Origin of the sequence: Tolumonas osonensis (assembly GCF_014202415.1) — a bacterium.
Taxonomy (GTDB): Bacteria; Pseudomonadota; Gammaproteobacteria; order Enterobacterales; family Aeromonadaceae; genus Tolumonas; species Tolumonas osonensis.
On record NZ_JACHGR010000001.1, the window covers coordinates 1 to 57,671 of the forward strand.

Sequence of the window (57,671 nt, forward strand, 5' to 3'; positions counted from 1 at the left end):
TTCATTGATTAAATTTTTTCAATCTAATCACGCTACGCAAGTGCCCACACAGATTGCTTGATATGTTGTTAAAGAGCGGACCACTGGGGTCAGGGAGGCGCATTCTACGCTTTCCCGCTGCGTTGTCAAGCGTTGTTCGTCACAACCTTCACAACCTGAATCTTTACTGACGTAACTCGCTGATTCCTCAGTTCGTTGCGGCGTCTGCCGTGTCAGTGAGGGCGCATTATAGGGAGCAAAGTTTTTTAGGCAAGCGCTTTTTTGCTATTTTTGTTGCTTCCGCGATCGTTCGGTTAATTAGCGAGCAAAATGGCATTTATCGGCTGTTTTTCGCTCCACAATTAAGCCATTGCTATTGCCAGAGCGTATCAGTAGGCTTGCTGCATTCAATTTATATGTTTATTCATTATGGACAAAAGTCGTCAACAGATACTGACTAAGTGGTTGCGTCAGCATCGTTCTCTTGCCAAACCATGGTCTTCGTTATGTGTTGTAGCGGGAGCTTTATCAACTTTACTGTTGATCGCTCAGGCTTGGCTGCTCGCCACAATATTGCACGGGCTCATTATTGCTCAAGACGCCCGGGATATTTATGTCTGGCATTTTGCCGGATTAATCTTCGTTGCTTTATTAAGAGCACTATTGAATTGGGCCAAGGAGCAGTTTGCTTTTATCGGCGCAACCAAAATCCGTATGCACTTCCGACAACAAGTAATGAAACAACTCCAAGCGCGGGGACCACTTTATATTCAGCAAAAAACCATCGGGAGCTGGAGCAGTTTATTAATCGAACAAATTGAGCACCTGCATGATTTTTACGCACGTTTTCTGCCTCAATCGATGTTATCCGGCATTCAGCCATTTCTTATTCTTTTGTTCGTTTTTCCGGTCAACTGGGCTTGTGGCCTGATTTTACTAGTAACAGCGCCATTAATTCCTGCATTTATGATTCTGACCGGTATGGGTGCTGCCGATGCTAACCGGCGTAACTTTCAGGCGTTGTCACGTTTGTCAGCGCATTTTCTGGATCGGTTACAGGGGTTGATAACTCTGCGTCTGTTTTACCGGACAGAAGCTGAGGGCGAAAAAATAGTCCAGGCATCAGAGGATTTTCGCAGCCGGACTATGGAAGTGCTGCGTATGGCATTTCTGAGTTCGGCAGTTCTGGAGTTTTTCGCTTCGGTATCTATAGCGCTGGTTGCTGTCTATTTCGGTTTTTCATATCTGGATCACCTTAACTTTGGTGATTACGGACAGTTAACGCTGTTCAGCGGTCTGTTTGTTCTGCTGTTAGCGCCTGACTTTTATTTGCCGCTCCGGGAGTTGGGCGCTCATTATCACGCCAAAGCACAGGCCATTGGCGCAGCTGATTCATTACAGGTATTTCTGGATACTAAGGTGATAACAGTTAGCAGCGGCACACAACTTTTGGCTACTCCGACAGATATTACTATTGAAGCCGATAATTGTTGTGTACTTGCACATGATGGGAACGTATTGGTTGGTCCCCTCTCCTTTGCTATTAAATCTAAGCAATTTGTTGCGATTGTCGGTAAGACCGGTTCAGGGAAAAGCTCACTGATTAATGTACTGCTTGGTTTTTCTCCTTATTCCGGCAGCCTGAAAATTAATGGACATGAGTTATCATCCCTGGATTTGAACAATTACCGGCAATATGTTGGCTGGTTAGCTCAAAACCCGCGCCTGTTGCCAGGCAGCTTGCGGACTAATTTATTATTGGGTAACCATGATGCCAGTGAAGAGTTACTGGTTAGCGCTATAGAACAAGCCGGGGCCTCAGACATCATTCAGGAAAAAGGCTGGGATTACACTATTTCTGAACAAAGTGCTGGTCTGTCGGTCGGCCAGGCCCAACGCCTGGCACTCGCAAGAACCCTGCTGAAACCCTGTCATCTGCTTTTACTGGATGAACCTACTGCCAGCCTGGATCGCATTAATGAAGAAAAAATTCTGCAGACCTTAACACCATTATGGCGTTCACGGACCACATTACTGGTGACCCATCGCGTCAATCAGTTGCAGCAAGCAGACCATATTCTTTTGTTACAACACGGTCAGCTGATTGCTGAGGGTAGCTATACCGAACTGCATAGCACTAATGAGACTTTCCGGGCATTACTGGCGCGGCCAGATATGACTGTTTCTGAAGTCACGGAGAATGAATATGCGTGAGTTGCGCCCTTATCTGAAATTATTCCGGCAACATTCAGGCATGTTATCACTGGGTTTGCTGTTAACACTGTGTACATTGCTGGCCGGTCTTGGCTTGTTATCATTGTCTGGCTGGTTTTTAGCGGCCAGTGCCGTCGCCGGCCTCAGTGCTCTTGCCAGAGACAATTTCAACTATATGACACCAGCAGGTGCTGTCCGTTTCTTTTCGATTATCCGGACAGCCAGTCGCTGGGGTGATCGGGTTATTAGCCATGATGCCACGTTCCGGGTACTGACTTCATTGCGGATCCAGTTCTGGAAGAAAATTGCTCCTCTTTCACTGCACCAGCTACATGCATGGCGACAAGGTGAATTGCTGAATCGGATGGTGGCCGATATTGATGCGCTGGATAATCTTTATTTACGTCTGATAACACCGGTGCTGGCCGCGATTTTGATTATTGCTAGTTTATTTTGTGTGACATTACTCTTTGATGTGCAGTTGGCAATGTTACTGGGCGGAACATTGTTACTGCTTGCAGTGACAGTACCATTTCTATTTTACCGATTGGGGAAACATCCCGGACAGGCTCTTATTATAAGTCAAAGCCATCTGCGAGAGGCTTGCACCACTTATCTAGGGAGTCAGGCCGATTTGCTGCTGTTTTCGGCAGAAGAACGTTACCGGCAATTTATTGAACGGGAAGAGGAAAATTTGTTTAAGGCGCAACGTCGCATGACTACCATTAACGGGTTCGCCAGTGCATTGATGCTCCTTCTGCTCAGCTTATTAGTTTGCGGTATGTTATGGCTTGCCGCATCAGGTGTTGGTACTCAGAGCAAACCAGATCCCCTGACCGCATTAATAGTATTTTTTGCTTTAGCCTCTTTCGAAGCATTACAACCGTTAGCGGGAGCATTTCAATATTTATCCTCCACGCTTACAGCTGCCAGGCGTCTGAATCAGATTATGGATGCATCCCCTGCCACCCTGTTTGGCAAACACGATCTGCCGGCCAGTAAAGGGCAACTTGATATCCGGAATCTGACATTCACATATCCAAACCAATCGGTCCCAGTTCTTGATAATTTGTCTCTGCAACTTCGGGCAGGGGAAAAGATAGCGATTCTTGGCCCGACGGGCTGTGGTAAATCCACGTTTCTGAATTTACTCACCCGTGAATGGTGTACGGCACAAGGGGAGATCAGTCTGGATACATATCCGCTTGCGGATTTCAGTGAAGCCGCACTGAGAGCATCCATGTCGGTAGTGAGTCAGCGAGTCCATATTTTCAGTGCCACGCTGGCAGACAATCTTCGACTGGCCAAACCATCTGCGACGGACGATGAGTTGCAAACTGTCTTATCTAAAGTCGAACTGGGCAATTTATTGGCAGGTAGCAATCTCAAGGAAAGCTTACAGCTATGGCTTGGAGATGGTGGCCGGGCATTATCCGGCGGCGAACAACGACGTCTGTCATTGGCCAGGGCCCTGCTGCACAATGCTCCCTTATTATTGCTGGATGAGGTGACGGAAGGATTAGATCCGGCTACAGAGCAAAGGATCATGCAATTGATTCTGGCGCACAGTCAGGACAAGTCGGTTTTGATGATCACTCACCGTTTGAGCGGATTATCCAGTATGGATCGGATCGCTTTACTGGAAAACGGACAGTTCCGGGTCTCAGGTACTCATCGCGAATTGTTACAAAACGACGTTTATTATCAGAGTTTATTTTCCCATCTGCAGGATGAATAACAGTCTGATGATTAATAACGGATAATTATCGAATCTCACGGTCAGCCTCTCTATAATGCTGTTTCTTCTTAAAATAAGAGGCTGACTTGATGAAAACGCTGCCGTTTGCTGCCCTGATACTGACTATGCTGAATGGATGTAGCATGTTTCAGGTAAATACCAATCTCGATAAAGAAAACTTCACCGAATACTTCAAACCAAGTTCAGTAACCGTCATGGACAAAAGCCAGGTTCTGGATGCTGATGGTACACCTGTCGGTACCGTAGAGGGTGAATCTTGTCAGAGCGATGACACACAACCTGTCCCGAATATTACTGCCGCGCAAACTGATGCTCGTCGCAAGGCGGCAGATATGGGCGGTAATGCCGTTGTGTTCAGCAAATGCGTGCCTGTTCCCCCATCCGCCGAATGCATCGCCAGCCTTGTTTGTTATGGTCAGGCCTATAAAGTGAAAGACAGCGAATAAATTATGCCGGATACCGTGGAAATTCCATCTGTCACATTGTCACCGATCGGTGTGATCCATTCACCCTATCAGGAAAAATTTGCTGTACCGCGACAGCCGGGACTGGTGACTGCAATTAATGCACAGCTGGAGTTGTTACCACCGTATAACGATCCACACTGCGTACGTGGATTGGAGGAGTTCAGTCATTTGTGGGTGATGTTCCTGTTTCATCAGAATGGAACTGATGAATGGCATCCGACAGTGCGACCTCCACGATTAGGTGGCAACCAGCGGGTTGGGGTCTTTGCATCACGCAGTCCTTTTCGTCCCAATCCGGTAGGCTTATCGGTGGTGGAACTGAAAGGAATCCATCATCAGGGAAACCGGGTATGGCTGGAGCTGGGCGGCGTCGATCTGGTCAACGGCACACCGGTTGTTGACATAAAACCGTACGTGCCTTTCGTCGACAGTGTACCGCATGCCCGTGGAGGTTTTGCGCCTAAAGCGCCAGTAACCATGCCGGTCACTTTTACTGCTGAAATGGAGCTGCGTTGCCAGCAGATCGCCATTGTCCATCCGGGGTTCCGTGATTTTTTACAGCAGGTGATTGCGCAGGATCCCCGTCCAGCCTACCGCAAACAGGATGATGATCATAAAATATACGGTGTTCGCCTGCTGTCATTTAATGTTAACTGGCGGGTAGAGAATGGGATCGCCATCATCTGTGCAATAACTGATATTGAATAAGGAAATGAAAACATGATGCATGCAACATGGTATCTCAGCTTTGTGCTGTCAGTGTTGCTGTTTTTATCCTCTGGCTGTGATGCCGGGCATGAACCGCCACCCGCAGAAAAACCAAGTACGCAGGAGACAATCCTGAAAGATCAGCTGAAGCCGCTGGATGATGCAAAGAGGGTTGAGCAGACATTACAGCAGGCCGCAGATAAACAAGCTGAAGATATCCAGCAACAGACTAAATAACAGAAATGGAGCCATCATGGCTCCATTTTTATCCGCTATAACCCGGCAAACTCCGGAATATGAGGCATGCCCCGGGACTCCAGAAAATCCAGCAATACGCGAGGGCTACGGTTCAGTACCCTGTCCGCAGGAAAATCGACGTCATCCAGAATAGCCTGACTCATCTCCAGATCACCCAGGCTGAATGCAATATGCGAATCAGAGCCCAGACTCACCCAGCCGCCCGCATCGCGGACTGCTTTGGCAATCGCGGTACAGTTCACATCGCTGCCTACCCGTGAATGCAGGAAAGAAGAATTATTAATTTCCAGTGCGACATTATATTTTGCTGCGGCTTCAGCTACCGCATGGATATCAATCGGGAATTTCGGATTTCCCGGATGTGTGATCACATGCACCAGGCCTTTCTTCATTGCATTGATCATGGCCCGGGTGTTGGTATCCCGATCTTTGGGAGCAAAAACCTGTTCATGAAAGCCGGCCAGAATGATATCCAGCTCATTCAGCATACGATCGTTACAATCGATTTCACCGAATTCATCTTTGATGTTGGCTTCGATACCACGCAGGATACCGACGCCATCAACCATACGAGGAATCACCCGTGAATTGATGAAATGCCAGGCATGCGGTGCATCGGCCATATCAGGACCATGATCGGTGGTGGCAAACAGGACAATGCCTTTGCGCTTGGCTTCGGCAATATAATCGTGAATGGTGCTGTAGGCGTGAGTGCTGGCCAGAGTATGAGTGTGGGTATCGACCTGATAGCGCATGGAATAACAACTCCCCTTCTGTCATTACTGTCAGCATATCATAAAAAGTCACTTTTCCGGCTTCTGACGGCGCTTTTCTCTGCTTTGTTAATTTTTCCTTGGGGGGTAATCTTCCGGCCTGTTAGAATTTTGCCCCAAATTCAGAACATAACCGGCAATGATGCCGGCCTAATGCTTAATAAACGAAGGATTCAGCATGCGTACCAGCCAATATCTGCTTTCCACGCTTAAAGAAACACCGAATGATGCAGAAGTGATCAGCCATCAGCTTATGCTGCGTGCCGGGATGATCCGCAAACTGGCCTCAGGTCTGTATACCTGGTTGCCGACCGGTTTGCGTGTATTGCACAAAGTTGAAGCCATCGTCCGTGAAGAAATGAATAAGGCAGGTGCCATCGAGGTTTCCATGCCTGTCGTGCAACCTGCAGAGCTGTGGCAGGAATCAGGTCGCTGGGAACAATATGGTCCGGAGCTGTGCCGTCTGACCGACCGTCACAACCGTCCATTCGTGTTAGGCCCAACTCACGAGGAAGTCGTCACCGCGCTGGTTCGCTATGAAGTAAACAGTTACAAGCAACTGCCACTGAATCTGTATCAGATCCAGACCAAATTCCGTGACGAAGTCCGTCCGCGTTTCGGTGTTATGCGTGGTCGTGAGTTCACCATGAAAGATGCATACTCTTTCCATATGAACAAAGAAAGCCTGGTAGAAACCTACGGCAAAATGCATCAGGCCTACTGCAATATTTTCTCCCGTATGGGGCTGGATTTCCGTCCTGTACTGGCCGACACCGGCTCTATCGGTGGTACTGGTTCTCATGAATTCCACGTACTGGCTAACAGCGGTGAAGATCTGATTGCCTTCTCTACCGAGTCTGACTACGCCGCTAACGTTGAAATGGCAGAAGCGCTGGCACCGGCTGGTGAACGTCCGGCTCCTGCCGAAGCAGCAACCAAAATCGCCACACCTAATGCACATACTATCGCTGAAGTATCTGCTTATCTGAAAGTGGCTGAACAGCAGACAATTAAGACTCTGCTGGTCAAGGGTGAAGAATATGAACAAGGTAACGCGGGCGTCATCGCACTGGTATTGCGTGGCGACCATGAGCTGAACGAAATCAAGGCAGAGAAAATTGCCGGTGTTGCTGCACCACTGACGTTTGCAAGTGATGAAGAGATCCGTGCCGTTGCCGGTTGTGATGCTGGTTCTATTGGTCCACAAAATCTGCAATGTCGCGTCATCGTTGATCGTAGTGCCGCTCACCTGGCCGACTTTGTCTGCGGTGCCAACGAAAATGACTTCCACATGACCGGTATGAACTGGGATCGTGACATTCAGAACTATGAAGTGGCAGATATCCGTAACGTAGTGGAAGGCGATCCAAGCCCATGTGGTAAAGGTACACTGCTGCTGAAACGTGGTATCGAAGTAGGTCATATCTTCCAGCTCGGAACCAAATACTCCGAAGCGATGAACGCGACTGTACTGAATGAAGCCGGCAAGGCCACCATCATGGAAATGGGTTGCTACGGTATCGGTGTAACTCGTGTGGTCGCTGCTGCGATTGAACAGAACTTTGATGATCGCGGTATCATCTGGACAGACGCTATTGCACCATTCCAGGTTGTGATCATTCCGATGAACATGCATAAATCAGAACGTGTACAGGAACTGGCTGAACGTTTCTACAACGAACTGCAGGCTGCCGGTGTTGAAGTTCTGCTGGATGATCGCAAAGAGCGTCCGGGCGTGATGTTTGCCGATATGGAACTGATTGGTATTCCTCACTCTATCGTGATTGGCGACCGTAGCATTGATAACGGTGTGGTGGAATACAAATACCGTCGCAGTGGTGATAAAACTGAAGTTGCTATTGATGAGATCATTGCGAAAATCAAAGCACAACTGAGCAAATAATCATCGCTCTGACAAACCGGCCTCTCAGGCCGGTTTTTTTATGTCAGCTATTTGGCTGCCAATCAATCCGGAGACCACTCCTGTCTTCCGGACAACAATATTCCTGACAAATAAACACGCCAACTGCTGCGGCAACCTTATCCTGATAACAAATCACCGGTACTGTACTGCGTAGCCAGGGAGCGACACCATATTCCTGCCAGAGTTTCTTTAATTCCCGCGAATGCTGTCGTCCGGCAGGATGTGCCTTCAAAGAACCCGGCAGATTAAACGCCACTGAAATCTGCTCCCCTTCTGCCGGCATCCGCAACTGTGCGCCAGCAGAGTGATCAGAACGCAGGGTCAGGATCCCATCAGGTAAAACCAGTGGGGTATCAAGCAATAGTGGATATACCGATGGTGTTATCTGAGATTGGCGGATCGCAGTATTCACCTGATACAACCGGTGTTGATATCGCCGGACAATGCCTTTCTGCCAGACCAGTTCCGGTGCCGCATCCTCTCTGGCCAAGGCGACTTCCGGCCATATTTTTTGCAGTTGAATCTGAGACGGCACAGTTCCGGTCTGCTGCCGTAACCAGAAGCGTAACAGCTGATGACGCCGGGGCGATGATAATCCTTCCAGCAGGTTGATCCGTAAACTTCCATCCGGATGCCGGCTTGCCATCAGATCCTGCTGCGCGATTTCATCCAACAAGGTTTCCTGTTCTGCACATAAGCCTGCGGTGCGACTGGCGGTGGCGGTAATTTCAGGCCAGCGTTGCCGCAATAACGGGATCACCTTCTGGCGCAGAAAGTTACGGTCAAAACGTTCATCCTGATTGCTGTCATCCTCAATCCAGCTTAACTGCTGGCTGATGGCCCAATCCGACAATTGCTGCCGGTTGAAGGAAAGCAAAGGTCGCATCAAATGTCCGGCAGAAAAGGTGATTTTTTCCGGCATGGCAGACAATCCGCGAGGGCCTGAACCGCGCTTCAGCGCCAGCAGCAACGTTTCCAGCTGATCATCCTGGTGATGGGCGGTCAGCAGAATGCCATCTTTCGGCAGCGCTCGCCGGAAAACATCATAGCGGGCCTGGCGAGCCAGATCTTCCAGACTTTGGCGGGGCTTTTTTTCAATCTCGACGCGTTCAGCCATAAATGGGACCGCCAGGCTGTCACACACCTGAGCACAATGTGTCAGCCATTGGTCTGCCCGGGGATTTAAGCCATGATGAACATGCACTGCCTGCAGGGAAAAACCATCCCGCCAACGGATATAGCGGGCCAAGAGTTCAAGCAACACACGGGAGTCCAGACCACCGCTGAATCCCACCAGCAACGGTCCGGGATGTATTAATTGATCTAGAATGGAGAATACTTTTTGGTCTAAATCATGATGGCTCATGATTGATCTATCTCAGGCAAGAGCTGAATATTCGCATAGTATCAGATAAGACGAAAAAAGCCCCGTCAGGGGCTTTTTGCTGAGCGTCTGAATTATTTGGTATCCAGCGATTCGAAGCTTTTCACCAGATCGTCGATCGCTTTCATCTGGCGCAGGAATGGCTCAAGTTTATCCAACGGTAATGCACTCGGACCGTCGCAACGCGCATGTTCCGGATCCGGATGCGACTCGATGAACAAACCAGCCAGACCGACTGCCATACCGGCACGCGCCAGTTCAGTCACCTGTTCACGACGGCCACCGGATGCGGCACCCAGCGGATCACGGCACTGCAGCGAATGGGTGACATCGAAAATTACCGGCGCACCCTGGCTGGCATTTTTCATGACACCGAAGCCCAGCATATCCACAACCAGATTGTCGTAACCAAAATTCACGCCGCGTTCGCACAGAATAATGCGTTCGTTGCCACATTCCGCGAATTTCTCAACAATGTTTTTTACCTGCCCCGGACTCAGGAATTGTGGTTTTTTCACGTTGATCACGTTGCCGGTTTTCGCCAGCGCTTCCACCAGATCAGTCTGACGCGCCAGGAATGCCGGTAATTGCAATACATCCACGACTTCGCCAATCGGTTTGGCTTGCCATGTTTCATGTACGTCAGTAATCAGACTGACACCGAAGGTCTTTTTCAACTCTTCAAAAATACGCAGACCTTCTTCCATGCCCGGACCACGGTAAGAGTGAACAGAAGAACGGTTGGCTTTATCCCAACTGGCTTTGAATACCAGCGGAATACCCAGCTTTTCAGTTACGGTGACATAGGTTTCACAGATCGACATCGCCAGATCACGTGATTCCAGTACATTCATACCACCAAACAGCACAAATGGCTGATCGTTGGCAACATTGATTCCGTTAAACTGAACGACTTTCTGTTTCATTCATCACTCCATCAGTGCAAAATTATTGCTTCATGATCCAGCATGGCCAGCTGGGCTTTCAGCACAGCAGCGACCGGATCTTGCGGGCATTGTTCAATAAAATAGGAATAATCGGGAGCGGCAAGCTGCGGGCATTCCAACTGCTCATACACCAGCCCACGATCACGGACTTCATACGGATCATCCGGATTCATCACCAGTAACACTTCGCTGGCCCGTAACGCTTCCGGTAAACAACCACTTTGTAACATACAACCTTTCGTGACGCTTAACAGGCGTGACAGGATCTGACGCTGATCAGCCTCTTTGATGTATTTACTGTCCATCCGTGTTAAATCGCCGAGATTCGCCCGCAGCATCAGAGACAACCGGGCGTGATCCCACCCTTCACCGGTAAACGGGTCAATAAATACCGGTTTGCTTTCCGGAAACAACAACAGGAAATGACCCGGGAAACAGACGCCCCGAACCGGCAGCTCAACAGAATGCGCCAGATGCATTAACACGATACCCAGTGTGATCGGCAGACCGGAGCGCTGCGTCAGTACCTGCTCCAGCAGGCAATTCTCCGGAGCATAGTAGTGCTGCCAATCCCCGGAAAATTTCAGTTCATGATAAAACGCATGTAACAACTGCTCCCGACGGCCGCTGTCATCACTCGCCGTAATATGAGAACGCAGCTCAAGGCGCAAATCCCGCAACAGTTGCAAACCATCCATCAGAACAGGTCGATCCTGCACATCTTCCGAGACCATCAGCGCCAGCATGGCGATATCCAGTCCTTCAAAATCAGTATCGTGCGTCATGTTCATTTACATACTATCCTGCAACATCACCGGGCCACTGACCACCGGAAACACGATCCTGACCACCTAAATCCTGCTTTGTTGTCACAGCATGAAAACCGCGTGCCACCAACAGGCTCCGCACCGCTTCAGCCTGCTGCCAGCCATGTTCCAGCAATAACCAGCCGCCGGTAGCAAGATACGTTGGTGCCTGTTCAATGATTTGCCGGATATCAGCCAGTCCATCGTCATCGGCCACCAGGGCGGTATGCGGTTCAAAACGCACATCACCCTGAGACAAATGCGGATCCGTCGCATCAATATAAGGAGGATTCGATACGATCAGCTGGAAGCCACGCTCATTCAATGCGGAAAACCAGTTGCTCGCCAGAAAATTGACAGAAAAACCCAGACGCGCAGCATTACGACGGGCCAGATCCAGCGCAGCCGGTTCCCGCTCCAGTGCCCACACACTCAAAGCCGGCATTTCAGATTTTAATGCCAGTGCGATGGCACCGGTGCCGGTTCCCAGATCCAGCGCTTTTTGCCCCTGCCCTTTGTCAGATAACAGCGTCAGCGACCATTCCACCAGCGCTTCTGTATCAGGACGGGGGATCAGTGTGGCCGGAGAGACCTGCAGTGGCAAAGACCAGAACTCGCGGACGCCGAGAATATACGCCACCGGTTCACCCTGTTCGCGGCGTACCGCCAGTTGCTCAACCTGTTCAACCTGTTCCGGCGTCAGTTCCTGTTCCGGCCAGGTACGCAGATAGGTGCGGGTGCAACTCAATACCGCGCATAACAGACAGTCCGCATCCAGTGCGGCACTGTCACTCTCGCTAAAACGCTGAATCAGCTGCTGGCGCAGCGAAGCAATTTGCATTAGTGGCTCTCTGTTAATTACTGTCTGACAAGGCGGCCAGCTGATCGGCCTGGTATTCCTGCAGCAGCGGTTTCAGCAGGCTGTCCAGATCGCCTTCCATCACTTCTGACAGGCGATATAGCGTCAGGTTGATGCGGTGATCACTGACACGCCCCTGCGGATAGTTATACGTGCGGATACGATCTGAACGATCACCGGTACTCAGAATACTGCGACGGGTAGAATCGGCCTCTGCACGACGTTTGTCTTCTTCCTGCTGCGCCAGACGTGCTGCCAGTACCGACATCGCCCGGGCACGGTTTTTATGCTGGGAACGTTCGTCCTGACACTCGACCACAGTCCCGGTAGGAATGTGGGTAATACGGATCGCGGAATCGGTTTTGTTGATGTGCTGACCACCGGCACCGGAAGCACGGAAGGTATCGATACGCAGATCAGCCGGGTTGATTTCCGGGATCTCTTTTTCCGGGATCTCCGGCAATACCATCACGGTACAGGCAGAGGTATGCACGCGGCCCTGTGATTCGGTTTCCGGAACACGCTGTACGCGATGACCACCGGATTCAAATTTCATCACACCGTACACACTGTCGCCTTCCATGCGCACGATAATTTCCTTGTAGCCGCCATGTTCACCATCACTGGTGCTCATGATTTCCATGCGCCAGCCGCGACGTTCGGAATATTTGGAATACATCCGGAACAGATCCCCGGCAAAAATCGCCGCTTCATCACCACCGGCACCGGCACGGATTTCCAGGAAGCAGTTGCTGTCATCTTTCGGATCTTTCGGCAGCAGCAATACCTGCAGTTCAGCTTCGACCTGTTCAATCAGCTGCTTTGCATCCGCCAGTTCTTCCTGTGCCATGGCTTTCATTTCGGCATCGTCACCGGCCAGCATCTCTTCAATCGCCTGCAGATCCGCTTCTGCCTGCTGATAACGGCGGAAACCGGCAACGACCTCACCCAGCTGAGCATACTCTTTGGTCAGACTGCGGAATCTGTCCTGATCGGTGACAACATCCGGCTCACCCAGTAACGCCTGAACTTCTTCATAGCGTTCCATCAGTCCTTCCAGCTTTCTGATCACTGTTTCTTTCATAGCATTCCTGTTTATATTTGTTTTCTAATCAGTGCGATACGCCTGATATTTAATTCTTTTCGTCAAGCCGTAATGCCTGACTCAGTAATAGCAGCGCGGTTTTATCGTCTGATTCACCCGCCTGGCGCAGCGCTTCGGTCGGCGTATGGATCAGTTTATTGGTCAGACGTTCGCTGAGTTCGGTCAGCACCGCAGCAGCATCTTCACCCTGCTCAATTTTACGCAAGGCCAGAGCCAGTTGTTCCTGGCGAATGGTATCCGCCTGCTGACGATAAACACGCACCTGCGTTTGCGACGACAAACTGCGGAACCAGTTCATGAACTGTTCCCGCTCATCCTGCACGATCTGCTCGGCCTGCCGGGCTGCCTGTTCACGGTGGCGCTGGTTTTCTGCCACGATCGTTTGCAGATCATCTACCGTATAGAGATACGCGTCGGACAGCTCCCCGACTTCTTCTTCAATATCGCGCGGCACCGCAATATCGATCAGCAGCATCGGCTTATTGCGGCGCTGTTTCAGCGCCCGCTCGACCATGCCTTTACCCAGGATCGGCAGCGGACTGGCGGTGGAACTGATCACCAGATCAACATCCGGTAATACCTGCGGAATTTCATTTAACGTGATCACATCCGCCTGCCAGGCACCGGCGATCGCCTGCGCCCGGAGCAGAGTACGGTTGGCCACGGTCATTTGTGCCACCGACTGACCATGCAAATGCTGGCCGACCAGTTCAATGGTTTCACCGGCACCGATCAGCAGCACATTGACCTGTGAGAGATCGCCGAAAATCTGCCGGGCCAGTGTCACGGCCACATAGGCAACCGAAACCCCGTAAGCACCGATTTCCGTCTCGGTCCGAACCCGTTTGGCCACACTGAACGTTCGCTGAAACAGACGATTCAGTAATCCCTTTACAGAGCCCTGCTTACTGGCCGTGTCCAACGCCTGTTTGACCTGCCCCAGGATTTGCGGCTCACCCAGGACCAGTGAATCCAGACCAGCGGCAACCCGCATCAGATGACGAACCGCTTCGCCATCCTGTAACTGATAAAGGGCCGGCTGCAATTCATCCTCGGTCAGATGCTGGAAGCGCGATAGCCATAGCGCCACCGCTTCACTCGCGCCACTATCAACGGCGCAGTAAAGTTCAGTGCGGTTACAGGTGGAAAGAATCACCCCTTCCTTGACGCCGGGAACCGATGTTAACGCCGCCAGTGCATCGTCGATACGTTCCGGCCCGAAGGCTACCCGTTCCCGCAATGACAATGACGCCGTCTTATGGTTTACCCCCAGCACAAACAGATGATGCATCAGGCTGTGGACTCGTCAGCAAATTTAAGATGCTCATTCTACGAAAAAGCGGAGATCTTTGAAAGCAAAGCGCCTGCGCCCATACCCAAAGTAATTAGTGTTGCAGCAAGGCGACAAATGAGCGAATCCCCATGAGCATAGATATGCTATGTGATTGGGGGGAGTGAACGTTGTCAACGACGCTGCAACTTCAAGTATGAAGGGTATATACTGTCGCACCGTCAAAGGAGGCTTCGTGAAACAATTACACCACCTGGCAATGGTTTTTTGCCTGCTGATACTTACCGCCTGCAGCTCCCGTATGCAGCAGCCGGATAATACGAATTGGCGTCAGCAGCAAGAAAGACTGACATCTGTCACGCACTGGACCATATCCGGCAAACTCGCCATTATCACCCCGGAGAAGAAGGGTTCAGTACGTATCCGCTGGCAACAGGATGGCGATGACTATCATCTGAACCTGACCAGCCTGATTGGCACCCGGGTCATGGAAATGCACAAGACGGGTGATCAGATACTGATTATCAATGATAAAGGTCAGGAATACCGCGGAACGGATGCCGAATACCTGGTATACCGTCTGACAGGCTGGCAGATGCCGGTATATAAATTACCTATCTGGATCAAAGGATTACCTGGCGATACGGACTATGAAATCAATCCGACTGGCCTGGTCACCCGGATCAAAACCGCAACCTGGCAGATGCAGTATCAGACCTATCAGCAGGTTGATGGCTGGATGCTGCCGGAGAACATCACATTCAAAGGCCAGCAAACCGAATTACGTCTGGTCATCAATGAGTGGGAACTCACGAAATAATGTCTACACCTGAAAGCATAAACTGGCCGGCTCCCGCCAAACTGAATCTGTTTTTGCATATCAATGGCCGTCGCGACGACGGCTATCATGAACTGCAAACCTTATTTATCTTCCTCGATCATTGTGACTGGCTGCGTTTTCACATCAACAACAGCAATCAGATCGATATTCGCCCAGACCTGGCAGATGTCCCGTTGGAACAAAATCTGATCTATCGCGCCGCGATGCTGTTGAAACAACATTCATCCCAGCCGCTGGGTGTCACGATTGAGCTGGATAAACGTCTGCCGATGGGCGGTGGCATCGGAGGGGGTTCATCTGATGCGGCAACCACGCTGGTTGCGCTGAATCATCTCTGGGAAATAAATCTTTCTGTTGATGAGCTGGCCGAGCTTGGGCGTCAGCTGGGGGCTGATGTTCCCGTTTTTGTACGTGGCCATGCCGCCTTTGCCGAAGGCGTCGGTGAACGCTTACAACCTGTTGAAGCGCCTCAGAAATGGTATCTGGTACTGGTGCCAGAATGCCATGTTTCCACCGCCGAAATATTCCGTCATCAGGATCTCAAACGGGACACACCCAAGCAAAGCTGGAACGAGTTAGCACAGGGAAATTGGCATAATGACTGTGAACCACTGGTGAAAAAGAATTACCCCGAGGTTGAAAAGGCATTACGCTGGTTGATAGAATACGCGCCGTCAAGAATGACCGGCACTGGTGCTTGTGTTTTTGCAGAATTTGAACACGAACATGAGGCTCGTGAAGTCTTGGCGAGAATGCCGACATGGTTACAAGGTTTTGTAGCCAGAGGGGAAAACGTATCACCCCTTTATGTCACTTTGCAACAGGTTTATGCTAGAAATGACTAAGCAGTCAACATTTCCTGCTGACCTTCACCCCCAACTGGACAAACCCAGAGGTTTAATCCCGTGCCTGACATGAAGCTGTTTGCCGGTAACGCCACACCGGAACTAGCGCAAAAGATTGCCGACCGTCTCTTCACTAAATTAGGAAGTGCCTCTGTAGGCCGCTTCAGTGATGGAGAAATCAGCGTACAAATCAACGAAAATGTACGTGGTGGTGATGTATTCATCATTCAATCCACCTGTGCACCGACCAACGACAATCTGATGGAACTGATTGTAATGGTTGATGCGATGCGTCGTGCATCCGCAGGTCGTATTACTGCAGTAATCCCATACTTTGGTTATGCCCGTCAGGATCGTCGTGTACGTTCTTCACGTGTACCTATCACCGCTAAAGTAGTGGCTGATTTCCTGTCCAGCGTGGGTGTTGACCGCGTTCTGACTGTTGATCTGCATGCTGAGCAGATCCAGGGTTTCTTCGATGTACCGGTTGATAACGTATTCGGCAGCCCGGTTCTGCTGGAAGACATGAAAGCCCGTAATCTGGAAGATCCTGTTGTCGTTTCTCCGGATATCGGTGGTGTGGTCCGTGCCCGCGCTATCGCTAAACTGCTGGATGATACCGATATCGCCATCATCGACAAACGCCGTCCGCGCGCTAACGTTTCTCAGGTTATGCACCTGATCGGTGACGTGGCAAACCGTGACTGCATCATCGTTGATGACATGATCGACACCGGTGGTACGCTGTGTAAAGCGGCTGAAGCACTGAAAGATCGTGGTGCGAAACGCGTATTCGCTTACGCTACTCACCCGGTATTCTCTGGTCTGGCTGCGAAAAACATCGCTGAATCCAAAATTGACGAAGTGATCATCACTGACTCAATTCCGCTGAGCGATGAAATCAAAGCAATCGGTAAAGTGAAGCAACTGACTCTGGCTCCAATGCTGGCAGAAGCTATCCGCCGTATCAGCAATGAAGAATCTATCTCTGCCATGTTTGAACATTGATTCAGACTTTGCAGAGTAAAAAAGCCTCCATTCGGAGGCTTTTTTGTTGGTTCCGGTTTCAGATCAATCTTAATGACGTAACCCGGTTCCCTTCTTCACTAACTGCCAGCATGTGGCATACAATGCCAGAATGAACAGCGATACCACCAGATAAGACATCCACATTGGTACATCAGAAATACCGATGAATCCGTAACGGAATCCGTTGATCATATATATGATCGGGTTGACATGTGACGCTGCCTGCCAGAACGGCGGCAATAATTCGATCGAGTAAAACACACCACCGAGATAAGTCAGCGGCGTTAATACAAACGTCGGAATGATACTGATGTCATCAAAGCTTTTGGCAAAGATGGCGTTCAGCAGACCGCCCAGTGAAAACAAGGTAGCCGTCAGCACCAGCATAAAAAAGACCGCCAAAGGATCGTGTACTTGTAATGGCACAAAAAACAGTGACACTGCGGTTACAATCGCACCGACACACAGCCCCCGCGCCACACCACCCGCGACAAAGCCCCAGATGATCAGATAGTTTGGCACCGGTGCCACCAGCAGCTCTTCGATATTGCGCTGGAACTTGGCACTGTAAAATGACGATGAGACATTGGAATACGAGTTCGTGATCACCGCCATCATGATGAGACCCGGTACGATGAACTGCATGTAGCTCACCCCATGCATATCACCAATCCGGCTGCCGATCAGATTACCGAAAATGACGAAATAGAGCGTCATGGTGATCGCGGGTGGCACTAATGTCTGTACCCAGATCCGGGTAAAACGATTGATCTCTTTACGAACCAAGCTCTGGAACGCGATCCAGTAAACGGCGCTATTCATGCCTGACGTCCTTTTTCTACTAATGAAACAAACAACTCTTCCAAACGGTTGGCTTTGTTACGCATACTCAGCACTTTGACCCGTTGCTGATTCAGCTGTTCAAAAACCCCGTTCAGACCATCACTTTTCTGAATTTCGACTTCCAGAGACTGCTCGCCGACCGGATGAAACTTAAAGCCGGTCAAGTGAACATTGGCCGCGGAACAATCCAGATCGAACAGGAAGGTTTCAACCTGCAGTTTACTCAGCAAGTTACGCATGCTGGTATTTTCCACAATACGGCCTTTGTCGATGATACCGATATTGCGGCAAAGCATTTCAGCTTCTTCCAGATAATGCGTGGTCAGAATGATAGTCACACCTTCTGCATTCAGGTTTTTCAGAAAGGACCACATCGACCGGCGGATTTCGATATCCACACCGGCGGTTGGTTCATCCAGGATCAGCAGTCTTGGCTGATGCATCAATGCCCGGGCAATCATCAGGCGACGCTTCATCCCACCGGAAAGTGTGCGGGCCTGTTTGTCCCGTTTCTCCCACAAATCCAGTTCCGTCAGATATTTTTCTGCCCGTTCCTCGGCAATTTTACGTGGTACGCCGTAGAACCCGGCCTGCTGAACCACGATCTGTTCCACTTTTTCGAACTGGCTGAAATTGAACTCTTGCGGGACTAAACCGATTTGCGATTTAGCATGCTCCAGATGGGTATCAATATCATAGCCGAATACTTTGACCGATCCGGAGGTCTTATTAACCAGGGAACTGATAATACCAATGGTGGTGGATTTTCCTGCGCCATTCGGGCCGAGCAGCGCATAAAAATCGCCTTCCTCTACGGCCAGATCAATTCCCTTCAGGGCTTCGACCCCACCCTGATAAGTTTTACGTAACTGTTGAATATCAAGAGCAAGCATATTGTCGGTATTCTTCATATTAGAAAAAAGTAATGCACAAGGCAGACATGTTGATTATAACCTGATCAGGATCAATACAGCTAATAACAAAGATGGATGCAAAAGGAACTTTACTGGTCAAAATTTGTTAGGTTGATCGCAATTGCTAAAACGGTTTAGCGAGTTTAGTTGTTTAGCTAAACCGTTTTAGTAAAATTAAACTCATGCAATAAATGAGGAATTAACATGACAAACCGGGTCTGAATTTCAGGTGATACCACAAACCCGTTTGGTTAATTTATGTCTTCGGTTTTACAAAAGAAAAGGTTGCGGCATGGCTGCAGCAGTAACAGACAAGTTTTAGTAATTTCTGAGAAGAGAGAGTGTGCGTCCTGGCCTGGTTTCACCCCTACAGCAAAACAGACCAGGTCGCACGATATCACCCCGAAGCCGCTGTTGTAAAACAGCATCGGTTAGTGTCGTAACGGATTGAGCCCCCGTTATGACATTTAACCGGTTACATCCATTAAAGAGGAAAATCATGAATGTAACTTCTGTAGCAAATGAGCTGATCCCATTGCTGGGTGGCAAAGAGAATATCGTCAGTGCAGCCCACTGCGCAACCCGCTTGCGCCTGGTTTTGCAGGATGATTCAAAAATTAATAAAAGTGCGGTTGAACAGGTCGAAGGGGTAAAAGGCTGCTTCAGCAATGCCGGCCAGATCCAGATCATTTTTGGTACCGGCATCGTCAACAAGGTTTACGCTGCTTTTATTCAGGTCGCCGGTATCAGCCAGGCAAGTGAGGGTGATGTCAAAAAACTGGCAACACAGAAACTGAACATTGTGCAGCGTGCAGCCCGTACACTGTCCAACATCTTTGTGCCTATCATTCCGGCTATCGTCGCATCGGGTTTGCTGATGGGAACGCTGGGTCTGGTGCGTACTTACGGCTGGGCCAACCCTGACAGCGCCATTTTCATCATGCTGGATATGTTCAGCTCGGCGGCATTTATCATTCTGCCTATATTGATCGGCTTTACCGCTGCGCGGGAATTCGGTGGTAACCCTTATCTGGGGGCAACACTGGGGGGCATTCTGACCCATCCGGCACTGACTAATGCCTGGACTGTTGGTAGTGGTTTTAAAACCATGGACTTTATGGGTATGGACGTGGCGATGATCGGTTATCAGGGTACTGTCTTCCCGGTATTGATTGCTGTCTGGTTCATGAGCCATCTGGAGAAGCAACTGCGCCGGGTGATTCCGGATGCACTGGACATCATTCTGACACCGTTCCTGACCGTGATCATCACCGGTTTTGTATCTCTGCTGTTCATTGGCCCTGCGGGTCGCGGTCTGGGTGAAGGTATCACCTTCGTTCTGACTACTCTGTATGAACATGCTGGCTGGTTAGCAGGTCTGCTGTTCGGTGGTACCTACTCGGCGATTGTTATCACCGGTATTCATCACAGCTTCCATGCGATTGAACTGGGTCTGCTGGCTGACAAGAGTGTGGGCGTTAACTTCCTGCTGCCTATCTGGGCTATGGCTAACGTTGCTCAGGGTGGCGCATGTCTGGCGGTTTACTTCAAGACCAACGATGTTCGCGTGAAATCCATCGCGATTCCATCGGCACTGTCTTGTCTGCTGGGTATTACTGAAGCCGCTATCTTCGGTATCAACCTGCGCTTCGTGAAACCATTCTTGGCCGCACTGGCAGGTGGTGCTCTGGGTGGCGCCTGGGTTGTTGCCAGCAAAGTCGGTATGACTGCGGTCGGCCTGACCGGTATCCCGGGTATCGCGATTGTGCAATCCAGCTCGGTGCTGACCTACATCATCGGCCTGGCAATCGCTTTCGGTGCTGCCTTCACTATCGCGACCGTACTGCGTTACAACACGGACGCTGAATAATGTCTGAAGTTTCCTTGCTGAAACAACTGGCCCGGTCGTTAATGACCGGGCAACCCGTTGCTGCCAGTGACCCGCATCGTCTGCACTGGCATCTGGCACCACCGGTTGGTTTATTGAATGATCCCAACGGATTTATTCAGGCAAATGGCCGTTACCACCTGTTCTATCAATGGAATCCCCTTGCCTGCCGCCACGGCGCAAAATGGTGGGGACACTGGAGTTCTGCGGATCTCGTCCACTGGCAACATGAGCCGGTAGCACTGTTGCCGACAGAAGAGTACGAGATCAACGGTTGTTATTCCGGCTCTGCCGTTCAGCACGACGGTAAAATTACGCTGATTTATACCGGCAACGTCAAATACGCCGATGGTTCGCGCACCGCTTATCAGTGCCTGGCCGAAGAGCTGCCGGACGGGACTTACCGCAAGCTGGGCCCAGTCATTCCGCTGCCGGAAGGCTATACCGGCCATGTGCGTGATCCGAAAGTCTGGCAACATGACGGACACTGGTACATGGTGTTAGCTGCCCAATCAGCGGAGCTCACTGGTAAGGTCCTGTTCTACCGCTCAGCCGATCTGACCGAGTGGCAGCTCCTCGGGGAGATCGCCGGCGCACATCTCAATGGCCTGAAAGAGTTCGGTTATATGTGGGAGTGTCCGGATCTGTTCCCGCTGGATGGTCAGGATGTGCTGATCTGTTGTCCGCAGGGACTGGCGGCTGAACAATACCGCTATCTGAATCTGTATCAGTGTGGTTATTTCACCGGCAAGCTGGATTATCGGCAGGCAGAGTTTCCGCACGGCGAATTCCGCGAGCTGGACCTGGGATTCGAGTTTTACGCGCCACAAACCACAGAGACTGCTGACGGCCGTCGCCTGATGTTTGGCTGGCTGGGCTTACCGGATGATAACGAGCTGGTACAGCCGACAATCAAATACGGCTGGGTTAACAGCATGACCTGCCCGCGGGAACTGTCGCTGCGCGATGGCATACTCTGTCAGCAACCGGTTAAAGAACTGCAGCAATTACGTCAGGGCACCGGAACAGACTGGCAAGGTTCTGCGGAACAGGCGCCAGAACTCGCCGCTGTCAGCGCCGAGCTCTTAATCGATGTCAGCGGAACATTCTCGTTATCACTGCGGGATGAAGCGACCCTCGACTGGGATGGCGAATGCCTGATTCTGACCCGCCGTAACTGGCGTACAGGGGAACAGGAATCCCGTTACTGGTTCGGCTCCTTAAGATCACTGCAGCTGTTGCTGGACAGTTCGTCGCTGGAGTTGTTTATTAACGATGGCGAAGCCTGTATGACCGCCCGTTATTTTCCGGATCCGGAAAAACAGACATTGCACTTCCAGGGAGCGGGAACGGTTTCAATTCATCACTGGTTGTTGTCAGCATGCGTGATAGAATGAAGAAGCCTCCTGTGACCGGATCGAATGTGAAACAACCAAACCGTATAACTATCAGTAACATCGCAGAACTGGCGGGCGTCTCCAAGGCGACTGCCAGCTTGGTTTTGAATGGCAAAGGCGATGAATACCGGGTGTCGGAAGAAACGCAGCAGCGCATTCTTTCTATTGCTGAAGAACACCGTTACCAGCCCAGCTTCCATGCCCGCGCCTTGCGTTCCTCGCGCAGTCATACCATCGGACTGGTTATTCCTTTTCTGACCCAGTTTACGAATGCCAGTCTGGCCCGCGAGCTGGAATCGTTGTTTCGCAATGCCGGCATTCAGATCATTATTGCCTGTTCGGATGAAGATCCGGAGCAGGAAAAACTCGTCGTGAACAATCTGCTGCAACGTCAGGTGGATGGTCTGATTGTCATCTCCAGCAATAGCAGCGATGAAGCCTACAGTAAAATTCACAGCTATGTTCCTGTCGTACAGCTCGGTCGCCAGATTGGTGATTCCAGCCTCCCCTTGATCATGACCGATGCGGAAAGCAGCACGACCAGTCTGATCCAGGTATTGGCGACACAGCATCCGGATGAAATCTATTATTTCGGCGGGGAACCGACGCTGACGCCGAGCAAGCAGCGTCTGGCCGGTTACAAACAGGGATTGCAGCAAGCCGGTGTGTCATTACGCCCGGAGTGGATCCGTCAGCGGAATTTCTTCTCCTATTCCGGTTATGACATGATGGAAGAGGTCTGTAATGAACTGGGACGCCCTCCCAAAGCATTATTCACTGCGTCATTTTCTCTGCTGGAAGGGGTATTGCAGTACCTGAACCAGAATCCGGAAATGCAGCAGGGATTACATCTGGCCAGTTTTGATGATCATGAGCTGCTGGATTTTATGCCGCTGCGTATCGACAGCATTGCCCAGGATTATACTGCCCTCGCCTTCAACGCCTTTACCATGCTGATGGCCCTGATGGAAGACAAGGCGGTTCTGCCACCCACCATGCAGACTATCCCGGCCCGTATCCGCTGGCGGCATCCGGAATCACGCCGTCTCAGCAAACAGATAACAACAGAATCCTTACCCAAATAATAAAGCCACCTGAAGGTGGCTTTATTGCTCAACAGCGATGTTTATTCCAGCGGGATCACTTTGCCGATAAAACGCAGATTACGGTATAACTGCGCGTAATCGATACCATAACCCACCACAAATTCATCCGGAATAGTAAACCCGGTCCATTCTACCGGAACCTGTACTTCGCGGCGGGCCGGTTTGTTCAGCAGCGTACAGATAGCCAGTGATTTCGGCTCACGCAGACTGATGATGTCGCGGATTTTGCTTAAGGTAAAACCGCTGTCGATGATGTCTTCCACGATCAGCACATCTTTGCCTTTGATTTCATCATCCAGATCTTTCAGTACCCGCACTTCGCGGGAAGAAGTGGTGCTGTTGCCATAGCTAGAAGCGGTCATGAAATCAAGGCTGACCGGCAAATCGATGTGCCGACTCAAATCAGCCAGGAACAAGCAGGAACCACGCAATAACCCGATCAACACCAGTTCAGAGGTTCCCTGATAATGCTCGGTGATTTGACGTCCCAGTTCAGCCACCTTGGCCTGTAATTCATCTTCCGGGATCATCACATCAATTCTGTGCTTCATCATAACGACTATCTACCTGTTCAAATTGGGCTGCGGCGCAAACCGCAGATTAAAACGAAAATGTGGCAATGCTGCATTATACCTTGTTTATCGTCGGAAGATCGCGCTGCAAGCAGGATCAATTCACTAAAACTCCGATAACCCGAGGAATAAAAATAAAAAAAGCCACACGAGTACTGGTGTGGCTTTTTCAGATTGCGGCAGTAAATCAGCTGCGGCTCAGATAATCCGCCTGACCAATCCACTTGTAACTGGTCAGTTCGGTTAAGCCCATCGGGCCACGGGCGTGCAGTTTCTGCGTAGAAACCGCCACTTCTGCGCCCAGACCAAACTGTCCGCCATCAGTGAAACGGGTTGAGGCATTCACATACACGGCCGCTGAACCCGCCGCATTGATGAAGTACTCCGCATTCTTCAGATCATTGGTCAGAATGGCATCAGAATGACAGGCATTGTGTTCCTGCAGATGCGCAATGGCCGCTTTGACATCCGGGATCACTTTTACCCCCAGCGTCAGGCTCAGCCATTCGGTATCAAAATCTTCTGTATCGGCTTCACGTAACAGCTCCGCACCCGCCGCTTTCAGCAACGCATAGGCCTGAGGCTCTGCCACCAGCGTCACCTTCTGCTGATTCATGCGGGCGGCCAGCGCAGGGACGATCTGTACTGCGATTTTTTCATTCAGCAGCAGGGTATCCAGGGCATTACACGCGGACGGACGCTGTACTTTGGCGTTATCAATCACGTCGATAGCGCGTACCAGATCGGCACTTTCATCCACATACAGATGGCTGACACCAAAACCACCGATGATCACCGGAATGGTGCTCTGATCCTTGCACAGGCGATGCAGATTCGCACCACCGCGAGGAATGATCATGTCGACATACTGATCCATGGTCAGCAGTTCACTGACCAGCGCACGATCCGGACTTTCAATATATTGCACTGAAGCAGCAGGCAAGCCACTCTTCGCCAATGCAGCCTGAATGACCTTCACCAGAGCCATGTTGGAATTGAAGGTTTCACGGCCACCGCGCAGAATGCTGGCATTGCCGGTTTTCAGACACAGCGCCGCAATGTCGATGGTCACGTTCGGACGCGCTTCATAGATGACACCAATCACGCCAATCGGCACCCGGCGACGGGACAGACGCATGCCATTGTCCAGTACACGACTGTCAATTTCGGAACCGACCGGATCATCCAGCGTCACGACCTTGCGCACGTCCGCGACAATACCCGCCAGACGGGACTCATTCAGCAGCAGACGATCCAGCATGGCATCGGTCAGACCTGAAGCTCGGCCTGCTTCGATATCTTTGGCATTCGCAGCCAGGATCACGTCCTGCTGGGCTTCCAGCTCATCGGCCATCGCCAGCAACGCCTGATTTTTGCGTGCTGTAGCTGCAACAGCCAGTTCAAAAGACGCTTCACGGGCAGCCTTGCCCATTGCTAATAAACTCATGCTCATTCTCCCTTACAGCAATACCATGTCATCACGATGGATTGCCACCGGACCATAGCCATAACCTAAACAGGCTTCGATTTCATCAGAATGATGCCCGCGGATCCGTTCTAATTCATCCGCAGTGTAACGGGTAATACCACGCGCCACTTCTTTGCCATCAGGTGTCACAATGCGCACCGCTTCGCCGCGGCCAAATTCGCCCACAACCTGAATGATACCTTTTGGTAACAGGCTGGAGCCTTTGTCATGCACAGCTCTGACGGCACCGGCATCCACGTGAATTTCACCGTGCGATTGCGGACCAGCCAGGATCCAGCTCTTACGGCCTTCCAGCGGGTTTGCCTGCGCTTTAAAACGGGTACCCACTTTTTCATTATTCGCCAGACGACCCACCACTTCCGGGGTTTTACCACTGGCGATCACTACTTCGATACCAGCACGACAAGCGATATCCGCCGCCTGCAATTTGGTGGACATACCACCGGTACCCAGACCACTGACGCTGTCCCCAGCCAGGCTACGCAACTGATCGGTAATTTCCGTGACTTCCTCAATCAGGGTCGCATCCGGATTAGTACGCGGATCTGCTGTAAACAGACCTTTCTGATCGGTCAGCAGGATCAGCAAATCCGCATCCGCCAGAATCGCGGCCCGCGCAGACAGGTTGTCGTTATCACCGACCTTGATTTCGGCAATCGCGACTGCGTCATTTTCGTTAATGACAGGAATAATGCGGTTATGCAGCAAGGTCTGCAGGGTATCGCGCGCATTCAGATAACGTTCCCGATCTTCCAGATCGGCACGGGTCAGCAATAACTGACCAATCTGCAGCCCGTAAATGCTGAACAGATTCTGCCAGACCTGCATCAGGTGACATTGTCCCACCGCCGCCAGCATCTGTTTGTTGGGCATCGTGGGGGGAAGATCGGGGTAACCCAACTTCTCGCGACCTGCGGCGATTGCGCCAGAGGTCACAACCACGACCTGATGCCCATGACGATGCAGAGCAGCACACTGACGAACCAGTTCCACCATATGGGCCTGATCCAGTTTACGTGTGCCGCCGGTAAGAATGCTGGTGCCCAGCTTGACGACGATGGTTTTGCTTTTCATTGCTGCGATAACCCTCCATGAAGGGCTTCTTTATACCGAGGCTCACCGCCCCCTGCAACGGAATTTCGCAGCAATTTTATGCATTCGGTCAATCAGAGATTAAAATGCAAACGCAACCACTCGCCAATCTCGCTTAACATGCGGTTCATCTGTTCTTTGACCGGTTCTTTATCCAGCACTACCGCTTTCCCGTTCAGACTGGAGGAAGCCAGCATACGGATATCCGATTCCGGACAAATAAAGTCCCGGCGATGACCGATACTGAGAATTGGCACACGGGTTTTGGTCACACCGGCCAGCCCCTGCCGTTTAAGTGAAAACACCTGACAGCTTTTTTGTAAGCCATCCCAGTCGGCAGCATCCATATTCAGACGATTGGCCAGGCTGGCGCGCATCATCGGTGGCGACAAGGCAAACTGCGTCGGATCAGTAAAATAGTTGTGCATCCCCGGTCCAACACATACCACGGCTTTCAGGCGCAGTTGCTCCAGATAGGAAAGCCGCACAGCCACGTTGCCGCCAAGACGGAAACCCACCATACCGATGCGCTGATCATCCACCCACGGCACATCTTTCAGATATTGCAGCACGGCCTGATGCAGACGGCTGGAATCCTGCACCAGCGGCCAGTGACTGGAATAGCCACAACCCGGCAGATCCAGTGACAGCATGCCAATGCCCAGCGGCGCCAGTACCTTTTCATATAACCGGATAAAATCGAGCTGCGAGCTGTCGATAGCTCCCGTAACCATCACTAGCGGGACCGGGTGATCATCATGCGGCAAATGCAGATAGCCTTTGATTTCCTTGCCACGGAACGGCACTTTCAGCTCTTTCAGCGGCACCGGCAAAAAGCGGCCACCATCGCGGTAAGCGATATTGGCCTGCACCATCGCCTGCTCAGCCAGTTCATCCCCTTTCAGGAACGGATAGCTGGCAATCAGATAATAACGGGCTGCAAGAAAATATTCTTTGCGGGCCGTACGTTGCTGACCTGCCTCTTCCGCGTCTTTCGCTTTACGACTGTGTTCTCCGGCTAGCTGGCTCCATTCATAGCACCAGTTACCGGGCACAAAGCCCTGCACGGTATCCAGTTGCCGCGGATTGGTTCGTTCGCCATCGCTGGTGGCAATGCGCGCCAGAATTTCTTCCACTTCGATCGGTTCAGCCCCCTGCCAGATCCAGAACGCCCGGCGCAGGATACGAAACCATGACGGCGTACATAAACCATCAATCAGGTGCTGTTCCTGCGGTTCGCACTGATACGGTTCACCTGAATTGGAAATAGTTGATGTCTCACGGATTTTATGTGACTGAACTTTATTGAATAACGTTTCGCTTAAATTTTTTTCGGATGGTGCAGACATATCCACTCCGCATGCGTTTTTTGGTATTTATGCACCTTGCTGCGGAAAAAAGAAAGGCTTCCATCGGAAGCCTCACTTTTTTTACTGATTTTCTTCACAGATTGGTGGTACAAAGCAATGCACCATATCCCACGGCTGTTCGATCCAAGTATCCTGAGGGATAGCCACTTCGAAATCATCGACCAGATGCTCGCCTTTCGGCTTGGCAAATACAGTGACCAGTCTTGCTTTCGGGTACATTTCACGCAACAGGCGCGCCGTGTTACCGCTGTCAACCAGGTCGTCCACGATCAGGAAGCCTTCACCATCCCCGTCAATGCGTTTCAGCACGTTCAGATCACCCTGATTATCATGCTCGTAGCTGGAAATGCAGATGGTATCGACAAAACGGATACCCAGTTCACGCGCCATGATTGCAGCAGGTACCAGACCGCCGCGACTAACCGCTAAAATGCCTTTCCATTGGCTTGCCGGAAGCTGACGACGGGACAAACGACGTGCTTCACGATGCAGATTTTCCCACGAAACATAAAACTTTTTGCTCATAAACTAACCTATTGGGGATGTAAAAACGGTTAACTTGTTAGCTTACCAGAGCGAACGTTAACTGACCAGCCTCTCAAGATTGAGCTGATACAACGATTCTGCCGGTGGTATCAGTATCCCGCGGGTCCGGGCATAGTTAATGAATACGTCGGAAATAATCAGCCCCAGCAACTCCGGTTCAGAACGCTGTTCCAGCAAGGCATGATAGCCCTCTTTGCCCATCGCGGTATAACTGGTGGTGATCAGACGATAATCACGCCGCTCATCCAGCAATTGCCAGCGGCCCAGCCGATCTCTGACATGTAAATGTTCTACCCGTTGTCCCCGGGGAGCCCGGGCATGATAGCTGTAGCGCAGATCGGCCGGATAAGGAAAACTTCCGCTGCCACCCAGCTCCAGTGCATTAACGATAGCGCCTTCCAGCGCTTGTCGTAACTGACCACCCCGCACCTCGAAATGACTGACGGTACTGGCAAAGGGAAGCAGACGTCCGGCCAGTTCGGCCGCACTGACTGGTCCGGGAGGCAAAGAAATACGCGCGCCACCGGCATTGAAAATAGCGACTTCGGCATTGATTCCCATTTCCCTGGCCTGAAACAGCATGGCTTCCGCCACCAGTGGCGCAACCTGACTGCCGCCCCGTTCATCAGGAATACGCACATGCCGTAAACCGCGGGGCAATGAGACTACCTGATCACTGGTGTAGCGGCTTAACCGGGAACGGTAATGTCGGGCAATGAGACGCTCCATCGCGGTATCAGGCCGCACCAGCATGACATTCGGCAACTGGCGCAGGAAACGGCGAATATGACGCTGTTGCAACGGGAACAAGGGATCACCATGTTGTGACTGCAGATTGGCATCCTCACTGGTTAACAGCACATTTCCGCCTTCCTCAATCCGCATTCTGCCGCCGGTCAGCAGGGCAATATGGGCCAGCCCCACCATCAGCGAATTATAGCCAGCCTGTAGCACCAACGTCTGATTGAAACGTTCACCATAGGGATGGTCATCCGCCAGCCCCACCGCACTGAAATCGCCCTGCAGGGTATGCGTGTGTCCGCCGACAATCAGCGAAATCCCCTCCACTTCCTGTGCCAGCTGACAGTCCCGCGGATAACCGAGATGACTGAGCAGAATGATGTGTTCGATACCGGCAGCATGGATCTCGGCAATGACCTTTTTGGCCATCTCAACGACTGGCAGGAATGTAGAATCGCCATCCGGCGCGGCAATATCCGGCATGTTGTCCAGTACCAGACCAAAGACGGCTACCGGAACATCATTCATCCATTTCACAATATAGGGTTTGGGATGCGCCGGATTCTGCCAGCTCACCATCCGCGGATGATTCTGCATGCGGGTCGGCTTATCTTCCGCTTCCCCGGCCAGATCCCAGTTGGCGGCCAGCAGTGGAAAACGGATCTGACGCAGAAAATTCGCCAGCGGTGTATTCCCGGTATCCAGTTCATGGTTACCGACTACCATGGCGTCCACGCCCAGCTGATTCAGCAAGGCCGCATTGGCCTGCCCTTTGAAGCAGGAAAAGTAGAGTGTACCCTGAAAGCTGTCACCGGCATCCAGCAACAGAAACGGCATTTGTTCCGTGATGGCCCGCTGGCGAGCCTGTTTGATAAAACCAGCCAGACGCGGGAAACCGCCGCAATGCAGACGGATATCGCTATGACCATCCGGTAATGCCAGACGCAACGGCAGTGCAGTTTCATCAAAGTGAGAGTGCGTATCGTTGATGTGCGCCAGATAAAAGCGCCCTAATAATGCAGACATGAAGGCTCCGTAACGACACTGAATGTTACAGGAGGTCAGGTTATACACCCAACCTGTCCTGTCGGGCAATGACAAACTGCTTTTCTGCTTCAGACTGCCCGCCAAAGATGACAATATAATGACTGAGGTGATTGCGGCACGATATCAGTCGATACCCGCATTTATACGCAGCACGTTTCTCTTTGGATCGCGAGGACGACTTCTGTCATCTTCACTTTCATGGCATCATCAGCATCCGTTTTCTGTACAAAAAACAAAGGCGCTTTCCATGGTGCTGCTTTCGTATATTTTTATTACTGTCTGGTTCTGCTTCTGGGTTGGACTGATGTATAACCAGCCACACCGTTCGCAAAAACAGAAAATCATCTGGATTGCCGGCTGGTCATTCGCCGCACTGGCGGTCAATCAGCTGATTAACCGCGGAGTCATCCACCTGCTGCCCAAAGTGCAGGATCCCATGCAGCATGCCTATGAGGTGATGTATCTGTTCAGTGCCAGCGCATTGATCACCGGGCTGATCCTGTTGTTCGGACTGCTGCTGTTCCGTCGTTCCGCCTGATTTTTACTACCGAATTAAATCTGCGCAGCTACCGTTTGCCGCACATTTTTTGCTCTGCAGGAGAAATGCTTCATGAGTGAATTACTGCAACTCACCCCGTCCCATCTTTGGTTCTTTTTCGATAAATTTTGTCAGATCCCCCGCCCGTCGAAGCATGAGGCCGCATTAAGCCAGTGGATTCAGGACTGGGCCCGGACACAGGGTATCAGTGTCAAGGTCGATCCGGCGGGCAATCTAATCCTGAAAAAACCGGCCACGCCGGGTTTTGAAAACCGTCAAGGCGTGATCCTGCAGGCGCATATCGATATGGTGCCACAGGCGAATGCCGATACCCCTCATGATTTTACCCGCGATCCTATTCAGGCTTATATCGACGGTGAATGGGTGCGCGCCCGCGGCACCACATTAGGTGCTGACAATGGTATTGGTGCCGCGGCCTGTCTGGCGGCGCTGGCTGATAGCAGCGTACAGCACGGCCCGCTGGAAGTGCTGCTGACCGTGGATGAAGAAGCCGGCATGGGCGGCGCTTTCGGTCTGCAGGCCGGCTGGCTGGAAGGCGATATTCTGCTGAATACCGACTCCGAACAGGATGCCGAAGCCTATATGGGTTGTGCCGGCGGGGTTGATGCCAATATCCGCTTCCACTTTCAGCGAGAAGCAACACCGGCCAATCTGCAGGCCTTCCGCCTACAGGTGAAAGGGCTTCGTGGCGGTCATTCCGGGGTCAATATTCATCAGGATCGTGGCAACGCCAATAAGCTGCTGAGCCGTCTGTTACTGGATCTGCAGCCGGAAAAAATCCATCTGGCCAGTATTGCCGGTGGCACCTTGCGTAACGCCATCCCGCGGGAAGCCGAAGCACTAATTCTGGTTGAGCCTGAACGTGCTGAGACAGTTTTACGACTGATCACAGAACGAACCGCCGTCTTACAGGCGGAACTGAAGGAGGTCGACAGTAACCTGCAGATCGTGGCTCTGCCGACGGAATCAGCCAGGGAATGTTTAAGCCAGCCAGACCAGCAACGTCTGCTACAGATGCTGGTGGCCTGCCCGAACGGTGTCATCCGCATGAGCCATGCCATCGAAGGCGTCGTGGAAACGTCAACCAACCTCGGTGTGATCCAGACGACGGAGGAAGGTGTTTATATTCAGTGTCTGATCCGCTCGCTGAATGACGAAGGCCGTCATTACGTGCAGCAGATGACTGCTTCGCTGTGTGCACTGGCTGGTGCCGAGTGTCTGTTCGACGGGGCTTATCCTGGCTGGGCGCCGGATCCAAAATCGCCTGCACTGGCTTTGTTACGCCAGAAACATGAAGAGCTGTTTGGTGAACTGCCGAAACTGATGGTGATCCATGCCGGTCTGGAGTGCGGGCTGTTCAAGGCACAATATCCGCACTGGGATATGGTTTCTTTCGGACCAACCATTCAGGGCGCGCATTCACCGGATGAACGGGTTCATATTCCCGCCGTAGCGCGTTTCTGGCAGTTGCTGGTTGCCATGCTGGCAGCCATTCCGGAAAAACAGTCCTGAGCAGCGGTGTAAAGCCAATTCTCTTTACTGTAAATCCAGCGGAAGCTGCAATGTATTTGCAGCTTCCGGCAAACCGATACTGATCCCCACCAGTCGTACCGGCTTACCGCCACCCCGTAACCACGCCTCATGCAGCAGTTCATCATATAACTGGGGCGAGAAACGATTGACTGAACGTTCGACGGTTGTCTGATGAAAATCAGAGAATTTGATTTTCACTCCCTGCCGGGCAATCTGGCCCTGCCACTCCCTTCGTTGCAGCCGTTTTGACAGCTCCGCCAGCAGTTCCGGCAACATCGCATGCCCCTGTTCTTCCTGCACAATGTCAATTGGAAGCGTGGTTTCGACACCCACCGATTTTCGCTCACGAGAAGTCTGTAACGGCCGCTCATCTATGCCATACGCCCGTTCCAGTAACATCAGTCCGGTTTTACCCAGCAGATACAATAACTGCCGGCGCGGGAATTGCTGCACATCGGCGCAGGTATGCAGCCCCAGCTGCGCCAGTCGCTCGGCCGTTTTACCACCGATACCGGGTATTTTTGATAATGCCAGTTGCCGGACAAACGGCGGCACATCCGCCGGTGACAGGACAAACAAACCATCCGGCTTATTCTGTTCCGACGCGATCTTGGCGAGAAATTTATTCGGAGCAACACCGGCCGAGGCCGTCAGTTGCAATTCCTGACGGATATCAGTCCGGATCGCTTCTGCAATCCGGGTAGCACTGCCCTGAAATAAGGTGGTATCGGACACATCCAGATAGGCCTCATCAATCGAAACCGGTTCGATGATCTGGCTATAACGGGAAAAGATCTGCATGACCTGACGGGAGATATCCCGGTAAAGCGCCATCCTGCCGGGCAATAAAACCAGACGCGGACACAGTCGGAAAGCCTGCGCCGTCGCCATGGCAGAACGCACCCCGTAACGGCGGGCAACATAATTACAGGTCGCTATCACGCCCCGACGTTCTGCCGGGCTACCAATAGCAAGCGGCAGCGAGACCAGCGCCGGATTGTCGCGCATCTCCACTGCCGCAAAAAAGCAGTCCATGTCGACGTGGATAATTTTTCTCATAAAAATACTGTACAAATACACAGTATTTTTAAGTTTATCCCGTCAGTCCATTTCCTGCAAGCCGGAATATCAGGCGACCTCGTGACCTTTGGATGCCTGCCAGATCTGGAACCAGTGTTCACGGGTCAGGCTCAATTCCTTCGCGGCAACCGCAGAGCGAACCCGTTCAATATTACCGGAACCGATAATCGGCAATGGCTGACAAGGCAGTTTTAACAGCCAGGCATAAATCACCTGATCCAGACCGGCACCGCCCAGCTCTTCACTAATATTACTCAGCACGGTACGTAAACGTTGTGCCTGTTCCGTTTCCGCAGTGAATATTTTGCCGCCACCGAGCGCAGACCAGATCATCGGACGAATCCGCTTCATCTGCATCTGGTCCAGCGTGCCATCATGCAGGGCAAACATATTCACCGGGCTTACTTCCACCTGATTGGTCACCAGTGAAAAATCCAGACGGGACTGCAGCAGATCAAACTGATAAGGCGTGAAATTGGACACACCGAAGTGACGAACCTTGCCGCTCTTCTTCAGCTGCGCAAACGCGTCTGCCACTTCATCGGCATTCATTAATGGATCCGGACGGTGGATCAGCAGCAGATCCAGATAATCGGTACCCAGGTTTTTTAACGAATTCTCGACCGATGCCACGATGTGGGCCTCAGAGGTATCGTAATGTTTGACGGTACGTTGCGGATATTTGTCCGACAGCAGTTTGATATCGCATTTGGTGACGATTTCCATCTGCTGACGTAGTGCCGGTTCCAGCGCCAGTACTTCACCAAACAGCTGTTCACAACTGTAATTACCGTAAATGTCGGCATGGTCAACCGAGGTAATACCCAGTTCGAGATGTTGTTTCAGAAAATCCAGACGTTGCGCCGGCGACATCTTCCATTCGGCCAGTCGCCAGTATCCCTGAATAAATTCAGACAGTTGAAATCCGTTTGGTGTTGCATCTACACGAGAAATCATGATGGTTACCCATAACATAAAATACCAGGGCAACCATCCTAAGGAGATCAATGTCTGACCACAGCAATTTTTGTCGGCCAGACAATAAATTTATGAACACCGCCACAAGGCGGATAAAAATCAGGAACCGGCTTTGACCAGATAAGGCGCAAAAGCCGGCGAATATTCCGCTTTAAAGCCCTGCGCTGTTTTACTCACCAGATAGACGGCCAGATTCTGCTGTTTGGCAAACGCCATGGCTTTTCCCGGGCCCATCACCATTAATGCCGTATCCAGTCCGTCCGCTTCCATCGCGGTCGGCGTGATCACCGTAACCGATACCAGCTTGTGCGTGATTGGCTTACCGCTCACCGGATCGATAATATGGGAATAACGTTTGCCATCCAGCTCATAGTAATTCCGGTAACTGCCTGATGTACTGACTGCTCTTCCGTCCGGAATAATAATGGCCTGAATATCCTCAAGCTCATCGGTGGGTTTCTGGATCGCCAGTTTCCAGGGTTCCCCTTTGGCATTCACACCCCGGCTGCGGGAAGCGCCGGCGATCTCGACCAGATAATGGTGTACGCCTCTGGCCTCAAGAAATTCGGCCACTTTATCCGCACCAAACCCTTCCCCGATCGTCGACAGATCAACATACAGGGACGGAACATCTTTACGTAACGTGGCGTGATCCGCGCTGACCTCCACATGCAACCGATCAATGCCTACCCGGGCACGGGCTGCGGCGATTTGTTCATCGGTTGGTGTTTTTACCGGACGCTTATCCGGGCCGAATCCCCACAAATTCACCAGCGGACCCACGGTCACATCCAGTACACCTTGGGTACGTTGTCCTACCCGCAGAGCGCTGATGATCAGATCGGCCATATCCTGCGATACCGGGAAGGGCTGTACCGATTGCAACTGATTAAATTTCGATAAGGCAGAATTCGGATCGTAAGTGGAAATTTCATCATTGTAGTGTTTAAGCAACGCATCAACCTGTGACTGCAATGCCTGCTGACCGCCGGGAAAATCACCGACCACCTTGACCCCGTAAAACGTTCCCATGGTCCGGCCATGGATTTCCAGCATCGGACGCTCTGCCGCCGGTTGATCACAACCCGACAAAACCGCCAAAACCAACACAACAATTCCGAATCTATTCCACGACATACGACCTCTCCTGTCGTCAGTTAAAGTTAATGCCCCGCGCACTTGGTCGAGTCAGGTAACTGCTCGCCACGCGCCTGCCATTCGGCGGGCGTATACGTGTGCAACGCCAGCGCATGGACACCATTCTGCAAAGCCTGCGCCAACAAGGTATTCACCCGGCGATGACGGGCCACCAGACGTTCACCTTCAAACACGCTACTTACCACCACCACTTTGAAATGGCTTTCTGCATCCGGACCACTGGAACGGTGTAAATAGCTTTCGTTGGTGACGGACAACCAGTCCGGAGCCAGCCCTTGTTGCAGGGTTTGCTCAATAAATTGCTGCATCGACATTTTCCCATTTCCTTCTTGGATAACAGAGCTCGACAGCATAGCGGTTAAGCCGCCACATACAACCCGATAGCCTGCAGGGTTAATCAGGAAATATGTGCATCCTTACATGATGTAAAAAATCACACATTGCCGGAAAAAAACAGCGGTGAGATGTTATTCCCTGTTTTACATCCAAAGGAGCACATCATGGCAAGCAAGAAAGCAAAATCAGGTCATCCACTGGACAATAAAACCATCGATACGCACAACAAGAGCGATTACCGTCACTGGTGTAAAGAGCTGGGGTGCAACGACCGGGAGCTCGCCGCAGCGATACGCGCGGTTGGCGGTTCCGGCCTTGCTGTCCGGGAATATATTGAATCTCACCATTGAGTGCGCATTATTCTCCGGACTGACAACAGATAACAATCGTTATTTCCGGCGGGTCGATTGGTCTCAGGCGCTATGACAGGTAGAATAGCGCCAATTTTATGAGATGGATGCAACATGACCCTGTTGACTCTGGAAACCCGCAGTTTAACGCTGCACCGTTATCCTTCGACCACCGATCCCAACCTGCAGGCCTGGGACGCTGCTGATGAATATCTGTTACGGGAACTCACCGCGGAACAGCTGCAAACCTTCGCGGCCCAGGGCCCGATTCTGATCCTGAATGACAGTTTTGGCGCGCTGGCCTGCGGATTGGCCGATTATCAGCCCGTCGTCGTCAGTGATTCTTTTTTAAGTCAGGAAGCGACGCGTCGTAACTGGCAATCGAACGAGCTGAATGAGCAGCACCTGCATCTGCAGGATGTATTGGCACCGTTACCTGCCGTACCGGCGCTGGTTATTCTTAAAGTACCGAAAACGCTGGCCATGCTGGAAGATCAGTTATTGCGCCTGCGGGATGTCATGACCCCGCAAACCCGTCTTATCGCGGCCGGTAAAGCCAAGGAAATTCATACCTCGACCTTAAATCTGTTTGAACAGATCATCGGGAAAACCACGACCTCGCTGGCATGGAAAAAAGCCCGGCTGATTTATTCACAGCTGGAAGATAAACCCGCCGTCACCAATCCTTATCCGAATGTCTGGCAACTGGAAAACAGCGACTATCAGATCGCCAACCATGCCAATGTATTTTCCCGCGCTTCGCTCGACATCGGCGCCCGTTTCATGCTGCAGCATTTACCCCGGCAAAAATGCGGACTGATGGTCGATCTGGGCTGTGGCAATGGCGTCCTCGGATTGATGGCACTGGAATATAATCCGGATGCTGAGTTATTGTTTCTGGATGAGTCCTTTATGGCAATCGCCTCCAGCAGACTCAATGTGGAAAATAATCGCCCGCAGGATCTGGCCCGCTGTCATTTCCGGACCGGGCACGCCCTGACCGGTATCGACAGCAACAGTGTCGATGTCATCCTGTGCAACCCTCCCTTTCATCAGTTACAAGCCATTACCGATGAAATCGCCTGGCAGATGTTTAAAGATGCCAAACGATGCCTGAAACGGGGGGGCGAACTCTGGGTAGTGGGTAACCGGCATTTAAATTATCACATCAAATTAAAACGTTTGTTCGGCGGCGCGGAATGTATTGCCAGCAACAGTAAATTTGTTATTTTACGCACCATAAACCGATAGGAGCTTCCATGAAAAAGTTAATGCTACTCCTCAGTGCCCTGCTATTTGTCGGCTGTGCCGCTACCTGGCCACAAAAAGCCAATCTGAATCCTGTTGTAGATGATCAGCTGGATGGTTTCTATCAGCCTGGTGTTGATGTTTCGATTGATGGTCAGGATGAACGCGCCGGTAGTCAGATCATCAAAATTGCGTTACCTGACAGCCCGGTGACACTGATTCCGAACCAGGTCGCCCCTCATATTCTGCTGGCTGAACGTCTGCAGGATGGTTTCCTGCAACAAGGTCTGGCCCGTGGTAATCAATCCAACATCTCTATCAATGTTGTCGTTGAAGAGTTACAGGCTACCCTGACCAAGCCGGGCGTCATGTTTAACTCCAGCGCGAAAAGCCGTATCAAGCTGACCATAACGAACAACGGTAATATCCTGAATAAGGAATATAACCGTGTTTCCTCGAAAGACAGTGTCACCCGTCCAGATATTCATGATCTCGAAGTTCTGCTGAATGAACAGTTGTCTGAAATCATGGCGCAGGCACTGGCTGATAATCAGATCCGTGGTGCAATCAAAGGGCAATTTTAATGAAATGTCGTAAACTGGTACTGCTGGCTGCGTTACTGCCTGGTTTAGTCTGGGCAAGCGGTCCGCGTGTAGAAATGCAAACCAATCTCGGCAAGATTGTCGTGGAACTCGAAACAGAGAAAGCGCCTAAAACCGTGGCCAACTTTCTCAGTTATGTCGATGACGGCAGTTACAACAATTCCGTATTTCACCGTGTGATCCCGGGCTTTGTGGCCCAGGGCGGCGGCTATAATTCGGACTTCACCTCTTTGCCAACGCACTCTCCGGTAGAAAACGAGTCGGCCAATGGTCTTTCTAACCGCCGGGGTACACTGGCCATGGCACGCATGAGTGATCCGAACAGCGCGACCCGTCAGTTCTACTTCAATCTGAATGACAATACGTCACTGGATGCGACTGTTCAGCCAGGATATACCGTGTTTGGTACCGTGGTATCGGGAATGGAAGTGCTGGAAAAAATAGCCGATGAGCCGACCAGCGTTGATCCCAAGCTACGTGCCAGCGATGTGCCAAATAATCCTATCGTGATCTCCAAAGTGACACGTCTGGATTAACCGCAGTTTGTTTTTGCATTATTTAAAACGGTCGGGTTGCCCCGACCGTTTTTTATTACTGATATTTTTCTGCCTGCCATGGCGCCACTTTAAAAAGCAGCATCATTCCCGGCACAGCCAGCAAGGCACAGAGCAAAAAGAAGTTCTGCCAACCCAGCAACTCCACCAGCCAGCCGGTACTGGCATTGAAAAACGTGCGGGGCACGGCGGCCAGACTGGTAAACAAGGCGAACTGAGTTGCCGTATAGCGCGGATCTGTCGTTCTTGCAATAAATGCGGTAAATGCGGCGGTACCGACCCCGACACCAAAGGCTTCGAAACCAATTACACCTGCCAGCACCATGCGGTCATGGCCTATGCCGGCCAGGAACCAGAAACCGAAAATCGCCAGTAACTGTACGACCCCAAACACCCATAGTGCACGATTGATCCCCAGACGCAGCATCCAGATCCCGCCCAGCATGCCGCCAATCACACTGGGCCATAAACCAGCGTGCTTGGCAATCAGGCCAATCTCGGTTTTACTGAAGCCGATATCCTGATAAAACGGTGTGGCTAGCGAGGTTGCCATGCTGTCCCCCAGCTTATACAGGAAGATAAATGCCAGAATCAGTAACGCATTCTGCACACCCTGCCGCTGCATAAATTCATGAAAGGGTTCAATCACCGCTTCACGTAATGTCCTTGGTGCCCGGGCAGCCGGCGGCTCCTTGCAGACCAGGGTCAGCATCAGTCCCGGCAGCATAAATAACGCCGTGATCGGAAATACCCAGTGCCATGGCAGATGATCGGCCAGAATGAGCGATAACGAGCCAGGAATCAGTCCTGCGATACGGTAGGCATTCACATGCACCGAATTACCCAGCCCCAGTTCCTGATCGTTCAGGATCTCGCGGCGATAGGCATCCAGCACGATATCCTGACTCGCACTGAAAAATGCGACGCCAAATGCCAGATAGGCGATGCTCCACAAAGAGGTTTGTGGCGACAGGAATCCCATGGCCGCAATCGCCAGAATCAGCGCCAGCTGTGAGGCCAGCATCCAGCCGCGACGACGACCCAGCCCCAGAATAGGAAAACGGTCGATGAAGGGGGACCAGATAAATTTCCAGGTATAAGGAAACTGAACCAGTGACAATAACCCGATAGCTTTCAGATCAATCTGCTCTGTCTTCAGCCAGGCCGGCACCAGGTTCAGCAGCAGATATAACGGCAAACCGGAACTGAAACCCGTGAACACACAAATCAGCATACGCCGGGTAAACAATTGTTGATACCAATGCAGTTGAGGCATGACATTTCCCGAGAAAAATAAAGCCTCCTGAGGCGTTGGCACTCAGGAGGCTGTCAGATGCGGTCAGAGACCTGATTAGTCACGGAAATTGGTGAACTGAAACGGCTGTCCCAGATCAGCACCACGAACTAACGCCATGGCTTCCTGCAGATCATCTCGTTTCTTGCCGGTCACACGCACTTCATCACCCTGAATAGCAGCCTGAACTTTGATTTTGGAATCTTTGATCAGTTTAACCAGCTTTTTAGCCACATCCGTTGCAATCCCCTGCTTCAGTTTCACAACCTGAAAATAACGACGACCGGAATGTTCAACATCACCAAACTCCAGGCAGGAAGTATCAAGATTACGCTTCAGAACCTTCTCACGCAGGATATCAATCATCTGTTTCAGCTGGAAATCTGCATCCGCAGCCATTTTGATCTCTTCTTTGTTCAGTTCAAAGGAGGCATCAACGCCACGAAAATCAAAACGGGTTTGTAACTCGCGGTTGGCATTTTCTACCGCGTTCTGAACTTCGTTCATCGCGACTTCAGATACAATGTCAAAAGACGGCATAGAGAACTCTCCTTATTACAAGTTGTTGTCAAATTTAGCAGAAATCCGGGACTGAAAGAAGGTTATCCCCTGTTAAAGCTGTCAGAACTGATTTTGCATCTTACAATTATTCTTAAACACGAGAGAGAACCAACCTGTTTATGCAATGGACAATCCTGGGGGCCGGTGCTATCGGCTCATTGTTTGCCACGCAGTTACTGCGTATCGGCCAGAGCGTAAATCTGCTGGATACCCGGCATGCGCAGACGCCCCACCAGCAATTACATCCCATGCTGCTGGAGTTACTAGACGGTTCCGTCTGTATGTGTGAATTGCCATGCATTGGCTATCGGGATCTTTCCGCAATCGGCAATTTGCTGGTCACCACCAAAGTCTGGCAAGTGATCCCGGCACTGAAACCACTGGTGGGACGCCTTCCCGAAACCAGTCCGATTATCTTGTTACACAATGGCATGGGAACCGCAGAATGGTTACTTCGTCATTTTCCGCATAATCCGTTACTGGCGGGCGTTACTAGTTGCGGTGCACTGAAAACAGACAGCAAACATATCCGTCATACCGGTTTCGGGGAAACCTGGCTAGGAGCACTGAACTCATCCGGAGAACAGTGCCGTGAACTGGTTCCCTATCTGGCTGACGCGCTGGGACATACGGCATGGAGTGAGCATATCGGTGAACGCCAGTGGCGCAAGCTGGTGATTAACGCCGTTATTAATCCGCTGACCGCTGTCTGGAATCAACCCAATGGCGCATTGCTGGATCGTACGGAAGAGGTGGCGGCGCTCTGTCAGGAATTGCATCCGCTTCTGGTCAAACAGGGATTCAGGGAAACCCCGGAGACATGGTGCAGACAGGTTCTTCAGGTTGCCGACAGAACCGCCCGGAACTTCTCATCCATGCATCAGGATATTGCTTATCACCGGAAAACCGAAATCGATTATATCACCGGCTATCTGTTGCAACAGGCTGAAAAACAAGGCATTGATCTACCAAAACATCGTCAGTTATATCTGAAGGTCAAAGCGTTAGAATCAACATGCACTAATGAATGAGGATGAATACAATGAGTAAAAGAGCACTAGTTATTATCGCTCCGGGTTGTGAAGAAATTGAAACGGTAGCCAGCATCGACACGTTAGTCCGCGGCAATGTCAAAGTCACCGTCGCCTCGATCAATCCGAACAAACAGCGTGAGGTTGTCGCCTCCCGCGGCGTGCATCTGGTAGCGGATCATCTGCTGGAAGAAGTGGCGCATGAAACCTTTGATGCCATCGTGATGCCGGGCGGCCTGCCAGGTGCGGAATATCTGCGGGATAACCCACTGGTGATTGAGCTGCTGAAAAAACAGCAGGCCAAAGATCTCTGGCGCGCGGCGATCTGTGCGACACCAGCATTTGTGCTGGCTCATCACAATCTGATTGGTGATGCCAAAGTAACCGGTTATCCAGGCACCCAGGAACAGTTACCGGCCGGTCAGGTCAGTCAGGAACGGGTGGTTGTCGATAAACCGAATAAACTGATCACCAGTCAGGGTCCGGCGACCAGTATCGATTTTGCCTTGGCGATAGTTGCTGCACTGCAGGGACAGGAAATGGCGGATAAAGTACGGAAGGATATGCTGGCGTAGATTATTGCCACTCGGCTGAGAGGCTCCGGCCACCAACTCATAAGTCGACAGTGCGCCGCAGGGATGCGGCGCCCAAGCCTCCATGGATGGATTTACGGCGTGTCAGCGTTGAGTTGGTGACCGGAGCCTGATGCCATTATTCACCACCGGAAAACATATTTTTAATCCAGTCTACCGGGGTACTGCTGCAGCTTTCGGCCGGCGGCAGCTTATCGCTGCGGGCGGGCAACATCAGCGCGCCACCACAGCCGCTGGCGACCGGTTTGCCACTCAGATTGAAATTCACCATCGCAATCCCCTGCGGAACCGGTAATTTCAGCGAGTTCACGCCCCGGCGGGCCATATAATCACTGAATAACGGCAACGCGCCATTGGAACCGGTCAGGCCGGCAGGCTTGTTATCATCACGGCCAACCCAGACGGTGATCACCTCATCGTTATCCAAACCGGTAAACCAGGCATCACGCAGGTTATCCGTCGTGCCAGTCTTACCAGCCAGTACCGCATTCGGGAATCTCGCTGCCAGGCTGCGGGCCGTACCGGAACTGGCGACTTTAGTCATCGCAAACAGCGTCAAATAAGCGGACTGACTGTCTAACCGGCGTTCCGCTTTTTCTGCCCGTTGATAGATCACCTTGTCACTGCTGTCCTGAATGGTCCGGATTGCGGTCAGCGGTTGATACAACCCTTCAGTCGCCAGAGTCAGAAATGCCTGGTTAACCTCGAAAGGTGACAATTCCAGGATACCCAGGAAAAGTGACGGGAACAGCGGAATATCCTGTGTTACCCCCATCCGCTTCAGTGTTTCGGCAACGGCAGGAACTCCCACCGCCATTCCCAGCCGGACTGTCGGCACGTTCAGCGAGTTCGCCATGGCGGCATATAAAGGCACCGTTCCACGATAGGTTTTATCGTAGTTCTGAGGCGCCCAGGTTTTCCCGCCCTGATTGCGTAACTGCAGTGGTTCATCTTTCAGCGGGGTCGCCAGCTGATAGCCCTGATCCAGTGCCGTCATATACACCGCCGGCTTAACCTGCGAACCGATCGGACGACGGGCATCCAGCGCACGGTTTAAACCGGCATAACCGGTATCCCGTCCGCCCACCAGCGCAGAAACCTCGCCGGAATGACGGTTGGTAACGACCATGGCGCCCTGCAAGGCTTTGCGGTTCAGACGTTTTTCAATGCTGTCCAGCTGAGAAGAAACAGACTCTTCCGCAGCTTGCTGTGCTACCGGATCCAGACTGGTAAAGATCTTCAGACCGGATTGATCCAGGATGCCTGTACCAAAGCGCTGACGCAGTTCACGCCGCAACAAGTTCATAAACGCAGGGGTGCGGCCATAGGTCATCTGCCCGCGTTCAATCAGGCCTAACGGACGCGCGGCATAGGTCTGGAATTGTTCCGGTGTCAGCTGATTATTTTCCAGCATCAGACGCAGGATCATATCCCGGCGTTGCTGTGCCCGTTCCGGATAACGCCATGGATCGTAATAAGATGGTCCGCGTACCATGGTGACCAGCAAGGCCATCTGATCCGGCTCCAGCTCATTGAGCGGCATACCGAAATAGAAGTAAGAGGCCAGACCAAACCCGTATACACCCTGCGCGAAATTCTGACCGAGATAAATCTCGTTCATATAGGTTTCAAGGATCTGATTCTTCTCATAGCGGTAATCAATGATCACCGCCATGTAAGCTTCCTGCACTTTACGCCAGACACTGCGTTCCCGGGTCAGGAAGTAGTTTTTCGCCAGCTGCTGCGTGAGGGTACTGCCCCCCTGCACGGTGTGTCCGGCCCGCAGGTTGGCCAGAAATGCCCGGCCGATAGAAAGTACCGATACCCCGCCATGGGTATAAAAATCACGATCTTCCACCAGCAGCAACATGTTGGCGAAAGATTGTGGTACCTGATTGATCCGCAACAGGATGCGATCTTCAATTTCCTCATTACTGAGACGATCCAGCAATACCGGGTCCATGCGGACATAGCCAAGCTCGCGCTGGTTATCGGCATTCTTGATATTGAGCAGGCGTTGTCCGTTAAAAGTCAGCAATAAAGGCCGGGATTTCTCCATACCGTCCGCAAAATCAAAGGAACGGCGAATGACGATCATCCGTTGTCCGTTAACCGCATACTGCCCCGGCCCTTTCGGATCTGCGCTTTGCCGGTAATTGAGCAGTTTCAGTTCATGCAACATCTGCTGTAATGACAAACGTTGCCCCGGGAACAGCTCCAGCGGCCGGCTGTAAACAACAGCGGGAAGTTTCCATTTCTGCTCACTATCAAACTTACTGTGAATCAGACTGTCGAGATAGATGCCAAACAGCACCATGAACGCCACCCCGACCAATCCCAGTTTTATCGCCAGACCAATCCAGCGACGCCAGTGCCAGAAAGGATAAACCGGCACGGTTTTCTTTTTCGGTTTCTTAGCCACGTGAAAAGTATTCCTGTTACATTAGTCGTTTAACCGTTTTTGTCGGCATAGCCTGCAGTGGATCATCAGGCCAGTAATGCTTTGGATAACGTCCCTTACCCTCTTTTTTAACTTCGTTATAAGCGCCTTGCCAGAAAGCTACCAGATCCTGCGTGATCTGTAATGGTCGTTTCGCGGGTGACAGCAGCTCAATCTGCACAGCCACCTTACCATTAGCGACCGTCGGCGTTTCCCGTTGACCGAACATCTCCTGGATGCGCACCGCCAGCACCGGAGAACGTCCGGCTTCATAGCGCAATACGATCCGGCTTCCTGTTGGCGCCGTAAAATATACCGGCAGCAGCTCATCCAGTTTTTGCTGCTGAGACCAGGTCAGACTGTTACGTAAAATCGTCAGCAACGGCAGGCGTTTTAACTCATCCAGCCGTGAGAATCCATCCAGATGTGGTAATAACCATTGTTCCAGTGTTGCCAGCAAGGTGGCATCGTCCGCTGCGGGTAACGCCAGTTCAGGTAACCATTCGGCAGCACAGCGCCAGCGTTGCAGCCACTGCTCACTGTCTGCATTCCACTGCAGACAGGACAACCCGTGCAGCCGTATTCCCTCCAGCAAACACCGGGCTTTCTGTTCTGCGCTCAGATCGGTTAACGGCTGACGTTTTAACACGATGGCGCCCAGACACTGCTGTTTTTCTGCCCGCACCCGTTCTTCTTTATTGTCCCAGCCCAGAAAGATTTCCTCCCGGAACAGCTGTGGTTTCGCTTGCTTCAAGGCCTCGATATCCAGAGACTCGGCCGTGAAAATCCGCAACCCGGATTCCGTCTGCTGCAGCGCTACCGCCACCAGCCATTCTTTTCCCTGGCAGGGATGATCGGGTACCAGATCCGCCCGCTGTCCGTTCGCCAGCTGATAACGCAGTTCCCCGCTTTTTCTGGCGATACGATCCGGCCAGGCGACAGCTGCCAACAAATCGATCTGAACCGGCGGACAGGATGGAACAGCACCTTCACCCTCCATCCGCTGCCACCAGCGCCGGGCCGCAGCATGCAGGCCCTGACCGTAACGCTGTAACTGAACCGATAGCGGATCGTTGCCCAGAACCCGCTCTTCCTGCAGCGCAAGCAGATAACAAGCGGCGGCGAGCATGCCGGTGTACCCCTGCAGCTCCAGTTCTTTCGCTTCTGACAACAGATGACCCAGCCTTGGCTCGCAGGGTAGCAACGCCAGCTGACGCCCTTTAGCTGTTAACCGGTTTTGCTCATCGAACACCTCTAGCCAGCGTAGCAACTGACGTCCAGCCGCCAGTGCCGGCGCCGGTGGCTGATTCAGAAAAGGCAACTCCTCCGGCGTACTGCCCCAGAGCGCAGATTCCAGTAACAGCGATGCCAGATCGCTGCGCAGAATCTCCGGCGATGCCTGTTCTTCCAGCCGCTCCTGCTGCTCTTCACTCCACAACCGGTAGCACACGCCCGGCCCCAGTCGTCCGGCACGGCCGGCGCGCTGTGTCGCTGAGGCCTTGGCGATCTGTCGTGTCTCCAGCCGGGTCACGCCGCTTTTCAGATCAAAACTGCTGCGACGCTCCAGACCGGAATCAATTACCACCTGAATGCCTTCAATGGTGAGCGAGGTTTCCGCAACATTCGTGGTCAGCACCACCTTACGCTTGCCTTCCTCGCACGGCAGAATGGCCCGTTGCTGCTCGGCAAACGGCAAGCGGCCATGCAGCGGCAGGACGGCAATGTCCGTAGAAATACGTGATTGCAGCCATTCGGCCAGACGGTCTATTTCACCGGCGCCGGGCAGGAAGACCAGCAGACTGCCCGTTTCATTCTGTACCGCATCCAGCACCACAGAACCCCACTGTGGTACCAGCAGTTGCTGACGGTTCACCGGACGATATTGATAGCTGATGGGATAAGAACGACCGGAACAAGTCAGCAGTTCGGCATCCGGCAACAACTGTTGTAACGGCAAGCCTTCTAACGTTGCCGACATCACCATAATCTTCAGATCCGGACGCAACGCGGCCTGACTTTCCAGCGCAAATGCCAGTGCCGTATCCGCCTGCAGGCTGCGCTCATGAAACTCGTCGAAGATCAGCAGATCCACGCCGGCCAGTTCCGGATCCTGCTGTAGCATCCGGGTCAGAATGCCTTCGGTGACAATTTCCAGCCGGGTAGCCTTGCTGCTCTTCTGTTCCCCCCGGACACGGTATCCCACCTGCTGACCGACCGGCTCATTCAATTGCTGCGCCAGATAGAGCGCAATATTGCGGGCAGCCAGACGGCGGGGTTCCAGCATGATGATCCGGCCGGAACCGGTCAGTTGCTGCAGTAAAAAGAGGGGGACGACTGTCGATTTACCGGCGCCCGGAGAGGCCTGCAGAATCAGCTGATTTGACGTCTGACAGGCCTGCGCTATCTGTGGTAACAGCTCATGGATAGGCAGTTGGAACAAATTGGTTCTCCGTTACACTGAATAGCGGCATTGTGCCAAAGCCATTAGCGGAATGAAAAGTGAAAGAAGAAAGAGGGCATGAATCCCGCGAAAGCAAAATTCCTCCGCGGGCAACATCGACAGGGAAAAATCAGAGAAAACCTTCTGCTTCCAATGCAGCCTGCACCGCCGGACGAGCAGCCACGACCTCGCGGAAACGTTCGATATGCGGCCATTTTTTGAGTGGTATATTCATATGGCCAAACCAGCCGGTGATCACAAACAGATAAAGATCCGCCACACTGAACTGAGCGCCAAGCAGATAACTGTTGGTTTTGAAAAGCAGCTCTAATCTGTCTAGGCGAACCGCAAGACGTTCAATAACGGGGGCTCGCTGCTCTTCAGTGAGCGTTGGTGAAAACAACGGTGAACAGGTTTTGTGCAATTCGGTAGCAATAAAATTCAGCCAGCTAATCGCCCGGTAACGCGCCGTACCTTCCGTCGGCAGCAAACCGGCCGCAGGTGCATGATCCGCAATAAACTGCATGATCGCCGGCCCTTCCGTGATCACGACCCCATCATCCAGCTCCAGTGCAGGAACATAACCTAACGGATTGATCTTGCGGTAATCGTCACCGGAAGCAGTGATCTTCTTGCGTAAATCCACTTTCTCTAACTGAAAATCCAGACCCGCTTCACGTAATGCCATATGGGAAGCCTGAGAGCAGGCGCCGGGAGCGTAATACAGTTTCATTGTCTCTCCTTAATTGGAAGGCGAATTACCCTGACACCACCGATAATGGAATGCTTGGCAGCCGGCGTCAATTGTTGCAGATATAACTTATCTGTTTTCCTTTACCCGTTTTTCATCGGTCACAGAGAGGATGCTTTTATTAATTAAATTGATTATATTTATACAATCAATTTAAAAAAATGATAACAGTATGAATATTACCTTACGGCAACTCGAGGTCTTTCTGGCCGTTATCGACACGCAATCAACAACCCGCGGCGCAGAAAAACTGGCTTTGTCACAATCTGCGGTCAGCAGTGCGCTGGCCGATCTGGAGAATCAGCTCGGGGTACAGTTGTTTGAACGGGCCGGGAAACGTCTGATCGTCAATGAAAACGCCCGCCTGCTCTTTCCCCGTGCGCAGGCCTTGCTGGAGCAGGCTCAGGAGCTGGAAAACCTGTTTTCCAGTGGCCGCAGTATGCTGCGTATCGGTGCCAGTACCACCATCGGTAATTATCTGCTGCCGGCAGTGATCGCCCGTTATCGCGAACAATTCCCCGGCATCCAGCTGGAATTACGGGTTGCTAACAGTGCCGACATCGCCGAGGCCGTGGCCAATTTTGACGTGGATATCGGTTTTATCGAAGGACCATGTCATCGTATGGAACTGGAAAGTCAGTTGTGGCGGCAGGATGAAATGCTGCTGTTCTGTGCGGCTTCACATCCGCTGGCTGGTAAAACCGTCACCGCTGAACAGCTGGCAGAATGCCAGTGGATCCTGCGTGAAGCGGGCTCCGGCACCCGGGAAGTCGTGGAACAACTGCTGCTGCCCCGTCTGCATCATCTGAATCTGGTGATGGAGCTGGGCAATTCAGAAGCCATCAAACATGCGGTAAGCCACAGTCAGACGGTCAGTTGCTTGTCGAAAGTCGTGATTGAGGAACAACTGGAAAGCGGACGGGTCGCCCTGCTCCAGCTTGAAAATATGGAACGCATGATGCGCCCGCTTTACCTGATTCGGCACAAACAGAAACACCAGTCACGCAGTCTGCAGGTGTTTCTGGATGTGGAACAGCAAATTGCGGCAGGTTTAAAGGCCTAGCGCGTAACGCAAGGCTTTCTGTTTCAGCCAGCCGGCATTTTCTGCTGCCAGCAGCGTCAGATTCCGCAATATTTTCACTGGCGCATGCTGCAGACTGAATCCGGCATAAAACAGATCCATCGCCGACTGCATCAGGGTGTTGTCACATAAACGCTCACGCTCATACTGTTTCAGATGTTCAACACTGAATGACTGCTGTTTTTGCTGCGCGGTTTGCCACAAATTGACCAGACAGGAAACATCCTTAAAGCCCAGATTGACGCCTTGTCCGGCCAGCGGATGAATGGTATGCGCCGCATCCCCCAGCAAAATCACCTTTCCCTGATAATAATGCTGCGCATGGCGCCGGGTTAACGGGAAACTGCCGCTGTGCGTCACCGTGCAGGCCGGTAACGGTTCCGGGAAATGACGTTTGACTTCCTTATCCAGCAGCGCCGGCGGCATCGCCGCTAACCGGGCGATACGGGCCGGTTTGTCATACCAGACCAGCGATCCTTTTTTCCCGGCTAACGGCAGAAAGGCTCGCGGGCCGTCCGGATAAAACTGCTGCCAGGTGATTGCCGGCGCGTCCTCTTCCAGATCGACGTTAATCAGCAGGCAATCCTGCCGGTAGTCCCAGCGGTTGATGCCGATTTTGGCGAAGGATCTGATTTTGGAATTTGCGCCATCAGCAGCCAGTAACCAGGATGCCTTGACGACCTGATCATCATTCAGCGTCAGACTGACCGCCGTCTCATCCTGCGACAATGCGGTCACCTGTACCGGACAGAACAGCTGCACATTGGGTAACGTTTGCAATCGCTGCCATAACGCCAGCTGAATCAGCCGGTTCTCAACAATAAACCCTAATTCGGGAACCTCCGCCTCTTCTGCCCGGAAATGGGTTTCCAGCCCGGGGACCTCCCAGGTGGCCAGCTCATTATAGGCCCGGACTCGCATCATCCTGATCGCATCCCAGACACCGGCTTGCTGTAATAAACGGACGGATGCCGGACTGATCGCCGATACCCGCAAATCCATCGCCTGCGCCGGGGCATAGCGTTCAGGCTCTGCCTGCTCGACCACGGCAATCTGCCAGCCTTGCTGTGCCAGCAAACAGGCTGCGGCAGCGCCGACCATGCCACCACCAACCACAACGATGTCGAAATGAGTTTTATTATGTTCCACACGTCACCCTGTCTTTAAAGACGCAATAATCTATCTTAACGATAACCACAGATAACGTCATGGGATAACACTGACCTTCCGGCGCGATATCTGCTAACATGCGCAACAATTTCCGCATACTGTTTTGCTCCGGTTTTTTCCACGATGAAAGATCAATTGTTCGCCGCCCCGATCGATCAGCTGGGCGATTTCTGCTTTGACGAAAAAGTCGTCGAAGTGTTCCCGGATATGATCCAGCGCTCTGTACCGGGTTATTCCAATATTCTCTCTGCCATCGGCATGATGACCGCCCGCTTCGCCCAACCAGGCTCCAATCTGTATGACCTGGGCTGTTCGCTCGGTGCCGCCACCCAGATGATGCGGCGCAATGTGGCGCATCACGATTGCCGGATTATCGGCATCGACAATTCAGCGCCGATGGTCGAGCGTTGCCGTCAGCATCTGGCTGCCTACAAGAGCAATGTTCCGGTAGAAATCCGGCAGGATGACATCCAGAACGTCACGATTGAGAATGCCTCTGTCGTTGTACTGAACTTCACCCTGCAGTTTATTGAACCGGCAGACCGACTGGCATTGCTGCAACGCATCTATGCCGGTTTGCGCCCGGGCGGCATTCTGATCCTGAGTGAAAAGTTCCGCTTTGACGATACCGAAGTCAGCGACCTACTGGTGGAACTGCACCTCGACTTCAAACGGGCCAACGGTTACAGCGAACTGGAGATCAGCCAGAAACGCACCATGCTGGAAAACGTACTGCGTGCCGACAGCGTTGAACTGCATAAACAACGTTTACAGCAGGCCGGCTTTGAACACATTGATCTCTGGTTCCAGTGTTTCAATTTCGGCTCCATTGTCGCCATCAAAGATCAAGGAGAAAACGCATGATCGATTTTGCCTCCTTTTATCAGGTGATTGCCAAAAGCCGCTTAAGCCACTGGTTGCATACCCTGCCGGCACAACTGAATGCCTGGGAAAACAGCGAACGCCACGGCAATCTGCCGAAATGGCAACGTGTGCTGAAAAAGCTGGAAAGCTATCACAGCCAGAACGTGAATCTGCATGATCGCGTCGAGATTGGTCTGCCTGGCGAAATCAGTGACGGCCACACCAAAAAACTGGAAAACCTGCTGCAGAGTTTCCACCCGTGGCGCAAAGGTCCGTTCGATCTGTTCGGTATCCATATTGATACTGAGTGGCGCTCCGACTGGAAATGGGATCGCGTGCTACCGCATATCAGCCCGCTGAAAAACCGTTATGTGCTGGATGTCGGCTGTGGCAGCGGCTATCACCTGTGGCGCATGCGTGGCGAAGGCGCCGAGCTGGCGGTTGGCATTGATCCCTCTGCGCTGTTTCTTTGTCAGTTCACGGCAGTGAAACAATTGGGTGGTAATGATCCTCAGGTTCATTTTTTACCACTGGGCATTCAGGAGCTGCCGCCACTGCGCGCATTTGATACGGTCTTTTCCATGGGGGTGCTTTATCACCGCCGTTCTCCTATCGATCATCTCTATCAGTTAAAAGACCAGTTACGCGATGGCGGAGAATTGGTGCTGGAAACACTGATTGTCGATGGTGATGAAAACACCGTGCTGGTGCCTGATGATCGCTATGCGCAAATGAACAATGTCTGGTTCCTGCCCTCGCCGGCCGCCATGATAAAGTGGCTGAAAAAGTGTGGTTTTCAGGATGTCCGCATGGTGGATGAAGCCATCACGACCACCGACGAACAGCGTAAAACCGAATGGATGCGAAATGATTCTCTTGCGCAATACCTGATGCCGGATGATCCCACCCGTACCATTGAAGGCTATCCGGCACCGAAACGCGCCGTTTTTGTTGCGACCAGAGGCTCAGAAGACTAGTCCCCTGATCGTTATCTGATATAAACTTACAACAATTTTTTGTTAACCTGATTGAACCGCTACCATGATTACAAAAGCATTACCGGGTTTAGCTCTGCTCTCTATGAGCCTGTTTTCTGGATACGTGTTAGCTGACGAGTCTGCCAGCAACAGTTGTGAAGCTGCCGTGCAACAATTGTTAAAGCAACAGGCCGAAACTAACGCTTTACTTAATACCCGCCTGAGTATTCTGCTTGATCAGCAGGGACATAGCGCCAAACAACTGAATGAGCTGAAAACACTGCAGCAACAGCTTGCCAGACAGTTACCTACGGCCGAACAACAGTCCAAGCCTCCGGTTTTCAAAAAATCATCGAAAAAAGATACCTCGGGTGTCTGTGTTCCGGCCGAGCCGGGAAAAACCACACCTGACGGCAAAATGATCCTGGGTGAAACCGAGTGGATCTATGTTGAAGAAGCCAATGGAAACTTCATGAGCCGCGTGGATACAGGCGCAACCACTTCTTCCATCAGCGCTCAGGATGTTACCGTCTTTGAACGTGAAGGACGTCGCTGGGTAAAATTCAATATGCCGGTTGATGGCGGTAAAGTCGTTACTGTTGAAGCGCCCTTCGTTAAATATATCCGTATTCGTCAGGCAAACGGTCTGGAAGATCGTCCGATTGTACGCATGACTATCCGCATTGGCTCCGTCACAGAAAAAGCAGACTTCAGCCTGACCGACCGTTCCAATATGGACTTCCCGGTTCTGATGGGTCGTGAATTCATCAAGGACGTTGCTGTAGTGGATGTTGCCCGTGAAAACGTACAAGGCAAACCACAGGTAGAAGGCGCGGTTCAGTCTTCCGAACAGCCAAAAACAAGCAGAAACGGCAAAACAGCCAAATCGTCCGCTGATCAGAACGGAACCGAAACGGTAAGAGAAGGTGACAAGCTTATCGTGGTTAAAAAGGTTCCAGTCAAAGATGAAACCAAACCTGCTGTTCAGCCGACCGCAGATATTGAAAAACCCGTTAAAAAAGAAGTAAAAACAGCAACTCCGGCTGATGTAGAGCCAGTCAAAACCGACTCTGCTGCCGGAGCCACTTCAGATAATAACAAGGATAAGTAGTATCTATCATGGTCTCTCGCCGTCCGTTTTATATCGTCGTCGCGCTGCTCTATATACTGGGTATCGCACTGGTCGTGTATCGCCATGTTGCCTTTGATGTTCCTTTGTGGCCGGGTGAATACCGCAATGTCTGGTCTGCCGAAGCGAAAGTCGAATTTGATGCTAATGGCGGTCCGGTTATGGCATCACTGGCATTGCCTGATACCCAGGAAGGCTTCACACATGTCGACGAAAATGCCGCCAGCCCGGGATATGGCCTGTCTTTCGTTACCAAAGATGGCATAACCCGCGCAGAATGGTCGATCAGCAGCGCGACTGGTCATCAGGAGCTTTACTATCGTACCGACATGCTGAGCGACCCTTATGCCAAGGCATTGCCAGTCACAGTACCGACTATTGATAAATCGCTGGAAAAAGAGCCGATTGCTTCCGCAATCAATCAGATCCTGGCAGCAGCTAAAACCCGCTCAGCCGATGCGTTTACCCTGACGCGAGAAATTCTTAAAGAATTCAAGAATCAGGAACAAAATGCGGCTCTGCTGGCCAAATATAAAAAACCGGCTTATCTGCTGGTGGAAATTCTGAATCAGGCGGATATTCCGGCCCGAGTGGTTCGCGCCCTGAATCTGGAAGATGGTCGTCGTCGCCAGCGTCTGGTGGACTATGTTCAGGTATTTAACGGCGACAAATATGACCTGTTCGATCCGAATACCGGTGTGCAGGGTCGTCCGGAAAATCTGCTGCTGTGGGAATACAACACCACGCCGCTGCTGGATGTGGCTGGTGCCAGTAACTCTCAGGTAACCTTCTCCGTTATCAAAAAGCTGGTTCCGGTAAATAAAGCCCTGGAAGCTAAGTTTGAACACACAGATATGCTGAACTTCTCGGTGGATATGCTGCCGGTAGAAGAACAGTCGCTATTCAAAGGCATCCTGCTGATCCCGATTGGCGTGATGGTTGTTGTGTTCCTGCGGGTTATCTGTGGTCTGAAAACCTCTGGTACGTTCATGCCGGTACTGATCGCGGTGGCCTTCCTGCAAACGCAGTTGTTCACCGGTTTGGTCGGTTTCCTCAGTATCGTTGGTGTGGGCCTGGTGATCCGATCCTGGCTTTCCAAGCTGAATCTGCTGCTGGTCGCCCGTATATCGGCCATCATCATTACCGTTATCTGTATCATCGGCGGCCTGTCCGTGCTGACCTATAAACTGGGCATCACCCAGGGTATGCGAATCACCTTCTTCCCGATGATCATTCTCTCCTGGACCATCGAACGTATGTCGATCCTGTGGGAAGAAGAAGGTCCGAAAGAAGTCTTCAAGCAAGGCGGTGGTTCATTACTGGTGGCCGTAATCGCTTATCTGGCGATGAGCAGCGGTATGGTTCAGCATCTGACCTTTAATTTCCTCGGGTTGCAGCTGATCATTATGGCAACCGTACTGGTGATGGGTAACTACACCGGCTATCGTCTGTCTGAGCTGAAACGGTTCAAACCGTTAGCTGACGAACTGCATAAGAAGTAATGCCATGTGGCTTTTAGAGAAGTACACCTCACCCTTTAAGCTGGCTCAGCTCGGCATCATGGGCATGAATCAGCGAAACGTCAGTTATATCGGGCGCTATAATCCGCGCTCGCTATATCCGTTAGTAGATAACAAGCTGAAAACCAAACGCATTGCGGTTGATGCCGGTGTGACGGTGCCGAAACTGATCGGCACCATCCAACATCAGCATGAAGTGACCAAGATTACCGAGATGGTTAAGGATTGGCCGGGATTCTGTATCAAACCAGCACGTGGTTCCGGTGGTAAAGGGATCCTGGTCATCATGCGTCATGAAGATGGCCTGTATTACAAACCCAACGGTAGCGGATGTACCGCAACCGATCTGGAACGTCATATCACCAACATTCTGGCAGGGCTATTCTCGCTGGGCGGTAAACCCGACTTCGTGCTGGTTGAAGATCTGATCCAGTTTGATGACGTGTTTGACGGTTACTCCTATGAAGGCGTTCCGGATACCCGAGTGATCATCTTCAAAGGCTTTCCAGTCATGGCCATGATGCGTCTGTCTACTGCATCCTCCGACGGTAAAGCGAACCTGCACCAGGGGGCTGTCGGTGTCGGCATCTGCCTGCGTACCGGCAAAGCGCTGCGTGCGGTGCAGTACAACAGTCCGATGCGTTATCATCCGGATACCGGTCGCGATCTGTATGAACTGCAAGTTCCGCACTGGGAAAAACTGCTGAACCTCTCCGCAGCTTGTTACGAGATGTCCGGTCTGGGTTATATCGGTACTGATATCGTACTGGATAAAAAACGTGGTCCACTGTTGCTGGAACTGAATGCCCGCCCGGGTCTTTCGATTCAGATCGCTAATGGTGCCGGTCTGCTGCCCCGTCTGCGTAAAATTGAAAAGATGTCAGAGAACGATATCAAGAAAATGACTGTGGCAGAACGCGTGAAGTTCTCTATGGATAACTTTGGTGTTTTACAGCCTTAATGCTTTTCTGATCTCCGGATAATCAAACGGCCCTTAACGGGCCGTTTTCATTCCTGCGCAAAACGTTTACTTCAGCTGGTATAAGCGAGGTAACTCGGCAGAAACCGGCTGATATGCTTCCTGGATATAATTGTAATAGGCCGTAAATGACGGTGTACTATCGCGATCCTTGCCGCTCATCACCTTCTCCATCCGCGTCAATTTCACAATGATGAATTTTGGTTTGTTCCGCTTCAGATCATCCATCATACGGGTTCGTACATCATACGGTGGCGTAACATTATCGAAAAACAGATAGGACGATGCCGGACGACGTTCCGTCCAGACGTAATATTGCGGAATCACCCCATCCACCCAGATCAGATCATCATACCCGGTGTTTGCCTTGATATATTCCACCATCTGTCCCGATACCTCATCAAACGGACGCCCTTTGGTCAGCCCGCGCGCCAGCGGTAACACCACCATCAGTACAGTCAGTAGGACGAGTAATGACATCGCTGGCAGATATAACCGGCGGCTTCGGGTAACGAACCAGATACCAACCAGAACAGCTGTTGTAATGACGCTTGCAGTCAGACTGACCAGCAACTCATATGTGAGTTTCGGCAGTGGTGATTCAAAGCGCGACCAGGTAAAGATAATGTGCTGTGCCAGCAAATAACCGATCACCAGCAACAGCGTTAAAACACCAGCCTGCTGTATATGGCGGCAACCTATCTGCCCTGTCAGCCCGCCACTGCGCGCAGCCTGAATGACGACAGGCAGCACAAGCATGGCGAAGGTAAAGAACAGAATTTCATAATGCTCGTAGGTGTGACCGGAAACGGAATTTGCCACAATTCCCATGACGATTCCGGTCAGCTGGGTTGCCAGCAAGATGCCCCATGGACGGGAATTATCAGCTGAGCGTTGTTGTTGCCAGACAACCGCAATAAACACCGGCAACAATAACAACAGACCAGTTCTGGCCAGGCCGAGGAAACCCACCATCAGTGAGTGGCCGCTGCCATAACTGCTACCGAAGAAAATGCCGAATGAATAGAACCAGAAGTCACTCAGCACACCATGCCAGACAAAATAAGCCAGCAGTGGCAGAGTAATCACCAGTAAACCGGCAACCCCACTGATTGTCAGTTTAAGTGCATCCTGCCAGCGACGCTGCCATGCCCAGTAAACAAACAGAGCCAGGTAGTAACCACACCACATTGCGGCATTATTCATGCGCAACATGGCAATCAGACCGAATGTCACCGCCGGAATGACTGCATCCTGCCAGCGGAAACGTTCTGCCAGCAGCATCCGCACAAAATGATACTGAGCGATTAATCCCAGACTGAACGTGTAATCTTCCGTCATGTTGCCGTAGTAATAACGGTAGGCATACAGGAATAACCAGGCCAGCATACCGGCAAGCCGGCTTAATGGCGCAATCCCCCACAGGGCAAGTGTGCGGTATAAAGCGTTGAGCCCCCAGATCAGCAGTACTGTTTCCAGCAGCCAGATCCCCTGAAAACCACCGATGGCATAACCAATCGCATCCAGCAGGAAGATCACCGGGCCTTTAATATCGATCATGTCGCGATAGAGCACGGCTCCGTCAGCCCACATCTTGCCCATGGTGGCAAACAACGAGGCATCATAGGCCGGTGCCATACCGTAAAGCAGCGGGTTCTGCAGTGCAAATAACAGACCCAGCAAGGTTGGCAGTAGCCATGCCTGCCAGTTATATACTTTATCTTTCTGCTGCAGCGTGTTTTCTGCAGCCAGCAGACTATCACTCCAGTCCGCGAGATATTGGCTGACTTGCTGCCAGCGTTGCATCAATTGCGTCATCATCATTTCACCCGGGGATTATTATTCTGTTTGCTGACGGGTCAGCCAGACCGACTCGATACGGTGAGCCCGGATTTCGGTCACTGTAATCTGCCAGCCTTCATAATCGATCACTTCATCCATGGTAGGTAGCCGTTGCAACCACTCCAGCAACCACCCCGCCAACGTATGATAATGTTCCGTAGAAGCAGCCGGGAAACCCAGTTCCCGCTGCAAATCACTCAGCAGCATATCGCCGCTGACGCGGAAACTGCCTGGTGCCAGCATAACAAGTTCCGACTCTTCCTCACCGGTCTCCGGTAGTTTACCGGCAATTTCTTCCATGATATCGCGGATAGAAACCAGACCTTCAAAGTTGCCGAATTCGTCCACCACAAAAGCCAGATAGTTTTTCGCCCGACGGAATTGTTCCAGTGCATTCAGCACCGAGA

At 51.8% G+C, this 57,671-nt stretch carries 53 protein-coding genes (1 of these 53 running past the window's edge); 26 read left to right on the plus strand and 27 right to left on the minus strand.

The window, feature by feature from the left end:
• Positions 1–408: 408 nt before the first annotated feature.
• From cydD to HNR75_RS00025, 5 genes are all read left to right on the plus strand, one after another.
• A complete protein-coding gene (gene cydD / locus HNR75_RS00005) occupies positions 409–2,193 on the plus strand; it encodes a heme ABC transporter permease/ATP-binding protein CydD (RefSeq protein WP_188024967.1) in 1,785 nt (594 codons plus the stop codon).
• Complete coding sequence (gene cydC, locus HNR75_RS00010; RefSeq protein WP_188024968.1) at positions 2,186–3,931, plus strand: heme ABC transporter ATP-binding protein/permease CydC; 1,746 nt, start codon at positions 2,186–2,188, stop codon at positions 3,929–3,931. Before cydD ends, cydC begins: the two co-directional genes overlap by 8 nt.
• 143 nt (positions 3,932–4,074) lie before the next feature.
• The gene (gene rcsF / locus HNR75_RS00015; RefSeq protein ID WP_246358652.1) at positions 4,075–4,398 is read left to right on the plus strand and encodes an Rcs stress response system protein RcsF; all 324 of its coding nucleotides are present in this window, start codon (positions 4,075–4,077) and stop codon (positions 4,396–4,398) included.
• A 21-nt stretch (positions 4,399–4,419) separates the two neighbouring features.
• Positions 4,420–5,127, plus strand: coding sequence for a tRNA (N6-threonylcarbamoyladenosine(37)-N6)-methyltransferase TrmO (gene tsaA, locus HNR75_RS00020; RefSeq protein WP_343043233.1), 708 nt, complete (start codon positions 4,420–4,422; stop codon positions 5,125–5,127).
• A 12-nt stretch (positions 5,128–5,139) separates the two neighbouring features.
• The gene (locus HNR75_RS00025; protein ID WP_188024970.1) at positions 5,140–5,364 is read left to right on the plus strand and encodes a hypothetical protein; all 225 of its coding nucleotides are present in this window, start codon (positions 5,140–5,142) and stop codon (positions 5,362–5,364) included.
• A 35-nt stretch (positions 5,365–5,399) separates the two neighbouring features.
• Here HNR75_RS00025 and HNR75_RS00030 read toward each other — a convergent pair whose 3' ends face one another.
• On the minus strand, positions 5,400–6,140 hold the full coding sequence (locus tag HNR75_RS00030; RefSeq protein ID WP_188024971.1) for a phosphatase: 741 nt from the start codon (positions 6,138–6,140) through the stop codon (positions 5,400–5,402).
• Positions 6,141–6,336: 196 nt separating this feature from the next.
• On the opposite strand from HNR75_RS00030, the gene HNR75_RS00035 reads away from it, so the two are divergent.
• Complete coding sequence (locus HNR75_RS00035) at positions 6,337–8,061, plus strand: proline--tRNA ligase (protein WP_188024972.1); 1,725 nt, start codon at positions 6,337–6,339, stop codon at positions 8,059–8,061.
• 43 nt (positions 8,062–8,104) lie between these two features.
• Here the strand turns inward: HNR75_RS00035 and tilS are convergent, their stop codons facing one another.
• The 6 genes from tilS to hemA all read right to left on the minus strand — a co-directional run bounded on the left by tilS (position 8,105) and on the right by hemA (position 14,474).
• Complete coding sequence (tilS, locus tag HNR75_RS00040) at positions 8,105–9,448, minus strand: tRNA lysidine(34) synthetase TilS (RefSeq protein ID WP_188024973.1); 1,344 nt, start codon at positions 9,446–9,448, stop codon at positions 8,105–8,107.
• Positions 9,449–9,540: 92 nt separating this feature from the next.
• Positions 9,541–10,392, minus strand: coding sequence for a 3-deoxy-8-phosphooctulonate synthase (gene kdsA / locus HNR75_RS00045; RefSeq protein ID WP_188024974.1), 852 nt, complete (start codon positions 10,390–10,392; stop codon positions 9,541–9,543).
• 11 nt (positions 10,393–10,403) lie between these two features.
• A complete protein-coding gene (locus tag HNR75_RS00050; RefSeq protein WP_188024975.1) occupies positions 10,404–11,204 on the minus strand; it encodes a SirB1 family protein in 801 nt (266 codons plus the stop codon).
• Positions 11,205–11,211: 7 nt separating this feature from the next.
• Positions 11,212–12,060, minus strand: coding sequence for a peptide chain release factor N(5)-glutamine methyltransferase (gene prmC, locus HNR75_RS00055; protein WP_188024976.1), 849 nt, complete (start codon positions 12,058–12,060; stop codon positions 11,212–11,214).
• Positions 12,061–12,073: 13 nt separating this feature from the next.
• On the minus strand, positions 12,074–13,162 hold the full coding sequence (prfA, locus tag HNR75_RS00060) for a peptide chain release factor 1 (RefSeq protein ID WP_188024977.1): 1,089 nt from the start codon (positions 13,160–13,162) through the stop codon (positions 12,074–12,076).
• Between the two features lie 49 nt (positions 13,163–13,211).
• Entirely contained in the window at positions 13,212–14,474 is a 1,263-nt protein-coding gene (gene hemA / locus HNR75_RS00065; protein WP_188024978.1) for a glutamyl-tRNA reductase, read from the minus strand.
• 235 nt (positions 14,475–14,709) lie between these two features.
• Here hemA and lolB point away from each other — a divergent pair, with 235 nt between their 5' ends.
• The 3 genes from lolB to HNR75_RS00080 are packed head-to-tail and all read left to right on the plus strand — an operon-like array spanning position 14,710 to position 17,168.
• Positions 14,710–15,294: a lipoprotein insertase outer membrane protein LolB gene (gene lolB, locus HNR75_RS00070; protein WP_188024979.1), complete on the plus strand. Its 585-nt coding sequence runs from the start codon at positions 14,710–14,712 to the stop codon at positions 15,292–15,294.
• Complete coding sequence (ispE, locus tag HNR75_RS00075) at positions 15,294–16,160, plus strand: 4-(cytidine 5'-diphospho)-2-C-methyl-D-erythritol kinase (protein ID WP_188024980.1); 867 nt, start codon at positions 15,294–15,296, stop codon at positions 16,158–16,160. The genes lolB and ispE overlap by 1 nt, the downstream gene beginning before the upstream one ends.
• 60 nt (positions 16,161–16,220) lie before the next feature.
• Positions 16,221–17,168, plus strand: coding sequence for a ribose-phosphate diphosphokinase (locus tag HNR75_RS00080; protein WP_188024981.1), 948 nt, complete (start codon positions 16,221–16,223; stop codon positions 17,166–17,168).
• A gap of 69 nt (positions 17,169–17,237) precedes the next feature.
• On the opposite strand, the gene HNR75_RS00085 is transcribed toward HNR75_RS00080, so the two are convergent.
• Entirely contained in the window at positions 17,238–18,011 is a 774-nt protein-coding gene (locus tag HNR75_RS00085) for an ABC transporter permease (protein ID WP_188024982.1), read from the minus strand.
• Complete coding sequence (locus HNR75_RS00090) at positions 18,008–18,925, minus strand: ABC transporter ATP-binding protein (RefSeq protein WP_188024983.1); 918 nt, start codon at positions 18,923–18,925, stop codon at positions 18,008–18,010. Before HNR75_RS00090 ends, HNR75_RS00085 begins: the two co-directional genes overlap by 4 nt.
• A 520-nt stretch (positions 18,926–19,445) precedes the next feature.
• Here HNR75_RS00090 and HNR75_RS00095 point away from each other — a divergent pair.
• The 3 genes from HNR75_RS00095 to HNR75_RS00105 are packed head-to-tail and all read left to right on the plus strand — an operon-like array spanning position 19,446 to position 23,316.
• The gene (locus HNR75_RS00095) at positions 19,446–20,816 is read left to right on the plus strand and encodes a sucrose-specific PTS transporter subunit IIBC (RefSeq protein WP_188024984.1); all 1,371 of its coding nucleotides are present in this window, start codon (positions 19,446–19,448) and stop codon (positions 20,814–20,816) included.
• Positions 20,816–22,231 (plus strand): sucrose-6-phosphate hydrolase, encoded by a 1,416-nt coding sequence (locus HNR75_RS00100; protein ID WP_188024985.1) that lies wholly within the window; start codon positions 20,816–20,818, stop codon positions 22,229–22,231. The genes HNR75_RS00095 and HNR75_RS00100 overlap by 1 nt, the downstream gene beginning before the upstream one ends.
• Positions 22,232–22,257: 26 nt before the next feature.
• Positions 22,258–23,316 (plus strand): substrate-binding domain-containing protein, encoded by a 1,059-nt coding sequence (locus HNR75_RS00105; RefSeq protein WP_343043229.1) that lies wholly within the window; start codon positions 22,258–22,260, stop codon positions 23,314–23,316.
• A gap of 41 nt (positions 23,317–23,357) precedes the next feature.
• On the opposite strand, the gene hpt is transcribed toward HNR75_RS00105, so the two are convergent.
• The 6 genes from hpt to HNR75_RS00135 form a co-directional block, all read right to left on the minus strand.
• Complete coding sequence (gene hpt / locus HNR75_RS00110; RefSeq protein WP_188025398.1) at positions 23,358–23,888, minus strand: hypoxanthine phosphoribosyltransferase; 531 nt, start codon at positions 23,886–23,888, stop codon at positions 23,358–23,360.
• A gap of 208 nt (positions 23,889–24,096) precedes the next feature.
• The gene (locus tag HNR75_RS00115; protein WP_188024987.1) at positions 24,097–25,356 is read right to left on the minus strand and encodes a glutamate-5-semialdehyde dehydrogenase; all 1,260 of its coding nucleotides are present in this window, start codon (positions 25,354–25,356) and stop codon (positions 24,097–24,099) included.
• A gap of 12 nt (positions 25,357–25,368) precedes the next feature.
• Positions 25,369–26,472 (minus strand): glutamate 5-kinase, encoded by a 1,104-nt coding sequence (gene proB / locus HNR75_RS00120; RefSeq protein ID WP_188024988.1) that lies wholly within the window; start codon positions 26,470–26,472, stop codon positions 25,369–25,371.
• A 92-nt stretch (positions 26,473–26,564) separates the two neighbouring features.
• The gene (gene frsA, locus HNR75_RS00125; protein ID WP_188024989.1) at positions 26,565–27,839 is read right to left on the minus strand and encodes an esterase FrsA; all 1,275 of its coding nucleotides are present in this window, start codon (positions 27,837–27,839) and stop codon (positions 26,565–26,567) included.
• 81 nt (positions 27,840–27,920) lie between these two features.
• Positions 27,921–28,385, minus strand: a complete 465-nt coding sequence (gpt, locus tag HNR75_RS00130; RefSeq protein ID WP_188024990.1) for a xanthine phosphoribosyltransferase — start codon at positions 28,383–28,385, stop codon at positions 27,921–27,923.
• Between the two features lie 57 nt (positions 28,386–28,442).
• Positions 28,443–30,173, minus strand: coding sequence for a bifunctional metallophosphatase/5'-nucleotidase (locus tag HNR75_RS00135; RefSeq protein ID WP_188024991.1), 1,731 nt, complete (start codon positions 30,171–30,173; stop codon positions 28,443–28,445).
• 268 nt (positions 30,174–30,441) lie between these two features.
• Between HNR75_RS00135 and HNR75_RS00140 the strand changes: the two genes are divergently transcribed.
• Together HNR75_RS00140 and HNR75_RS00145 are read left to right on the plus strand one after the other, a co-directional pair.
• Positions 30,442–30,732 carry a hypothetical protein gene (locus HNR75_RS00140; protein WP_188024992.1) on the plus strand — a complete coding sequence of 97 codons (291 nt, stop codon included), beginning with the start codon at positions 30,442–30,444 and terminating at the stop codon, positions 30,730–30,732.
• 72 nt (positions 30,733–30,804) lie between these two features.
• A complete protein-coding gene (locus tag HNR75_RS00145) occupies positions 30,805–32,265 on the plus strand; it encodes an aminoacyl-histidine dipeptidase (RefSeq protein WP_188024993.1) in 1,461 nt (486 codons plus the stop codon).
• A 24-nt stretch (positions 32,266–32,289) separates the two neighbouring features.
• Here the strand turns inward: HNR75_RS00145 and dinB are convergent, their stop codons facing one another.
• From dinB to HNR75_RS00165, 4 genes are all read right to left on the minus strand, one after another.
• Entirely contained in the window at positions 32,290–33,345 is a 1,056-nt protein-coding gene (gene dinB / locus HNR75_RS00150; RefSeq protein ID WP_188024994.1) for a DNA polymerase IV, read from the minus strand.
• A 69-nt stretch (positions 33,346–33,414) separates the two neighbouring features.
• Positions 33,415–34,326, minus strand: a complete 912-nt coding sequence (locus HNR75_RS00155) for an aldo/keto reductase (RefSeq protein ID WP_425506754.1) — start codon at positions 34,324–34,326, stop codon at positions 33,415–33,417.
• A gap of 117 nt (positions 34,327–34,443) precedes the next feature.
• The gene (locus HNR75_RS00160; protein WP_188024996.1) at positions 34,444–35,481 is read right to left on the minus strand and encodes an FAD:protein FMN transferase; all 1,038 of its coding nucleotides are present in this window, start codon (positions 35,479–35,481) and stop codon (positions 34,444–34,446) included.
• 26 nt (positions 35,482–35,507) lie between these two features.
• Positions 35,508–35,816, minus strand: coding sequence for a BolA family protein (locus tag HNR75_RS00165; protein ID WP_188024997.1), 309 nt, complete (start codon positions 35,814–35,816; stop codon positions 35,508–35,510).
• 186 nt (positions 35,817–36,002) lie between these two features.
• On the opposite strand from HNR75_RS00165, the gene HNR75_RS00170 reads away from it, so the two are divergent.
• The 4 genes from HNR75_RS00170 to HNR75_RS00185 all read left to right on the plus strand — a co-directional run bounded on the left by HNR75_RS00170 (position 36,003) and on the right by HNR75_RS00185 (position 38,574).
• Complete coding sequence (locus tag HNR75_RS00170) at positions 36,003–36,188, plus strand: DUF3606 domain-containing protein (protein ID WP_188024998.1); 186 nt, start codon at positions 36,003–36,005, stop codon at positions 36,186–36,188.
• 114 nt (positions 36,189–36,302) lie between these two features.
• The gene (locus HNR75_RS00175; RefSeq protein WP_188024999.1) at positions 36,303–37,439 is read left to right on the plus strand and encodes a methyltransferase; all 1,137 of its coding nucleotides are present in this window, start codon (positions 36,303–36,305) and stop codon (positions 37,437–37,439) included.
• Positions 37,440–37,447: 8 nt separating this feature from the next.
• On the plus strand, positions 37,448–38,020 hold the full coding sequence (locus HNR75_RS00180; RefSeq protein WP_188025000.1) for a YajG family lipoprotein: 573 nt from the start codon (positions 37,448–37,450) through the stop codon (positions 38,018–38,020).
• Complete coding sequence (locus tag HNR75_RS00185) at positions 38,020–38,574, plus strand: peptidylprolyl isomerase (RefSeq protein WP_188025001.1); 555 nt, start codon at positions 38,020–38,022, stop codon at positions 38,572–38,574. Before HNR75_RS00180 ends, HNR75_RS00185 begins: the two co-directional genes overlap by 1 nt.
• Before the next feature lie 55 nt (positions 38,575–38,629).
• Here the strand turns inward: HNR75_RS00185 and HNR75_RS00190 are convergent, their stop codons facing one another.
• Positions 38,630–39,868, minus strand: coding sequence for an AmpG family muropeptide MFS transporter (locus HNR75_RS00190; protein WP_188025002.1), 1,239 nt, complete (start codon positions 39,866–39,868; stop codon positions 38,630–38,632).
• Positions 39,869–39,943: 75 nt separating this feature from the next.
• Positions 39,944–40,426, minus strand: coding sequence for a YajQ family cyclic di-GMP-binding protein (locus HNR75_RS00195; protein ID WP_188025003.1), 483 nt, complete (start codon positions 40,424–40,426; stop codon positions 39,944–39,946).
• Between the two features lie 140 nt (positions 40,427–40,566).
• Here HNR75_RS00195 and HNR75_RS00200 point away from each other — a divergent pair, with 140 nt between their 5' ends.
• The gene (locus tag HNR75_RS00200; protein ID WP_188025004.1) at positions 40,567–41,478 is read left to right on the plus strand and encodes a ketopantoate reductase family protein; all 912 of its coding nucleotides are present in this window, start codon (positions 40,567–40,569) and stop codon (positions 41,476–41,478) included.
• Positions 41,479–41,489: 11 nt separating this feature from the next.
• Complete coding sequence (locus tag HNR75_RS00205) at positions 41,490–42,053, plus strand: DJ-1 family glyoxalase III (RefSeq protein WP_188025005.1); 564 nt, start codon at positions 41,490–41,492, stop codon at positions 42,051–42,053.
• 136 nt (positions 42,054–42,189) lie between these two features.
• Here HNR75_RS00205 and mrcB read toward each other — a convergent pair whose 3' ends face one another.
• From mrcB to gstA, 3 genes are all read right to left on the minus strand, one after another.
• Positions 42,190–44,493, minus strand: a complete 2,304-nt coding sequence (mrcB, locus tag HNR75_RS00210; protein WP_188025006.1) for a penicillin-binding protein 1B — start codon at positions 44,491–44,493, stop codon at positions 42,190–42,192.
• 16 nt (positions 44,494–44,509) lie between these two features.
• Positions 44,510–46,951, minus strand: coding sequence for an ATP-dependent helicase HrpB (hrpB, locus tag HNR75_RS00215; RefSeq protein WP_188025007.1), 2,442 nt, complete (start codon positions 46,949–46,951; stop codon positions 44,510–44,512).
• A 130-nt stretch (positions 46,952–47,081) separates the two neighbouring features.
• Positions 47,082–47,684 carry a glutathione transferase GstA gene (gstA, locus tag HNR75_RS00220; protein WP_188025008.1) on the minus strand — a complete coding sequence of 201 codons (603 nt, stop codon included), beginning with the start codon at positions 47,682–47,684 and terminating at the stop codon, positions 47,082–47,084.
• Between the two features lie 190 nt (positions 47,685–47,874).
• On the opposite strand from gstA, the gene HNR75_RS00225 reads away from it, so the two are divergent.
• Positions 47,875–48,765 carry a LysR family transcriptional regulator gene (locus HNR75_RS00225; protein ID WP_188025009.1) on the plus strand — a complete coding sequence of 297 codons (891 nt, stop codon included), beginning with the start codon at positions 47,875–47,877 and terminating at the stop codon, positions 48,763–48,765.
• Here the strand turns inward: HNR75_RS00225 and HNR75_RS00230 are convergent.
• Positions 48,754–49,932, minus strand: coding sequence for an FAD-dependent oxidoreductase (locus tag HNR75_RS00230; RefSeq protein ID WP_188025010.1), 1,179 nt, complete (start codon positions 49,930–49,932; stop codon positions 48,754–48,756). The genes HNR75_RS00225 and HNR75_RS00230 overlap by 12 nt on opposite strands.
• 144 nt (positions 49,933–50,076) lie before the next feature.
• Here HNR75_RS00230 and cmoA point away from each other — a divergent pair, with 144 nt between their 5' ends.
• The 5 genes from cmoA to HNR75_RS00255 all read left to right on the plus strand — a co-directional run bounded on the left by cmoA (position 50,077) and on the right by HNR75_RS00255 (position 55,404).
• Entirely contained in the window at positions 50,077–50,817 is a 741-nt protein-coding gene (gene cmoA, locus HNR75_RS00235; RefSeq protein ID WP_188025011.1) for a carboxy-S-adenosyl-L-methionine synthase CmoA, read from the plus strand.
• Positions 50,814–51,794 carry a tRNA 5-methoxyuridine(34)/uridine 5-oxyacetic acid(34) synthase CmoB gene (gene cmoB, locus HNR75_RS00240; RefSeq protein ID WP_188025012.1) on the plus strand — a complete coding sequence of 327 codons (981 nt, stop codon included), beginning with the start codon at positions 50,814–50,816 and terminating at the stop codon, positions 51,792–51,794. The genes cmoA and cmoB overlap by 4 nt, the downstream gene beginning before the upstream one ends.
• A gap of 64 nt (positions 51,795–51,858) precedes the next feature.
• Complete coding sequence (locus HNR75_RS00245) at positions 51,859–52,905, plus strand: ATP-dependent zinc protease family protein (protein ID WP_188025013.1); 1,047 nt, start codon at positions 51,859–51,861, stop codon at positions 52,903–52,905.
• Between the two features lie 8 nt (positions 52,906–52,913).
• Complete coding sequence (locus HNR75_RS00250) at positions 52,914–54,425, plus strand: inactive transglutaminase family protein (protein ID WP_188025014.1); 1,512 nt, start codon at positions 52,914–52,916, stop codon at positions 54,423–54,425.
• Positions 54,426–54,429: 4 nt separating this feature from the next.
• The gene (locus HNR75_RS00255) at positions 54,430–55,404 is read left to right on the plus strand and encodes an alpha-L-glutamate ligase-like protein (protein ID WP_188025015.1); all 975 of its coding nucleotides are present in this window, start codon (positions 54,430–54,432) and stop codon (positions 55,402–55,404) included.
• Positions 55,405–55,470: 66 nt separating this feature from the next.
• Here HNR75_RS00255 and HNR75_RS00260 read toward each other — a convergent pair whose 3' ends face one another.
• Both HNR75_RS00260 and HNR75_RS00265 read right to left on the minus strand, forming a co-directional pair.
• Positions 55,471–57,243: a hypothetical protein gene (locus HNR75_RS00260; protein WP_188025016.1), complete on the minus strand. Its 1,773-nt coding sequence runs from the start codon at positions 57,241–57,243 to the stop codon at positions 55,471–55,473.
• Between the two features lie 18 nt (positions 57,244–57,261).
• A protein-coding gene (locus HNR75_RS00265) for a TerC family protein (RefSeq protein ID WP_188025017.1) crosses the window boundary here: on the minus strand, positions 57,262–57,671 show its final stretch. Its footprint extends 1,141 nt past the window's final position; 410 of the gene's 1,551 nt are visible here — the last part of the coding sequence; its start codon lies beyond the right edge, outside the window — the gene reads right to left on this strand; its stop codon occupies positions 57,262–57,264.

What these genes read in the sequence shown, in the direction of transcription:
- HNR75_RS00180 (WP_188025000.1), top strand. Translation starts at nt 37,448, where the DNA reads ATGAAAAAGTTAATGCTACTCCTCAGTGCCCTGCTATTTGTCGGCTGT.
- HNR75_RS00140 (WP_188024992.1), top strand. Translation starts at nt 30,442, where the DNA reads ATGGTGCTGCTTTCGTATATTTTTATTACTGTCTGGTTCTGCTTCTGG.
- proB (WP_188024988.1), bottom strand. Translation starts at nt 26,472, where the DNA reads ATGAAAAGCAAAACCATCGTCGTCAAGCTGGGCACCAGCATTCTTACC.
- kdsA (WP_188024974.1), bottom strand. Translation starts at nt 10,392, where the DNA reads ATGAAACAGAAAGTCGTTCAGTTTAACGGAATCAATGTTGCCAACGAT.
- dinB (WP_188024994.1), bottom strand. Translation starts at nt 33,345, where the DNA reads ATGAGAAAAATTATCCACGTCGACATGGACTGCTTTTTTGCGGCAGTG.
- HNR75_RS00025 (WP_188024970.1), top strand. Translation starts at nt 5,140, where the DNA reads ATGATGCATGCAACATGGTATCTCAGCTTTGTGCTGTCAGTGTTGCTG.
- HNR75_RS00225 (WP_188025009.1), top strand. Translation starts at nt 47,875, where the DNA reads ATGAATATTACCTTACGGCAACTCGAGGTCTTTCTGGCCGTTATCGAC.
- HNR75_RS00095 (WP_188024984.1), top strand. Translation starts at nt 19,446, where the DNA reads ATGAATGTAACTTCTGTAGCAAATGAGCTGATCCCATTGCTGGGTGGC.
- HNR75_RS00190 (WP_188025002.1), bottom strand. Translation starts at nt 39,868, where the DNA reads ATGCCTCAACTGCATTGGTATCAACAATTGTTTACCCGGCGTATGCTG.
- cmoA (WP_188025011.1), top strand. Translation starts at nt 50,077, where the DNA reads ATGAAAGATCAATTGTTCGCCGCCCCGATCGATCAGCTGGGCGATTTC.
- HNR75_RS00195 (WP_188025003.1), bottom strand. Translation starts at nt 40,426, where the DNA reads ATGCCGTCTTTTGACATTGTATCTGAAGTCGCGATGAACGAAGTTCAG.
- gpt (WP_188024990.1), bottom strand. Translation starts at nt 28,385, where the DNA reads ATGAGCAAAAAGTTTTATGTTTCGTGGGAAAATCTGCATCGTGAAGCA.
- HNR75_RS00250 (WP_188025014.1), top strand. Translation starts at nt 52,914, where the DNA reads ATGGTCTCTCGCCGTCCGTTTTATATCGTCGTCGCGCTGCTCTATATA.
- HNR75_RS00255 (WP_188025015.1), top strand. Translation starts at nt 54,430, where the DNA reads ATGTGGCTTTTAGAGAAGTACACCTCACCCTTTAAGCTGGCTCAGCTC.
- frsA (WP_188024989.1), bottom strand. Translation starts at nt 27,839, where the DNA reads ATGTCTGCACCATCCGAAAAAAATTTAAGCGAAACGTTATTCAATAAA.
- gstA (WP_188025008.1), bottom strand. Translation starts at nt 47,684, where the DNA reads ATGAAACTGTATTACGCTCCCGGCGCCTGCTCTCAGGCTTCCCATATG.
- hemA (WP_188024978.1), bottom strand. Translation starts at nt 14,474, where the DNA reads ATGCATCATCTGTTTGTGCTGGGGGTAAACCATAAGACGGCGTCATTG.
- HNR75_RS00090 (WP_188024983.1), bottom strand. Translation starts at nt 18,925, where the DNA reads ATGCTTGCTCTTGATATTCAACAGTTACGTAAAACTTATCAGGGTGGG.
- HNR75_RS00050 (WP_188024975.1), bottom strand. Translation starts at nt 11,204, where the DNA reads ATGAACATGACGCACGATACTGATTTTGAAGGACTGGATATCGCCATG.
- HNR75_RS00035 (WP_188024972.1), top strand. Translation starts at nt 6,337, where the DNA reads ATGCGTACCAGCCAATATCTGCTTTCCACGCTTAAAGAAACACCGAAT.
- rcsF (WP_246358652.1), top strand. Translation starts at nt 4,075, where the DNA reads ATGTTTCAGGTAAATACCAATCTCGATAAAGAAAACTTCACCGAATAC.
- HNR75_RS00135 (WP_188024991.1), bottom strand. Translation starts at nt 30,173, where the DNA reads ATGTCTGCATTATTAGGGCGCTTTTATCTGGCGCACATCAACGATACG.
- HNR75_RS00170 (WP_188024998.1), top strand. Translation starts at nt 36,003, where the DNA reads ATGGCAAGCAAGAAAGCAAAATCAGGTCATCCACTGGACAATAAAACC.
- cydC (WP_188024968.1), top strand. Translation starts at nt 2,186, where the DNA reads ATGCGTGAGTTGCGCCCTTATCTGAAATTATTCCGGCAACATTCAGGC.
- HNR75_RS00085 (WP_188024982.1), bottom strand. Translation starts at nt 18,011, where the DNA reads ATGAATAGCGCCGTTTACTGGATCGCGTTCCAGAGCTTGGTTCGTAAA.
- HNR75_RS00245 (WP_188025013.1), top strand. Translation starts at nt 51,859, where the DNA reads ATGATTACAAAAGCATTACCGGGTTTAGCTCTGCTCTCTATGAGCCTG.
- ispE (WP_188024980.1), top strand. Translation starts at nt 15,294, where the DNA reads ATGTCTACACCTGAAAGCATAAACTGGCCGGCTCCCGCCAAACTGAAT.
- cmoB (WP_188025012.1), top strand. Translation starts at nt 50,814, where the DNA reads ATGATCGATTTTGCCTCCTTTTATCAGGTGATTGCCAAAAGCCGCTTA.
- HNR75_RS00100 (WP_188024985.1), top strand. Translation starts at nt 20,816, where the DNA reads ATGTCTGAAGTTTCCTTGCTGAAACAACTGGCCCGGTCGTTAATGACC.
- prfA (WP_188024977.1), bottom strand. Translation starts at nt 13,162, where the DNA reads ATGAAAGAAACAGTGATCAGAAAGCTGGAAGGACTGATGGAACGCTAT.
- HNR75_RS00185 (WP_188025001.1), top strand. Translation starts at nt 38,020, where the DNA reads ATGAAATGTCGTAAACTGGTACTGCTGGCTGCGTTACTGCCTGGTTTA.
- tilS (WP_188024973.1), bottom strand. Translation starts at nt 9,448, where the DNA reads ATGAGCCATCATGATTTAGACCAAAAAGTATTCTCCATTCTAGATCAA.
- HNR75_RS00030 (WP_188024971.1), bottom strand. Translation starts at nt 6,140, where the DNA reads ATGCGCTATCAGGTCGATACCCACACTCATACTCTGGCCAGCACTCAC.
- HNR75_RS00165 (WP_188024997.1), bottom strand. Translation starts at nt 35,816, where the DNA reads ATGTCGATGCAGCAATTTATTGAGCAAACCCTGCAACAAGGGCTGGCT.
- HNR75_RS00160 (WP_188024996.1), bottom strand. Translation starts at nt 35,481, where the DNA reads ATGTCGTGGAATAGATTCGGAATTGTTGTGTTGGTTTTGGCGGTTTTG.
- hpt (WP_188025398.1), bottom strand. Translation starts at nt 23,888, where the DNA reads ATGAAGCACAGAATTGATGTGATGATCCCGGAAGATGAATTACAGGCC.
- HNR75_RS00115 (WP_188024987.1), bottom strand. Translation starts at nt 25,356, where the DNA reads ATGAGTTTATTAGCAATGGGCAAGGCTGCCCGTGAAGCGTCTTTTGAA.
- HNR75_RS00260 (WP_188025016.1), bottom strand. Translation starts at nt 57,243, where the DNA reads ATGATGACGCAATTGATGCAACGCTGGCAGCAAGTCAGCCAATATCTC.
- HNR75_RS00175 (WP_188024999.1), top strand. Translation starts at nt 36,303, where the DNA reads ATGACCCTGTTGACTCTGGAAACCCGCAGTTTAACGCTGCACCGTTAT.
- HNR75_RS00200 (WP_188025004.1), top strand. Translation starts at nt 40,567, where the DNA reads ATGCAATGGACAATCCTGGGGGCCGGTGCTATCGGCTCATTGTTTGCC.
- prmC (WP_188024976.1), bottom strand. Translation starts at nt 12,060, where the DNA reads ATGCAAATTGCTTCGCTGCGCCAGCAGCTGATTCAGCGTTTTAGCGAG.
- HNR75_RS00205 (WP_188025005.1), top strand. Translation starts at nt 41,490, where the DNA reads ATGAGTAAAAGAGCACTAGTTATTATCGCTCCGGGTTGTGAAGAAATT.
- HNR75_RS00145 (WP_188024993.1), top strand. Translation starts at nt 30,805, where the DNA reads ATGAGTGAATTACTGCAACTCACCCCGTCCCATCTTTGGTTCTTTTTC.
- cydD (WP_188024967.1), top strand. Translation starts at nt 409, where the DNA reads ATGGACAAAAGTCGTCAACAGATACTGACTAAGTGGTTGCGTCAGCAT.